57 protein-coding genes (1 of these 57 only partly in view) are annotated in these 53,701 nt (G+C 65.8%); 29 read left to right on the top strand and 28 right to left on the bottom strand.

Features of this window, described 5'->3' with window-relative positions:
* Positions 1-264: 264 nt before the first annotated feature.
* Complete coding sequence (gene queD, locus E8F12_RS10400) at positions 265-621, bottom strand: 6-carboxytetrahydropterin synthase QueD (protein ID WP_280288697.1); 357 nt, start codon at positions 619-621, stop codon at positions 265-267.
* 117 nt (positions 622-738) lie between these two features.
* Positions 739-2,295 carry a nitric oxide reductase transcriptional regulator NorR gene (gene norR, locus E8F12_RS10395; protein ID WP_280325156.1) on the bottom strand — a complete coding sequence of 519 codons (1,557 nt, stop codon included), beginning with the start codon at positions 2,293-2,295 and terminating at the stop codon, positions 739-741.
* Positions 2,296-2,443: 148 nt separating this feature from the next.
* Here norR and hmpA point away from each other — a divergent pair, with 148 nt between their 5' ends.
* From hmpA to E8F12_RS10380, 3 genes are read left to right on the top strand one after another with little or no spacing between them, the layout of a single operon-like run.
* Positions 2,444-3,625 (top strand): NO-inducible flavohemoprotein, encoded by a 1,182-nt coding sequence (gene hmpA, locus E8F12_RS10390; RefSeq protein ID WP_280288695.1) that lies wholly within the window; start codon positions 2,444-2,446, stop codon positions 3,623-3,625.
* A 54-nt stretch (positions 3,626-3,679) separates the two neighbouring features.
* On the top strand, positions 3,680-3,937 hold the full coding sequence (locus tag E8F12_RS10385) for a transmembrane sensor/regulator PpyR (RefSeq protein WP_280288694.1): 258 nt from the start codon (positions 3,680-3,682) through the stop codon (positions 3,935-3,937).
* Positions 3,924-5,114 (top strand): NnrS family protein, encoded by a 1,191-nt coding sequence (locus tag E8F12_RS10380; protein ID WP_280288693.1) that lies wholly within the window; start codon positions 3,924-3,926, stop codon positions 5,112-5,114. Before E8F12_RS10385 ends, E8F12_RS10380 begins: the two co-directional genes overlap by 14 nt.
* Here E8F12_RS10380 and E8F12_RS10375 read toward each other — a convergent pair.
* Entirely contained in the window at positions 5,066-5,974 is a 909-nt protein-coding gene (locus E8F12_RS10375; protein WP_280325155.1) for a hypothetical protein, read from the bottom strand. The two genes, E8F12_RS10380 and E8F12_RS10375, sit on opposite strands and share 49 nt — an antisense overlap.
* Before the next feature lie 58 nt (positions 5,975-6,032).
* Positions 6,033-7,112, bottom strand: a complete 1,080-nt coding sequence (locus tag E8F12_RS10370; protein WP_280325154.1) for a patatin-like phospholipase family protein — start codon at positions 7,110-7,112, stop codon at positions 6,033-6,035.
* 169 nt (positions 7,113-7,281) lie between these two features.
* Here E8F12_RS10370 and E8F12_RS10365 point away from each other — a divergent pair, with 169 nt between their 5' ends.
* From E8F12_RS10365 to E8F12_RS10350, 4 genes are read left to right on the top strand one after another with little or no spacing between them, the layout of a single operon-like run.
* Complete coding sequence (locus E8F12_RS10365; protein ID WP_280325153.1) at positions 7,282-7,590, top strand: PepSY domain-containing protein; 309 nt, start codon at positions 7,282-7,284, stop codon at positions 7,588-7,590.
* A complete protein-coding gene (locus tag E8F12_RS10360) occupies positions 7,590-7,904 on the top strand; it encodes a PepSY domain-containing protein (RefSeq protein ID WP_280288689.1) in 315 nt (104 codons plus the stop codon). Before E8F12_RS10365 ends, E8F12_RS10360 begins: the two co-directional genes overlap by 1 nt.
* Entirely contained in the window at positions 7,904-8,572 is a 669-nt protein-coding gene (locus tag E8F12_RS10355; protein WP_280288688.1) for a response regulator transcription factor, read from the top strand. The genes E8F12_RS10360 and E8F12_RS10355 overlap by 1 nt, the downstream gene beginning before the upstream one ends.
* The gene (locus E8F12_RS10350) at positions 8,569-9,891 is read left to right on the top strand and encodes an ATP-binding protein (RefSeq protein ID WP_280325152.1); all 1,323 of its coding nucleotides are present in this window, start codon (positions 8,569-8,571) and stop codon (positions 9,889-9,891) included. The genes E8F12_RS10355 and E8F12_RS10350 overlap by 4 nt, the downstream gene beginning before the upstream one ends.
* A 196-nt stretch (positions 9,892-10,087) precedes the next feature.
* Here E8F12_RS10350 and E8F12_RS10345 read toward each other — a convergent pair whose 3' ends face one another.
* From E8F12_RS10345 to E8F12_RS10335, 3 genes are all read right to left on the bottom strand, one after another.
* Complete coding sequence (locus E8F12_RS10345) at positions 10,088-10,609, bottom strand: AAA family ATPase (protein ID WP_280325150.1); 522 nt, start codon at positions 10,607-10,609, stop codon at positions 10,088-10,090.
* A complete protein-coding gene (pnuC, locus tag E8F12_RS10340) occupies positions 10,606-11,172 on the bottom strand; it encodes a nicotinamide riboside transporter PnuC (RefSeq protein WP_280325149.1) in 567 nt (188 codons plus the stop codon). The genes E8F12_RS10345 and pnuC overlap by 4 nt, the downstream gene beginning before the upstream one ends.
* Before the next feature lie 68 nt (positions 11,173-11,240).
* Positions 11,241-11,855 (bottom strand): hypothetical protein, encoded by a 615-nt coding sequence (locus tag E8F12_RS10335; RefSeq protein WP_280288684.1) that lies wholly within the window; start codon positions 11,853-11,855, stop codon positions 11,241-11,243.
* 399 nt (positions 11,856-12,254) lie between these two features.
* Between E8F12_RS10335 and E8F12_RS10330 the strand changes: the two genes are divergently transcribed.
* Positions 12,255-13,085, top strand: a complete 831-nt coding sequence (locus tag E8F12_RS10330) for an undecaprenyl-diphosphate phosphatase (RefSeq protein ID WP_280325148.1) — start codon at positions 12,255-12,257, stop codon at positions 13,083-13,085.
* Positions 13,086-13,133: 48 nt separating this feature from the next.
* On the opposite strand, the gene E8F12_RS10325 is transcribed toward E8F12_RS10330, so the two are convergent.
* Complete coding sequence (locus E8F12_RS10325; RefSeq protein WP_280325147.1) at positions 13,134-14,501, bottom strand: heavy metal sensor histidine kinase; 1,368 nt, start codon at positions 14,499-14,501, stop codon at positions 13,134-13,136.
* The gene (locus E8F12_RS10320) at positions 14,501-15,181 is read right to left on the bottom strand and encodes a heavy metal response regulator transcription factor (RefSeq protein ID WP_280325146.1); all 681 of its coding nucleotides are present in this window, start codon (positions 15,179-15,181) and stop codon (positions 14,501-14,503) included. Before E8F12_RS10320 ends, E8F12_RS10325 begins: the two co-directional genes overlap by 1 nt.
* Before the next feature lie 178 nt (positions 15,182-15,359).
* On the opposite strand from E8F12_RS10320, the gene queF reads away from it, so the two are divergent.
* Complete coding sequence (gene queF / locus E8F12_RS10315) at positions 15,360-16,190, top strand: NADPH-dependent 7-cyano-7-deazaguanine reductase QueF (RefSeq protein WP_280325145.1); 831 nt, start codon at positions 15,360-15,362, stop codon at positions 16,188-16,190.
* An 85-nt stretch (positions 16,191-16,275) separates the two neighbouring features.
* On the opposite strand, the gene E8F12_RS10310 is transcribed toward queF, so the two are convergent.
* The 3 genes from E8F12_RS10310 to E8F12_RS10300 all read right to left on the bottom strand — a co-directional run bounded on the left by E8F12_RS10310 (position 16,276) and on the right by E8F12_RS10300 (position 17,889).
* A complete protein-coding gene (locus E8F12_RS10310; RefSeq protein WP_280325143.1) occupies positions 16,276-16,539 on the bottom strand; it encodes a DUF4404 family protein in 264 nt (87 codons plus the stop codon).
* A 134-nt stretch (positions 16,540-16,673) separates the two neighbouring features.
* On the bottom strand, positions 16,674-17,414 hold the full coding sequence (locus E8F12_RS10305) for an HAD family phosphatase (protein ID WP_280325142.1): 741 nt from the start codon (positions 17,412-17,414) through the stop codon (positions 16,674-16,676).
* Positions 17,415-17,469: 55 nt separating this feature from the next.
* Positions 17,470-17,889, bottom strand: coding sequence for a thioesterase family protein (locus tag E8F12_RS10300; RefSeq protein ID WP_280325141.1), 420 nt, complete (start codon positions 17,887-17,889; stop codon positions 17,470-17,472).
* Positions 17,890-17,993: 104 nt separating this feature from the next.
* Between E8F12_RS10300 and E8F12_RS10295 the strand changes: the two genes are divergently transcribed.
* A complete protein-coding gene (locus E8F12_RS10295; RefSeq protein ID WP_280325140.1) occupies positions 17,994-18,695 on the top strand; it encodes a VacJ family lipoprotein in 702 nt (233 codons plus the stop codon).
* Between the two features lie 45 nt (positions 18,696-18,740).
* Here E8F12_RS10295 and E8F12_RS10290 read toward each other — a convergent pair whose 3' ends face one another.
* Positions 18,741-19,055, bottom strand: a complete 315-nt coding sequence (locus E8F12_RS10290; RefSeq protein WP_280325139.1) for a PilZ domain-containing protein — start codon at positions 19,053-19,055, stop codon at positions 18,741-18,743.
* Positions 19,056-19,272: 217 nt separating this feature from the next.
* Here E8F12_RS10290 and rssB point away from each other — a divergent pair, with 217 nt between their 5' ends.
* Positions 19,273-20,457, top strand: coding sequence for a two-component system response regulator RssB (gene rssB, locus E8F12_RS10285; RefSeq protein ID WP_280325138.1), 1,185 nt, complete (start codon positions 19,273-19,275; stop codon positions 20,455-20,457).
* Complete coding sequence (rssC, locus tag E8F12_RS10280) at positions 20,454-20,936, top strand: anti-sigma factor antagonist RssC (protein WP_280325137.1); 483 nt, start codon at positions 20,454-20,456, stop codon at positions 20,934-20,936. Before rssB ends, rssC begins: the two co-directional genes overlap by 4 nt.
* A gap of 60 nt (positions 20,937-20,996) precedes the next feature.
* Here the strand turns inward: rssC and tal are convergent, their stop codons facing one another.
* The gene (tal, locus tag E8F12_RS10275; protein WP_280325136.1) at positions 20,997-21,923 is read right to left on the bottom strand and encodes a transaldolase; all 927 of its coding nucleotides are present in this window, start codon (positions 21,921-21,923) and stop codon (positions 20,997-20,999) included.
* 295 nt (positions 21,924-22,218) lie between these two features.
* Here tal and E8F12_RS10270 point away from each other — a divergent pair, with 295 nt between their 5' ends.
* Entirely contained in the window at positions 22,219-22,605 is a 387-nt protein-coding gene (locus tag E8F12_RS10270; RefSeq protein ID WP_280325135.1) for a hypothetical protein, read from the top strand.
* On the opposite strand, the gene dusA is transcribed toward E8F12_RS10270, so the two are convergent.
* Complete coding sequence (gene dusA, locus E8F12_RS10265) at positions 22,575-23,585, bottom strand: tRNA dihydrouridine(20/20a) synthase DusA (RefSeq protein ID WP_280325134.1); 1,011 nt, start codon at positions 23,583-23,585, stop codon at positions 22,575-22,577. The two genes, E8F12_RS10270 and dusA, sit on opposite strands and share 31 nt — an antisense overlap.
* A gap of 130 nt (positions 23,586-23,715) precedes the next feature.
* Between dusA and E8F12_RS10260 the strand changes: the two genes are divergently transcribed.
* Complete coding sequence (locus E8F12_RS10260) at positions 23,716-24,324, top strand: flavin reductase family protein (RefSeq protein WP_280325133.1); 609 nt, start codon at positions 23,716-23,718, stop codon at positions 24,322-24,324.
* A 35-nt stretch (positions 24,325-24,359) separates the two neighbouring features.
* Here the strand turns inward: E8F12_RS10260 and E8F12_RS10255 are convergent, their stop codons facing one another.
* Entirely contained in the window at positions 24,360-27,038 is a 2,679-nt protein-coding gene (locus tag E8F12_RS10255) for a cation-transporting P-type ATPase (RefSeq protein WP_280325132.1), read from the bottom strand.
* A gap of 254 nt (positions 27,039-27,292) precedes the next feature.
* Here E8F12_RS10255 and E8F12_RS10250 point away from each other — a divergent pair, with 254 nt between their 5' ends.
* From E8F12_RS10250 to E8F12_RS10225, 6 genes are all read left to right on the top strand, one after another.
* Positions 27,293-29,257: a methyl-accepting chemotaxis protein gene (locus E8F12_RS10250; protein ID WP_280325131.1), complete on the top strand. Its 1,965-nt coding sequence runs from the start codon at positions 27,293-27,295 to the stop codon at positions 29,255-29,257.
* Positions 29,258-29,407: 150 nt separating this feature from the next.
* A complete protein-coding gene (locus E8F12_RS10245; RefSeq protein ID WP_280325130.1) occupies positions 29,408-30,325 on the top strand; it encodes a MoxR family ATPase in 918 nt (305 codons plus the stop codon).
* Positions 30,325-31,272 carry a DUF58 domain-containing protein gene (locus E8F12_RS10240; protein WP_280325129.1) on the top strand — a complete coding sequence of 316 codons (948 nt, stop codon included), beginning with the start codon at positions 30,325-30,327 and terminating at the stop codon, positions 31,270-31,272. Before E8F12_RS10245 ends, E8F12_RS10240 begins: the two co-directional genes overlap by 1 nt.
* The gene (locus tag E8F12_RS10235) at positions 31,269-33,254 is read left to right on the top strand and encodes a DUF3488 and transglutaminase-like domain-containing protein (protein ID WP_280325128.1); all 1,986 of its coding nucleotides are present in this window, start codon (positions 31,269-31,271) and stop codon (positions 33,252-33,254) included. Before E8F12_RS10240 ends, E8F12_RS10235 begins: the two co-directional genes overlap by 4 nt.
* A 55-nt stretch (positions 33,255-33,309) precedes the next feature.
* Positions 33,310-34,071, top strand: a complete 762-nt coding sequence (locus tag E8F12_RS10230; RefSeq protein ID WP_280325127.1) for a CHAD domain-containing protein — start codon at positions 33,310-33,312, stop codon at positions 34,069-34,071.
* Between the two features lie 118 nt (positions 34,072-34,189).
* A complete protein-coding gene (locus E8F12_RS10225) occupies positions 34,190-34,987 on the top strand; it encodes an acyl-CoA thioesterase domain-containing protein (protein ID WP_280325126.1) in 798 nt (265 codons plus the stop codon).
* Positions 34,988-35,053: 66 nt separating this feature from the next.
* On the opposite strand, the gene E8F12_RS10220 is transcribed toward E8F12_RS10225, so the two are convergent.
* The 3 genes from E8F12_RS10220 to E8F12_RS10210 all read right to left on the bottom strand — a co-directional run bounded on the left by E8F12_RS10220 (position 35,054) and on the right by E8F12_RS10210 (position 37,892).
* Complete coding sequence (locus E8F12_RS10220) at positions 35,054-35,410, bottom strand: Mpo1-like protein (protein WP_280325125.1); 357 nt, start codon at positions 35,408-35,410, stop codon at positions 35,054-35,056.
* An 85-nt stretch (positions 35,411-35,495) separates the two neighbouring features.
* A complete protein-coding gene (locus E8F12_RS10215; protein ID WP_280325124.1) occupies positions 35,496-36,977 on the bottom strand; it encodes a methyl-accepting chemotaxis protein in 1,482 nt (493 codons plus the stop codon).
* A gap of 108 nt (positions 36,978-37,085) precedes the next feature.
* Positions 37,086-37,892 carry a TatD family hydrolase gene (locus E8F12_RS10210; RefSeq protein WP_280325123.1) on the bottom strand — a complete coding sequence of 269 codons (807 nt, stop codon included), beginning with the start codon at positions 37,890-37,892 and terminating at the stop codon, positions 37,086-37,088.
* A 225-nt stretch (positions 37,893-38,117) separates the two neighbouring features.
* On the opposite strand from E8F12_RS10210, the gene E8F12_RS10205 reads away from it, so the two are divergent.
* Positions 38,118-39,536 (top strand): transglycosylase SLT domain-containing protein, encoded by a 1,419-nt coding sequence (locus tag E8F12_RS10205; RefSeq protein WP_280325122.1) that lies wholly within the window; start codon positions 38,118-38,120, stop codon positions 39,534-39,536.
* Between the two features lie 98 nt (positions 39,537-39,634).
* Positions 39,635-40,069, top strand: a complete 435-nt coding sequence (locus tag E8F12_RS10200; RefSeq protein WP_280325121.1) for a DoxX family protein — start codon at positions 39,635-39,637, stop codon at positions 40,067-40,069.
* A gap of 45 nt (positions 40,070-40,114) precedes the next feature.
* On the opposite strand, the gene E8F12_RS10195 is transcribed toward E8F12_RS10200, so the two are convergent.
* From E8F12_RS10195 to thpR, 3 genes are all read right to left on the bottom strand, one after another.
* Complete coding sequence (locus E8F12_RS10195; protein ID WP_280325120.1) at positions 40,115-41,146, bottom strand: lipase secretion chaperone; 1,032 nt, start codon at positions 41,144-41,146, stop codon at positions 40,115-40,117.
* Between the two features lie 55 nt (positions 41,147-41,201).
* Positions 41,202-42,149 carry a triacylglycerol lipase gene (locus tag E8F12_RS10190; protein ID WP_280325119.1) on the bottom strand — a complete coding sequence of 316 codons (948 nt, stop codon included), beginning with the start codon at positions 42,147-42,149 and terminating at the stop codon, positions 41,202-41,204.
* Between the two features lie 211 nt (positions 42,150-42,360).
* Complete coding sequence (gene thpR / locus E8F12_RS10185; protein ID WP_280325118.1) at positions 42,361-42,891, bottom strand: RNA 2',3'-cyclic phosphodiesterase; 531 nt, start codon at positions 42,889-42,891, stop codon at positions 42,361-42,363.
* A 199-nt stretch (positions 42,892-43,090) separates the two neighbouring features.
* Between thpR and E8F12_RS10180 the strand changes: the two genes are divergently transcribed.
* Positions 43,091-43,399 (top strand): class I SAM-dependent methyltransferase, encoded by a 309-nt coding sequence (locus E8F12_RS10180; RefSeq protein ID WP_280325117.1) that lies wholly within the window; start codon positions 43,091-43,093, stop codon positions 43,397-43,399.
* Positions 43,400-43,421: 22 nt separating this feature from the next.
* Here E8F12_RS10180 and greB read toward each other — a convergent pair whose 3' ends face one another.
* The 3 genes from greB to E8F12_RS10165 are packed head-to-tail and all read right to left on the bottom strand — an operon-like array spanning position 43,422 to position 47,141.
* Positions 43,422-43,919 (bottom strand): transcription elongation factor GreB, encoded by a 498-nt coding sequence (gene greB, locus E8F12_RS10175; protein ID WP_280325115.1) that lies wholly within the window; start codon positions 43,917-43,919, stop codon positions 43,422-43,424.
* Positions 43,920-43,953: 34 nt separating this feature from the next.
* Positions 43,954-46,458 (bottom strand): FtsX-like permease family protein, encoded by a 2,505-nt coding sequence (locus tag E8F12_RS10170; protein WP_280325114.1) that lies wholly within the window; start codon positions 46,456-46,458, stop codon positions 43,954-43,956.
* Positions 46,458-47,141 carry an ABC transporter ATP-binding protein gene (locus E8F12_RS10165; protein ID WP_280325113.1) on the bottom strand — a complete coding sequence of 228 codons (684 nt, stop codon included), beginning with the start codon at positions 47,139-47,141 and terminating at the stop codon, positions 46,458-46,460. Before E8F12_RS10165 ends, E8F12_RS10170 begins: the two co-directional genes overlap by 1 nt.
* A 10-nt stretch (positions 47,142-47,151) precedes the next feature.
* Here E8F12_RS10165 and E8F12_RS10160 point away from each other — a divergent pair, with 10 nt between their 5' ends.
* The 3 genes from E8F12_RS10160 to E8F12_RS10150 all read left to right on the top strand — a co-directional run bounded on the left by E8F12_RS10160 (position 47,152) and on the right by E8F12_RS10150 (position 49,131).
* Entirely contained in the window at positions 47,152-47,757 is a 606-nt protein-coding gene (locus E8F12_RS10160) for an arylesterase (RefSeq protein WP_280325112.1), read from the top strand.
* 56 nt (positions 47,758-47,813) lie between these two features.
* The gene (locus E8F12_RS10155; RefSeq protein WP_280288647.1) at positions 47,814-48,095 is read left to right on the top strand and encodes a hypothetical protein; all 282 of its coding nucleotides are present in this window, start codon (positions 47,814-47,816) and stop codon (positions 48,093-48,095) included.
* 73 nt (positions 48,096-48,168) lie between these two features.
* Positions 48,169-49,131: a L,D-transpeptidase family protein gene (locus E8F12_RS10150; protein WP_280325111.1), complete on the top strand. Its 963-nt coding sequence runs from the start codon at positions 48,169-48,171 to the stop codon at positions 49,129-49,131.
* A 203-nt stretch (positions 49,132-49,334) separates the two neighbouring features.
* Here the strand turns inward: E8F12_RS10150 and oprI are convergent, their stop codons facing one another.
* Positions 49,335-49,586, bottom strand: a complete 252-nt coding sequence (oprI, locus tag E8F12_RS10145; protein WP_003448337.1) for an outer membrane lipoprotei OprI — start codon at positions 49,584-49,586, stop codon at positions 49,335-49,337.
* Between the two features lie 455 nt (positions 49,587-50,041).
* Between oprI and E8F12_RS10140 the strand changes: the two genes are divergently transcribed.
* Both E8F12_RS10140 and E8F12_RS10135 read left to right on the top strand, forming a co-directional pair.
* Positions 50,042-51,313, top strand: coding sequence for a hypothetical protein (locus E8F12_RS10140; RefSeq protein WP_280325110.1), 1,272 nt, complete (start codon positions 50,042-50,044; stop codon positions 51,311-51,313).
* Positions 51,314-51,332: 19 nt separating this feature from the next.
* The gene (locus E8F12_RS10135) at positions 51,333-51,617 is read left to right on the top strand and encodes a GNAT family N-acetyltransferase (RefSeq protein ID WP_280286926.1); all 285 of its coding nucleotides are present in this window, start codon (positions 51,333-51,335) and stop codon (positions 51,615-51,617) included.
* A gap of 59 nt (positions 51,618-51,676) precedes the next feature.
* Here the strand turns inward: E8F12_RS10135 and E8F12_RS10130 are convergent, their stop codons facing one another.
* Both E8F12_RS10130 and E8F12_RS10125 read right to left on the bottom strand, forming a co-directional pair.
* A complete protein-coding gene (locus tag E8F12_RS10130; protein WP_280325109.1) occupies positions 51,677-52,753 on the bottom strand; it encodes a 3-deoxy-7-phosphoheptulonate synthase in 1,077 nt (358 codons plus the stop codon).
* A gap of 168 nt (positions 52,754-52,921) precedes the next feature.
* The gene (locus E8F12_RS10125; RefSeq protein WP_280325108.1) at positions 52,922-53,332 is read right to left on the bottom strand and encodes a PilZ domain-containing protein; all 411 of its coding nucleotides are present in this window, start codon (positions 53,330-53,332) and stop codon (positions 52,922-52,924) included.
* Here E8F12_RS10125 and E8F12_RS10120 point away from each other — a divergent pair.
* A protein-coding gene (locus E8F12_RS10120) for a thioredoxin family protein (RefSeq protein WP_280325107.1) crosses the window boundary here: on the top strand, positions 53,331-53,701 show its 5' portion. The gene runs 16 nt beyond the window's last position; the window shows 371 of its 387 coding nt (coding positions 1-371); it begins with the start codon at positions 53,331-53,333; its stop codon lies beyond the right edge, outside the window. The genes E8F12_RS10125 and E8F12_RS10120 overlap by 2 nt on opposite strands.

Raw genomic sequence — 53,701 nt, 5'->3', positions numbered from 1 at the left:
TCGGCGAATGAACGCGCGCTCTGGCGCAATTGTTGGGTAGGCCGTGCTTCATCGGTCCACCATCGGAGCCAGGCCAGGCCGCGGATGGTGGACATGAAAAGCAATGTTCACGCTACAAGGCTTGAGGCTGCGTTATTCGGTGCGCACGGCGCACCAATCGACATCCCGGGCCGAACCTGACGGTCCGGTTGAATAATGAATTCGCCCCTACGGCAATCCATAAAAAAGGCCACCCTTGGGTGGCCTTTTGCATTTGTGGCGATGTCAGTCGCCGCGGTACTCGCAACCACTGGTGCAGGTCTCGTGGATGCGAATGCGGGAGAGTTCCGGGAGCAGGGGTTTGAGTTGCTGCCAGATCCACTTGGAGAGCACTTCGCTGGTGGGGTTTTCCAAGCCGGGAATCTCGTTGAGGTAGTTGTGGTCGAGCTGTTCGTAGAGCGGCTTGAAGATTTCCTTGATCTCGGAGAAGTCGCGGATCCAGCCGGTATAAGGGTCGACCTCACCCTCGATGTAGATGGCGACGCGGAAGGAGTGCCCGTGCAGGCGGCCGCATTTGTGCCCGGCGGGCACATGGGGGAGGCGGTGCGCGGCTTCGAAGATGAATTCTTTGAACAGTTCCACTTGAGTAACGCTCTTGAAGTGACGGCCAGGCTCTGGCCAAAGCAGGAAAGCCTTGATTTTACCAGCTCTGAGGCAGCCTGACCGAAAAGACAGGTGCAGTCGGACGAACTCCTCCCCTCACTTGATGCCCAGCCGCTTAGCCAGCCGCAGCAGGTTGGCGCGGTCCAGGCCGAGTTCACGGGCCGCCGCCGCCCAGTTCTGCTGCTGGCGCTCCAGGCAGGCAGTGATCAGCCGGCGCTGATAGTGGTCCACGGCTTCACGCAGGTCGCCTGCCGCGACAACAGGCGGAGTCTCGGATGGGCTTGCGACCGCCGTAGGCTGGTTGCTCGGCAAGGGCAGGGCAAGATCATTGGCCGCCAGGGTGAGGATGCGTGGTCGCTCCGGACTGGCTGCCAGGGCCTTGAGGGCGGCACGGCCGATCAGGTGTTCGAGTTCCCGCACATTGCCCGGCCAGTCATAGCCGAGCAGTGCGGCCTGGGCGTCCTGGCTGAGGCGCAGGCTGCGCAGCCCGAGGCGGGCGCGATTCTCCTCGAGGAAGTAGCCGGTCAGCAGCAACACATCGCGGCCACGCTCCCGCAGCGGCGGAACACGCAGGGGATAGACGCTGAGGCGATGGTAGAGATCGGCGCGGAAGCGGCCGGCGCGCACTTCCTCGGCCAGGTCGCGGTTGGTCGCCGCGATGACGCGCACGTCGACCCTGTGCTCGCGGTCCGAGCCGACGCGCTGCAGCTGTCCGCTCTGCAGCACCCGCAGCAACTTGGCCTGGATCGCCAATGGCAGCTCGCCCACCTCATCCAGGAAGAGGGTACCTTCATGGGCCAATTCGAACTTGCCCTTGCGCTCGTTCACTGCGCCGGAGAAGGCGCCGCGCACATGGCCGAATAGCTCGCTCTCCACCAGGGTGTCGGGCAGGGCGGCGCAGTTGAGGCTGATCAGCGGATGCTTGGCGCGCAGCGAGCGGCCATGGATGGACTGGGCCACCAGTTCCTTGCCGACGCCGGTTTCGCCGCTGATCAGCACGGTGAGCTCGCTGCTGCCCACCAGGGTGATCTCTTCGAGCAATGCCTTGTGGGCCGAGCTTTGCCCGATCATTTCCCGAGGGCGGACCTGGCCGGCCGCCTGGCGATAGACCTCCGCCAGCTGCTGCTCGTCCTGGGCGCGACGACTGAGGCTGTCCATGCGCTCGACGGCTTTCACCGTGGCCGCCGCCAGGCTGGCGAAGCCTTCCAGCATCTCCAGGTCCTGGCCGTCGAAGCGTGCAGGGTCCATGGCATCCAGAGTCAGCAGTCCCCAGGGGCGATCGTCGAGGTAGAGGGAGCAACCCAGGCAGTCGTGCACTTCCAGGTGTTCCTGGTGACCTTCTACCAGCCCGTCGTAGGGGTCGGGCAGCCCGCAGTCCGCGGCGAAATGGGTGACGCCACGGCGCTCCATCAGTGCCTGCAGCCGAGGGTGCTCGGAGACCTTGAAGCGCCGCCCCAGGGTGTCCTGGCTCAGGCCGTCCACCGCCAGGGGCACCAACTGGTCGCCGTCCAGGCGCAGCAGGGCAGTGGCATCGCAGGGCAGGAGTCCGCGCAAGGCTTCGAGCAGGCGTCGATAACGTTCGCGCTCGGGTAGTTCGCGGGAGAGATCGCTGACCAGCGGGATCAGCGTCTGCAGCAAGGGGTGCGTTGTCATTATGACTCCACAGTGTCGATATGACCTGCTCGGCAGTGTAGTCAAAAAAACACTTAAAATTATAAGTTATTGATTTATATGGGATAAAATGTTGGCACGAAAGCTGGATTAGTAAAGGCAGAAAGACCCAACCCATAACGGAGTCCCTATGCTGTCCAGCCAACAACGTGCCATCGTCAAATCCACCGTGCCCCTGCTGGAAACCGGCGGGGAGGCGCTGACCAGCCACTTCTATAAGATCATGCTGGGTGAGTACCCGGAAGTGCGGCCGCTGTTCAACCAGGCTCACCAGGCCAGCGGCGACCAGCCGCGCGCCCTGGCGAACGGCGTGCTGATGTACGCCCGACACATCGACCAGCTGGAGACCCTCGGCCCGCTGGTGAGCAAGATCGTCAACAAGCACGTGGCCCTGCAAGTACTACCCGAGCAATACCCCATTGTTGGCGCCTGCCTGCTGCGCGCCATCCGTGAAGTGCTGGGCGCCGAGATCGCCACCGACGAGGTGATAGAGGCCTGGGCCGCTGCCTACCAGCAACTGGCAGACCTGCTGATCGGCGCCGAAGAGGAAGTCTACGCCGCCAGCGCAGCTGCTGTCGGGGGCTGGCGTGGTGCGCGCTGGTTCCGCCTGGTACGCAAGGAAGTGGAAAGCGCGGAGATCACCTCCTTCTACTTCGCTCCGGAAGACGGCGGTGAGCTGATGGAATTCACCCCTGGCCAGTACATCGGGCTGCGCCTGTTCCTGGATGGCGAGGAAGTCCGCCGCAACTATTCGCTCTCGGCCCTCGCTAATGGCCGCGAGTACCGCATCAGCGTCAAACGCGAGGAGGGCGGCCGGGTTTCCAATTACCTGCACGACCAGTTCGACGTGGGCCAGCGCATCGAGTTGTTCGCCCCGGCCGGTGACTTCGTCCTGCGCCCGGGCAGCAAGCCCCTGGTGCTGATCACCGCCGGCGTCGGCATTACCCCGGCGTTGGCCATGCTGGAGGCTGCGCAGGACAGCGGGCGGCCGATCCATTTCATCCATTGCGCACGCAATGGTGCGGTCCATGCCTTCCGCGACTGGATCGAGGAGAAAGTTGCCGCCATTCCGCAGCTCAGCCGGTTCTTCTGCTACAGCGAGCCGCACCCCCAAGACCAGGCTGACGCCTCCGGCTTCCTGACCCGCGATCAACTGGCGCAATGGCTGCCCGCCGAGCGTGATTTGGATGCCTACTTCCTCGGGCCCAAGCCCTTCATGGCCCAGGTGAAGAAGCATCTGCGCGAGCTGGGCGTACCCGATCGCCAATGCCACTACGAGTTCTTTGGACCGGCCAGCGCCCTGGAGGCCTGACCACAGCGGCCCGGCGCCCAGCGCGCCGGGCCTTCAACCGAGGAGAGCAAGATCATGACTGGTTTGTTCGGTTGCCCCCAACGCCTGCTGCGACTCTCTCATCTGTTTCTCTGGACGGGCCTGGCCCAGCTGTTGCTGGGCATAGCCGGTGCCTACTACCTCGATGCCCATCTCGAACTGCTGACGCTGGTCGGCGCCCACGGCATGGTCATTCTCGGGCCCACCCTGATCAAGCTTGGCTACGTGATGCGCCTCACCGCCCTCTACCAGATGCGCAAGGCTGCGCAGGAGTTCTGCTGTGCAATTGCTTGATGCCTCGCGTGAACTGGCCATCCGCCCGATCTGGCGCCTGGGCTTCAGGCCTTTCTTCCTCTTCGGCACGGCGTTCGCCCTGGTGGCCGTGCTGATCTGGCTGGCAGCGCTCCACGGCCACGCCGGCGCCTGGCAGCCTGCGGGCGGCTGGCTCGCCTGGCATCGTCACGAGATGGTCTTCGGCTTCGGCGGCGCGATCATCGCCGGCTTCCTGCTCACGGCGGTGCAGAACTGGACAGGTAATCCGGGACTGCGTGGCCGCTCCCTGGCCTTGTTGGCAATGCTCTGGCTGGCCGCACGCCTGGCCTGGCTGCTTGGTGCGCCCCTGGCGCTGCTGATTCCCCTTGAAATCTCTTTCCTGCCGGCGGTTGCACTGGCGATGGGTTGCAGCCTCTGGCGCGTGCGCCAGCGCGGCAACTACCCGGTAGTGGCAGTGCTGATGCTCCTGGCCGCTGCCGATGCCCTGGTGCTATGGGGCCTGGCTTTCGCCGACGACGGCCTGCAGCGCCAGGGCGTGCTGGCCGCGCTCTGGCTGGTGGCCGCGCTGATGGGGCTGATCGGTGGCCGGGTCATTCCGTTTTTCACCCAGCGCGGGTTGGGGCGTACCCAGCAGGTCAAGGCCTGGCCCTGGCTGGACTGGATCATGCTGCTGGCCGGCGTCCTGCTGGCTGTCGTTTTCGCCAGCGGCGTTGGCCTGCAAGCCAATCCCTGGTTGGCGCCGCTCTGTGCCGTGCTCGGCCTGGGTAACCTGCTGCGCCTGGCGCGCTGGTACGACGCCGGCATCTGGCGCGTGACACTGCTCTGGCCGCTGCATCTGGCCTTCGCCTGGCTGGCAGCGGCTCCCTTGGGACTGGCGGCCTGGCATCTGGGCATGCTGGGCAATTCGAGCCTGGCGCAGCATGCGCTCGGTGTGGGCGCCATGGGCGGGCTGATCCTGGCGATGATCGCTCGGGTCAGCCTGGGCCACAGCGGCCGACCGCTGGAGGCGCCGCGGGCGATGGGGCTGGCCTTCGCCTTGCTGAATCTGGGCGCGCTGGCCCGGGTGGTCCTGGTGTCGTGGTTGCCCGGTACTGCGTTATGGCTTGCCGCTCTCTGTTGGGGGCTGGCGTTCGCGCTGTTCCTGCGGCATTACGCGGTGCTGTTGTGCACGCCGCGACTGGATGGCAGGCCGGGCTGATCGCCCGTTGAAGCCTCTGCCTGGCGAATTGGCTCGCCGGGGCAGGCGCGCAGTAGTTCGCCGATGTGCCGGGCCAGGTAGTCCTGGAAGCCCCTATCGTCCCAATACTCCAGGTGGGTCAGGGGCGTGTGCCGCTTGTACCAGGGGCCCACGGACATGGCCTTGTCTTCGTGCACCACGCCGGCATAGCCCTGCACCGGGCGCAGTGGGTAGCCCAGCAGGTCGGCCGGTGCATAGACGTTCAGCCAGCGCGCCGCGCGGCTCAGACGCTCATCGAGGCAGTGCCCGGGAAAGCGGATCGGCTGCACCGGGTCGTAGGCGAAGGTGAAGAGCGGGATATTGCAGCCGAAGGTGACGAGGCCGGCGAGGGTTTCCATGGCGAGGAAGGGATCGCGCGGGCAGCTCGGCGTGACGTTGAGCTTCTGCTGGTCCCAGACGTAGTTGGAGATGATGTGCCCGCCCAGGGAGTGGGCCAGCACCACCAGAGGGGTGGTCGGCCCGACCTTGGAGCGCAGCGCATTGAGGCCGTTGCGCACGCTCTGGTGCACTTGCTCGTAGGTGGTGTCGTAGGCCTGGCTGACCTTGCGGTAGCCGCTGGCATCGCCGAGGAAGAGGGTGACCAGGCGGCGCATCCAGCGCCAGCGCACCGGCTCCCGCTCGAGCTTCTCCAGGTAGGCCAACTCGCGCTTGTCCAGCACGCTGGCCCAGTACAGCGACTGGAAGGCGATGTCTTCCGACGCCACGCCCAGGCGCCTGCGCAGTCCGCGGATGAGGCTCTGGGCAAAGGCGTGCTGGCCTTCGGTGTCCCGTGAATCCGGCTGATTGCCGATGCCATGAATGATGGCGACTGCGAGCTTCATCCCTGTACTCCCTGCTTGGCTCGCGCGGCAGCCTACCCGTTGGCTGTCGCTCCTTCAATCAGAGGTTCAAGAGACGCTCGCCGAGCTTGCCGCCATCTACCAGTTCGAGGAATTCGTCGCCCAGGCGCTGGCTCTCGGCCATGGCCTTGCGCCAATAGCGTTCGCGCCCGGCATCGTCGCCGAGGTAGCGCTTGAAGTCCTTGCGGTCGGGCAGCTTGCCGTGGGGCAGGGTGGCCAGGTACTGGCGTGACGGGGCGAGCAGCAGCACGTCCTGCAGGCGCTCGGCATCCCCCTTGCGCCAGGGCAGGCCCTTGTCGAACCAGCCTGGCACCACCTTGTCGGTAAAGTGCGGATAGAGCACCACGCCGCCCGGGTTGTAGGGCAGGTCCAGGTGGTAGTCGAGCAGGCCGCCATCGCGGTAGGTGCCGGGGCCGGCGCCGGGAATGTCGCGCACGCCTTCCATCACCATGGGTATCGAACCCGAGGCGAGCAGGGCATGACGCAGGTTGCCCAGGTCGAGGGCGTGGAAGCGCGAGGGGAAGTCGGACAGTGCCGCCAGCGGCGGGGCCAGGCGGGCGTCGTGGAGGATGACCCGCTCGAAATGCCGGGCCAGGCGCGAGCGGCCCAGCAGGTTGCTGCCGATGACCGAGGACAAACCCAGGCCCAGGGCGCCGCGGCGGTCATGGGCGAGCAGGCCGTGGCTCTTCACCACCACCACGTTCAGGCGGTAGTGCGGGTTGGCCAACACCTGGGCGTCCTGGTCCTGCAGCAGTTCGTCCAGCATCAGGCCACAGAGGCGACTGACCTCCGCCATGCTCACGCCCTTGGGGAAACGCTGGCTGGTGTAGAGATCGCCCAGGCGACGGATGCCGGCCGCGGCGTCCGGCAGGCAGGCGCTGGCGAAACGCCAGGAGCCGATGGAGGCGCCGATCAGCGAGCGTTCCCGGGGCGCTCTCGGCAGCCAGTTGCCGAACAGCACCAGGTCCAGGCCCTGGATGCCCAGCGCCTTGGGGCCGCCCGCGGCGCCGGGCAGGATGCCGACGTCTGCGGGCTTGAGGCCTTGTTCATGGATACGCGCCATGGCGCGGCGTCCTGCGCGCAGGGTGAGGGCGGGAAACTTGATCTGAATGGCGCTCATGCAGGCCTCCTGAATGCAAGGCAGCGATTATAGTGGCGCCCCTGCCAGTACCAAGTCGCTTCAGCGGATGAATGATGCTTTCCAAGTCCGGCGGCAAATTCAGCTTGGATTAAGTCGTGCCGGGTATCTTGCACCCATCGAAAGCACACAACTCCCAAGGAAATGACTCATGAAGAAACTCACTGCCCTGTTCGCCGCTGCTGCCCTCGCCACCACCGCCGGTCTCGCCCAGGCGCGCGACCTTGGCCCGGACGAAGCCCTGAAGCTGCGCGACGCCGGCACCATCCAATCGTTCGAGAAGCTCAACGCCGCGGCCATCGCCAAGCACCCCGGCGGCACCATCAATGAAACCGAGCTGGAAGAAGAGTACGGCCGCCATATCTACCAGGTCGAACTGCGCGACGCCCAGGGCGTGCAGTGGGATCTCGAGCTTGATGCCACCAACGGCCAGATCCTCAAGGATCACCAGGACGACTGATGCGCTGGATCTTTCGCTACAGCGGGATCATCGCCCTGATCCTGGCCATCTTCGCCCTCGAGGCGGTGGCCAGGGACCTGGATCAGGACGAGGCCCTGAAGCTCCGTGAAGAGGGTGTGATCCTGCCCCTCGAGCAACTCCTGAGCAGCGCCCTGGGGCTTTACCCCGGGGCGCGATTGCTGGAGGCCGAGCTGGAGGAAGAGGATGACGTCTACATTTACGAAGTGGAGCTGATCACCGCCGATGGTACGGTGCGTGAGCTGGAACTGGATGCCCGCGACGGGCGAATTCTGAAGGACGAGGAAGACGACTGATGCGGTTGTTGCTGGTAGAGGACCATGTACCCCTGGCCGATGAGCTGACCACCAGCCTCGGTCGTCAAGGCTATGCCGTGGACTGGCTGGCCGACGGGCGTGACGCATTGCACCAGGGGGCCAGCGAACCTTACGACCTGATCATTCTTGACCTCGGCCTGCCCGGCAAGCCGGGGCTCGAGGTGCTACAGGAGTGGCGTGCCGGTGGGCTGGCGACGCCGGTACTGGTGCTCACCGCGCGCGGCTCCTGGGCCGAGCGCATCGACGGCCTCAAGGCCGGCGCCGACGATTACCTGACCAAGCCCTTCCATCCCGAGGAGCTGGCCCTGCGGATCCAGGCGCTGCTGCGCCGTGCCCACGGCCTGGCCAACCAGCCCAGGCTGGAAGCGGCCGGCCTGCACCTGGACGAGGGCCGCCAGTGCGTCAGCCGCAACGGCGAGGACGTGCAGCTGACCGCTGCGGAATTCCGTCTGTTGCGCTACTTCATGCTGCATCCCGGCCAGCTCCTGTCGAAGAGCCACCTGGCCGAGCATCTCTACGACGGCGAGACCGAGCGGGATTCCAATGTGATCGAGGTGCACGTCAATCACCTGCGCCGCAAGCTCGGCCGTGAGGTGATCGAGACCCGACGCGGCCAGGGTTACCGCTTTACCGGTGAGAGCCGGTGAGGTCGATCCAGCGCCGGCTCAGCCTCGGGCTGGCCGGCGCCCTGCTTCTGGTCGGGCTGGTGCTGGCGCAAACCAGCCTCTGGTTATTCGACATTGGCCTGCGGCGCTACCTGGCCGAGGGGCTGCGCAGCGAGGCCGAGTTGCTACTCGGCGCCCTGGTGCGCGGTCCCAATGGCATCCAGCTGGACGAACAGCGCCTCAACCCCGTCCATCAGCAGCCCTATTCCGGCCGCTACTTCATCATCGAACTCGGCGAGCAACCCTGGCGCTCACGCTCCCTCTGGGACAGCGAGCTGGCCATGCCGGCGCAAAAGGGGTTGGCGCCCGGCCTGCTTCCGGGGCCCGGCGACCAGGAGCTGCTGGCCTGGCGTGGCGACTACCGCCGCTTCGGCCGCCAGGTTCGGATAGCCGTGGCCCAGGACTACACGCCGCTGCTGGAAAGCTTCCGCCGCGCGCAGTGGACGGGCTTTGCCCTGGGCGTGGCCGGGCTGTTGCTGATCCTCGCCCTGCAACGCTTCACCGTGCGCCGTGCGCTGCGTCCATTGGAGGAGGTCCGCCAGCAGATCGCCCAGCTGCAGCAAGGGCAGCGTAGCGAGCTGGATAGCCGGGTGCCCGAGGAGCTGGAATCCCTGGTGGCGCAGATCAATCACCTGCTCAGCCACACCGAAGACACCCTGATGCGCTCGCGCAATGCCCTAGGCAACCTCGGCCATGCCCTGAAGACGCCGCTCGCCGTGCTGGTCAGCCTGGCCGAACGCGAGGAGCTGCGTGCCAACCCAGAGTTGCGCGCGACACTGCGTGAACAACTGGAGCAGATCGAACAGCGCCTTGGCCGCGAACTGGGCCGTGCGCGCCTGGCCGGGGAGGCGTTGCCGGGGGCGCATTTCGACTGCGCCGAGGAACTCCCCGGCCTGTTCTCCACCCTGGCGATGATCCATGACCGTGGTCTCGACCTGGACTGGTCTGCGCCCGAAGGCCTGCGGCTGCCCTGGGATCGCGAGGACCTGCTGGAACTGCTTGGCAACCTGCTGGACAACGCCTGCAAATGGGCGGAAAGCCAGGTCAACCTGACCATCCGTACGGGAGATGAGGGCTACAGCCTGATGGTCGACGATGACGGTCCCGGCATTGCCGAAGACCAGCGCGAGTCGGTGATCGGCCGTGGCACGCGCCTGGACGAGCAGGTGGCAGGTCACGGCCTGGGCCTTGGCATAGTGCGTGACATAGTCGAAGCCTGGGGCGGCCGCCTGAGCCTGCAGGACAGTCCCCTCGGCGGCCTGCGGGTAAGCATCGAACTTCCCGCCGCAACGCCTTCGTAGGTAAATCCGCAGGCGATTGAAGTGGCTCTGTCCGCATTGGCTGTTGCCAGGCTTCGACCGACGAGCCTTGAACCCCGCAGGAGCGAGCTTGCTCGCGAAATGAGCCCCTTCGCCAGCAGGCTGGCTCCTACAAGAGTCCCGACCTGTTAGGACATATCCATTGAAATCGCTCCCGCCGTGGGTGCGGTGCCCCGGGTCAGCGCAGCCAACATTCAACCCGTTTCACGACATACCGTCGCCGGGCTTCCCAATCCCCCTCGATCAACTCATAGGCCTGGCCGGTACCTTCCAGCCAGGCGCGGCAATCTTCGAAGAAGGCGCGCCGTTCCGACAGCTCCGGTTGGCAGCGCTGGCCATCGTCTACCCAGGCCACCTGGTCCGGGCTCAGCAGTAGATGCAGGTCGTAGCGCCGGGCCAGTAGCTCGGCTTCCAGCCAGGCGGGGCAGGCGCCGAACAGCTTCTGGCTCCAGAGCATGTTGCTGAGCAGGTGCGTATCGAGGATCAGCAGGTGAGGGCACTTGGCGCGGGCGTCGTCTTCCCAGGCAAGCTGGCCACGGGCTATGGCGGGAATGTCGGCATAGCAGGTGTCCCGCTGTTCGCGGTCGATGAAGTGGCGAACGTATTCGCCCACCAGCAATCCGCCGAATTCCGCCTGGAGTTCGGCCGCCAGCCAGCTCTTGCCGCTGGACTCCGGCCCGGTCAGTACCAGGACTTTCATGCCGCGACCGGCGCCAGATCACGCCGCCAGGTGCGCCACCCCTGCACCGCCAGCAGGGTGAAGAGTCCGTAGAGCGCCGCCGTTAGGTACAGGCCCTTGCTGAGGAACAGCAGCACGAACAGCAGGTCCACGGCTATCCAGAGCAACCAGCATTCCAGACGCTTCTGCGCCATCCACCACTGGGCCACCAGGCTGAAAGCGGTGAGCGCGGCGTCCCACCAGGGCGCCGCAGCGTCGGTCCAGGTTGCCATGGCATAGCCCAGGGCCAGGCTGACCAGACCACCGGCCAGCAGGCCCAGGCCCATTTGCTGCGATTCCAGGCGGCTCACTTGGCGCCCGTCGTCACGCTCGCCGCCGCGTGTCCACTGCCACCAGCCGTACAACTGCAGCACGGCGTAGGCCAGTTGCAGGAGCATGTCCGAGTAGAGCTTCACCTCGAAGAAGATCCAGCTGTACATCAGCACCATGACCAGGCCGATCGGCCAGCACCAGGGGTTCTGCCTGACGGTGAGCCATACGGCCAGCACGCCGAGGGTGGCGGCGATGAGTTCGAGCGGTGACACGGCGTAGTTCTCGCGGAGGAAAGCCGGCGATTGTAGCGGCTCGAGGCCGGGGGGGGGGCGCTGCGGGCTCAGCAGGCCAGGTTGTCAGCTTCGCGATAGAGCATCAGCAGCTTGCGGATGATGGCCTGCTGGATATCGCTGCGTTCGAAGGCGGAGAGCCGGGTGAGCTTGTGCACCTGCAGGCGGTGCAGATGGATATAGGGCAGTTGCTGGCCGAACTCGCGCAGGTCGCCCTTCATCAGGATCGGCAGGAAGACGTCGCCGATCTTCTTCTGGTTGCTGATGATCTGCGCCAGGGCCGGCTTGAACGCCATGGTCCTGGGCGCGGGCCCGCCTTCGCGGACCTGGGTGCTCATCAGCAGGCCGGGCTTGCCCAGCACGGCGCCGGGAAGCACGCACAGGCCGGTGCGGCGGACGGCGCTGGGGTCGATGCCGTGAAGGGTGTCGTGGAACGCATAGGGCGCGGGCAGGACCACCATCTTGCGGCCGAGGTCGTTGGGAAAATGCACGCTGTAGTTGGTGTACAGCTGGCGCACCGATTCGGAGTAGACGCACAGCCGGTTCTCGAACAGCCGGATGAAGCGCTCGGCCAGTTCGCGCCGGGCGATGCTGTGCAGATCCCAGATCAGGTCGACGTTCTGTGGCTGGCTGAGGTCGACTTCCTGGTGCTGCATATCGTTCATGCTGGTTCCATACATGAAGTTGCCCGAACAGGCGGTTGAGTTGTTCTGCCAATTGACCGAGGCGCCAGCTGGCGCTGTAGTTTCGTTCGGCCGCAGTGGCGCTGTCGTGGGTCAGTCCGGCAGTCTGCGTCACATTATGGCTGATGCCTGTGACAACGTGTGATTATCGCAGCCGCCCTGGCGATGGTGGCGGGCAGCGGCAAGCAGTCTTTGGCCGCGCTTTCCGGCCGGCTCTCTGTTAGCATTTCGGCCCTCCGGGGCAAAGCTGAAGCTCAATCGACCCCGGAACCTGCTCGCTGGCACCCGGTCTCAACGCCGTTCGGCACTCCTGCGGTGCCAGCTACCTGCACATTCGAATGCAAAGACCGCACGACAGGCGTGTCTCGGGGGATAGTTTCGATGGATTTGTGGACGGCCATGCAGGCCATCATTCTGGGGGTTGTCGAGGGCCTGACGGAGTTCCTGCCGATCTCCAGCACCGGCCACCAGATCGTGGTCGCGGACCTGCTGGGATTTTCCGGAGAGCGAGCGATCGCTTTCAACATCATCATCCAGCTGGCGGCCATCCTCGCCGTGGTCTGGGAGTATCGGCGGAAGATCTTCGACGTCGTGGTCGGCCTGCCCACCCAGCGCAGCGCCCAGCGCTTCACGGTCAACCTGCTGGTGGCGTTCTTCCCGGCGGTGATCTTGGGCGTGGCCTTCGCCGACCTGATCCACCATTACTTGTTCAACCCCATCACGGTGGCCAGTGCCCTGGTGGTGGGCGGCGTGGTCATGCTCTGGGCCGAACAGCGCCAGCACAAGATCCAGGCCGAAAGCGTCGACGAAATGACCTGGAAGCATGCCCTCAAGGTCGGCTGCGCCCAGTGCCTGGCGCTGGTGCCGGGCACCTCGCGCTCCGGCGCCACCATCATCGGCGGCCTGCTGTTCGGCCTGTCGCGCAAGGCGGCCACCGAGTTCTCCTTCTTCCTCGCCATGCCCACCATGGTCGGCGCGGCGGTGTACTCGGGCTACAAGTACCGCGATCTGTTCCAGCCCAGCGACCTGCCGGTGTTCGCCGTGGGCTTCGTGGTGTCGTTCATCTTCGCGATGATCGCTGTGCGCAGCCTGCTGAAGTTCATCGGCAGCCATAGCTATGCGGCCTTCGCCTGGTATCGTATCGGTTTCGGCCTGCTGATCCTGGCGACCTGGCAGTTCGGCATGATCGACTGGTCCACCGCCCAGGGCTGATCCAGCCGTTTGCCGAGAAGGCGCGCCCAATGGCGCGCCTTTCGCGTTTCAGGGGGCGGGAAAGTCGAGGATGAAGCGGGTCCAGCCATTGGCGGACTCGCAGCGGACGTCGCCGCCGTGGGCGCGGACGATGGAGCGCGTGATGGCCAGGCCCAGGCCGGCATGCTCGCGGCCCTCGCGGCCCTCGCGGCCCTCGCGGCGGGCGGGGTCGGCGCGGAAGAAGCGGTCGAACAACCGGGGCAGCAGTTCGGCGGGAATCTCCGCACCACTGTTGGCGACGACCAGGCGCAGGCCGCGGGCATCGCTGGCCAGGCTCAGCTCGATGTGGCCGCACTCCGGGGTGAAGCGCAGGGCGTTGTCCAGCAGGTTGGAAAGGGCGCGACGCAACATGCCGCGGTCGGCGGCGAAGTGCGCCTCGCCAGTGCGGCTCATGGTCACCTGCCGGTCCTCGGCCAGGGGGCTGAAGTACTCCAGCAGGGCATCCAGCTCGCTGGCGAGATCCAGGGGCTCGCGGCGGGTGGCCAGCAGGCCGTGCTCGGCCTTGGCCAGGAACAGCATGTCGCCGACCATCTGCGCCAGGCGCTGGAGTTCCTCCAGGTTGGAATGCAGGGCCTCGCGGTAGTCGTCGATCGCGCGCTCCTGGCTGAGGATCACCTGGGTCTGGGTCAGGAGGTTGGACAGCGGTGTGCGCAGCTCATGGGCTATGTCGGCGGAGAAGGCCGAAAGCCGCTGGAAGGCGTCGTCGAGCCGCGCCAGCATGGCATTGAAGGCGCGCACGAGTTCCACCAGTTCCAGGGGCACCTGGTCGTCCGCCAGGCGGGTGGTGAGGGAGCTGGCGGAAACGCCGGCAGCGACTACGGCCATGCGGTGCAGGGGCCGCAGGCCGCTGCGTGCGGCCCAGGCGCCGAGCAGGGCGGTGGCCAGGGCCGAAAGCCCCACGGTGAGCCAGATCAGCCGCTGCATGCGCTCGAGGAAGTGCTGGTGGTGGGTGATATCCAGCGCCAGGGTGAGGCGCGGCGAGGCCGGGTCTTCCGGCCGTAGTGGTGCGCCAAAGGTCCGGTAGTCGGTGCCGTCCTGCTGCCATTCGTGCAGGCCGTCGCGCCCCGGGGCGCGGAGTCCTTCGGCGCTGTTGAACCAGTACTGGCCTTCGCTGCCCTCCAGGCGCAGGGCGAGGTCAGGGTGCAGGCGCAGTTCGGCCTGCAAGGCTTCCAGGCGCGGCGCCAGGCTGGCGGGGCTGTCCGCTTCGCGCACCAGCGCGCGGAAGGATGCCAGCCGGCTTTCCAGCAGTTGCTGGTCGAGTTCGACGAAGTGGGCCTGGCTGGCGCGACTGAAGAGCACGCCGGCGGTCAGCGAGACGGCGGCCGTGCAGGCGGCGAACAGCAGGCCGAGGCGGGCGGTAAGGGAGAGACCGCGCATCAGCCTTCGCGCGCCTCCAGCACATAGCCCAGGCCACGCACTGTATGGATCAGCTTGGTGGGGAAGTCGTCGTCCAGCTTGGCTCGCAGGCGGCGGATGGCGACTTCGATCACGTTGGTTTCGCTGTCGAAGTGCATGTCCCAGACTTCCGAAGCGATCAGCGCCTTGGGCAGCACTTCGCCCTGGCGGCGCAGGAGGAATTCCAGCAGGGCGAACTCCTTGGCGGTGAGGTCGATGCGCCGGCCGCTGCGCTCCACCCGCCGGCTCAACAGGTCCAGGCGCAGGTCGGCCAGTTCCAGGCTGGTTTCCTGCGGGCTGGTGGCGCCGCGGCGCAGCAGGGTGCGGACGCGGGCGAGGAGCTCGGCGAAGGCGAAGGGCTTGATCAGGTAGTCATCGGCGCCCAGTTCCAGGCCGTGGACGCGCTCTTCCACGGCGTCCCGCGCGGTGAGGAACAGCACCGGAACCAGCACGCCGGCCTCGCGCAGGCTGCGCAGTACCTGCCAGCCGTCGAGGCCGGGGAGCATCACATCGAGGATGACCAGGTCGTACTCGCCGGAAAGGGCCAGTGCGCGGCCTTCGAGGCCGTCGGTGGCGAGGTCGGCGGCAAGTCCGGCCTCGGCCATGCCCTGGCGCAGGTACTGGCCAGTCTTGGGTTCGTCTTCGACTATCAGTAATTTCATGCTGGCAGTGGTTTCATGCTGGGCTCATCGCGTTGGCTGCTGCTTTATACCGTGCCGGCTGGCCGGACAGGGAAAGCTGACATAGTTGTAATGCGGCAGCGCCGTTGGTGCCGCGGATTTTCCAGCGGCGGCGCGACTGTATACAATTGCCCGGTTTTCGCATTCTCAGGTCCGCGCCATGCATCATCCCGCCGAACATTCACCGCTGGGCAAATCCAGCGAGTACGTCAGCACCTACAATCCGGAGCTGCTCTTCCCGATTTCCCGCGTGACCAAGTGGAACGAGCTGGGACTGACCGCTGCGACCCTGCCGTACGTTGGCGTGGACTACTGGAATTGCTACGAGCTGTCCTGGCTGACGCCGTCCGGAAAGCCGGTGGTGGCCATCGGCGAATTCGCCATTCCGGCCGATTCGCCGAACATCATTGAATCCAAGTCCTTCAAGCTGTACCTGAACTCGCTGAACCAGTCCGTCTATGCCGGCCCCCGGGAGCTCGAGCAGGTGCTCAAACGGGACCTGAGCGCTGCGGCGGGCGCTCCGGTGAAGGTGCGGGTGCGCAGCCTGGCGGAGGTGGAGGCCGAGGGTGTGGCCAGACTGCCGGGCCAGTGCATCGACGAGCTGGATGTGCGCATCGACAACTACGAGCATCCGCAGCCCGAGCTGCTGCGCGCGGACGCCGGCCAGCAGGTGACGGAGGCGCTGCACAGCCATCTGCTGAAGTCCAACTGCCCGGTCACCGGTCAGCCGGACTGGGGCACCGTGGTCGTGGAATACCGCGGGGCGAAGCTGGATCACGCCAGCTTCCTGGCCTACCTGGTGAGCTTCCGCCAGCATGCCGATTTCCATGAACAGTGCGTGGAACGTATCTTCCTCGACCTCAAGCGCCTGTTGCAGCCCGAGCAGCTGACAGTCTATGCCCGTTACGTTCGCCGCGGCGGCCTGGATATCAACCCCTATCGCAGTACCCATGAACGCCAGGTGGACAATCGCCGGCTGGTGCGGCAGTAGCGCAAGGGCGCTTCAGGGCCCGGAGCCCAGGCCGGCTGAATGACGAAAACCCCGACTCGAAGTCGGGGTTTTTGCTTTTCGTGGGCTAGATGCCCATGTTCGCCAGGCTCTGCATGATGTTGCGCAGGGTGCCAGCGAGGGTGGGGTGGCGGGTCTCGAATCGTTCCACGGCCAGATTGACGCCGTCCACCAGGCTCGCGTCCGGTGCGCTGGCGGCGTCTTGGGCCAGGCGCAGTTCGATTTCCTGCATCAACTCGATCAGCGATGCGCGCTCCTCTGCATCCAGCGGCGGCTCCTGGGCCAGCTGTTCGCGCAGTTGTTGCAGTTGCTGCTGCAGGCGTTCAGGCATGACTTTCTCCCTTTGCGAATGACTCAGGAGTGGACCCCTGCCGCTGGGGCAAAGGTCCCTCATGCCTTAGAGATTAATCCAGGCTGCCCGGGCCTGCCTGATCAGGATCAAGGCTGTAACAAAACAGCCTCGACTCAGGGCTTCTCGCCTTTCTCCCGGCGCGACGCCAGATCGGCCAGGCAGGGGCCCAGTTCGCCCAGGTGGTCGATCACCGAGTGGGCGCCGAGGCGGTAGAGCTCCAGCGTCGCGGTGGCGCGCAGGCGGTCGCGTTCGGCGCTGTCCAGGGCTTGCCAGTCGGCGGGTGCGAGGCCGCACAGCGGGCCACTGGCGGCCAGGCCTATGGTCCAGAGCCCGGCATTCAGGCCTGCCTGCAAAAGACGCGGATTGGCGCTGACCAGCACACAGCCGTCGAGGCGCGATACACCCAGCCCCGCCAGGGCCTGCCAGCAGCTGTCCGGCGCGGGCCAGGGGCGGGCGCCGTTGAGTTCGCTGGGGCGCAGCCAGGCGGGCAGGGGAGCGGCCAGGCGCCAACTGGCGGGGGCCGGCAAGTCGTCGAGCCAGGCGCAGGGCACCTTGCTGCCGTCTACCAGGCTGGCCAGCGTATCGAGGTCGGCCACGACTTCGGCATGCTCGCTCGCGGCGTCGAGCAACTGCTGCTGGAAGGCCTGCAGTTGCGCTTCGCTGGCGGAGGCGCCCAAGGCGTGGTCGAGGGCTGCCAGCGGCTCCAGGCCGGTGGTTTCGGCCAGGCGTTCTACCGGGCAATCCGGCAGCAGTCGGGTCAGCGCCAGGGGCAGGGTACGGGAACCGAAGTCCACCAAGCAGCCGGAGAGGCCGAAGAGGATGGCGGTGAAGGCGGGCGGTTGGCTCTGGGGCATCGGCGTCGTCCTGACGAGGTCTGGCGCAGGCTAACCGCCCTGGATGACAACGGCGTTACGAACGCTTGTCGGTCCCCAGGGCCTGGCGCAGGGCATCGGGCACCGGTACCGACCTGTTGGTATCGTGATCGATCCAGACTAGCTTGCAATGGCCTTCTCCGTAGAGCGTTTCCGGGTCTTCCAGGGTGCTCAGGCGGTGCTCCAGCACCAAGCTGCTGTTGCCCACCGGGCCGGCGTACAGTTCGATGACCACAGTGGCCGGATGCACCACGGGCTTGAGGTAGGTATGCAGGGTCTGCAGTACTACCGGGCCCTGGGGCACGTTGTTCATGTTGATGCCGAGACGCTCGAAGCAGGCCACCCGGGCTTCTTCCAGGTACTGGATGTAGAGGGTGTTGTTGACGTGACCATAGCTGTCCATGTCGCCCCAGCGAACGGGGATATGTGCAACATGAAGCAAGGTTTTTTCCGGCATGATGGCTGTCCGCTATGCTGCCCTGATGGAGCGATGGCCTTATACTGCGCGCCGTCGGTGGGGCGGCAGGGCCGCCACACTACTTTTCTCAAGGAGAGTCTGCAATGCAATTGATCGGTGCTCAGTGGCTCGGCCGCCTGGGTCGCGCGCTGGCCTGCCTGAGCCTGGCGATACTCCCTATCGCCGCGCACGCTGCGGAGGATGACCCCTGGGAGGGCTTCAACCGCGCGATATTCCGCTTCAACGATACCCTCGATACCTATGCGCTGAAGCCCGTCGCCAAGGGCTACCAGGCGGTGACCCCGCAGTTCCTGGAAGATGGCATCCACAATGTCTTCGGCAATATCGGCGATGTGGGTAACCTGGCCAACGACCTGTTCCAGGCCAAGTTCCACGATGCCGGCGTCGACACCAGCCGCCTGATCTTCAACACCAGTTTCGGCCTGCTCGGCTTCTTCGACGTCGCTACCCAGATGGGGCTGCAGCGCAACGACGAGGACTTCGGCCAGACCATGGGCTACTGGGGCGTAGGCAGCGGCCCCTACCTGGTGCTGCCGTTCTTCGGCCCCAGCACCGTGCGCGATGCCGGCGGTATGGTCCCGGACAGCTTCCTCGGTCCTTACCCCTATATCGACCATGTACCGACCCGCAACGTGACCCGCGCGGTGGATGTGGTGGATACCCGCGCCAACCTGTTGTCGGCCGAGAAGCTGATCACCGGCGACAAGTACATCTTCATTCGCAATGCCTACCTGCAGAACCGCGAGTTCAAGGTGAAGGACGGCGAGGTCGAAGACGACTTCTAAGCGACAGCCCCATGAAAAGGCGACCTCGGGGTCGCCTTTTTCGTTTCAGGCCTTTACCGCCTGGGACATTTCCAGGATGACCAGGCCAAGGGTCTGGCCGCCGCTTGGGAGCTCGCCGACGCGCACGACTTCGGCCTCGGCCTCCAGTCCCTTGAGTGCGCTGTGCTCGGGCGGGATGAGCACGCGGACGCGGTCGCCGACCGCGAGGTTCACGTCCGCTTCCAGCTGTATGCCGCTGCTGGAGAGGTCCAGGCAGAGGGTGGGATACTGCCGGCCGGCGTGCTCCAGGATGGCCTGGGTCTGCACCTGCATCCGGATGAAATCGCGCTTGTCGCTGTCGTTGCGGTCGTCCAGGCTCACGTACTGGTCCTCTTGTTGTCATGGAGTCGCCTTGAACCACTTATAACTTCCAGCGATTTCAGGTGTAAAGGCAGAGTTCGACGCGCGCTGCAAGCTTGAATCGCCCTGCGGATGGGAGTACCGTCTGCGCCGTAAAGCGAACCCCCGTACTCGTGCTCGGGCCTTAGATCGGGTGCTAAAACCAACCCATCCCTGGCGCCGTTTGCCTGGATACTCCATGCACAATCCCAGTGCCAAGCTGCTGATTATTGACGACGACGAGGTCGTGCGCGCGAGCCTCGCGGCCTATCTGGAAGACAGTGGTTTCAGCGTTCGGCAGGCCAGCAACGGCCTGCAGGGGCTGCAGGTTTTCGAGCGGGATCGCCCTGATCTGGTGATCTGCGACCTGCGCATGCCCCAGGTCGATGGCCTGGAACTGATTCGCCGAATTTCCGAGCTTGAATCAGAAACCCCGGTGATAGTGGTTTCCGGCGCCGGCGTGATGAGCGACGCGGTCGAAGCCCTGCGCCTTGGTGCGGCGGACTACCTGATCAAGCCCCTGGAGGACCTGGCCGTTCTCGAGCACTCGGTGCGCCGTGCCCTCGATCGCTCGGCCCTGCGCCTGGAAAACCGCCGCTACCGGGAGAAGCTCGAAGCCGCCAACCGCGAGCTGCAGGCCAGCCTGCATCTGCTGCAGGAGGACCAGAACGCTGGCCGCCAGGTGCAGATGAACATGCTGCCGGTGACGCCTTGGATGGTGGATGGCCTGCGCTTCGCCCACCAGATCATTCCGTCGCTGTACCTTTCGGGGGACTTCGTCGATTACTTCCGTGTCGATGAGCGCCGGGTGGCGTTCTATCTGGCAGACGTTTCCGGCCACGGCGCTTCTTCGGCCTTCGTCACCGTGCTGCTCAAGTTCATGACCACGCGCCTGCTCTACGAGTCCCGGCGCAACGGCACCTTGCCCGAGTTCAAGCCTTCCGAGGTGCTCGGGCACATCAACCGTGGCCTGATCAACTGCAAGCTGGGCAAGCACGTGACCATGCTGGGCGGTGTGATAGACGAGCAGAGCGGCAAACTGACTTACAGCATCGGCGGGCATCTGCCCTTGCCGGTGCTCTACAGTGAGGGCAAGGCCTCTTACCTGGCCGGCAAGGGCCTGCCGGTGGGGCTGTTCGACGAGGCGAGCTATGATGATCATGTCATCGAGCTGCCACCGGCCTTCAGCCTGACCTTGCTCTCCGACGGTATCCTGGACCTTTTGCCCGGGAATACTCTCAAAGATAAGGAAGCCGCGCTGCCGGATCTGGTGTGCGAGGCAGGTGGCAGTCTGGATGGCTTGCGACAAGTATTTGGGCTGGCCAGCCTGGGCGAGATGCCGGATGATATCGCCTTGCTGGTGTTGAGCAGGAACCTTGCATGAGTACCGGTAAAATCCAGTTTGCCGAGCAGGACGGGACATTCGTCCTCAAGTTTGTCGGAGAAATCCGCCTGACCCTGTGTTCGGCCCTGGATTCAACCATCGAAAAGATCTTCACGGCGCTGAATTTCTCGGCGATCGTCATCGATCTCACGGAAACCCGAAGCATCGACAGTACGACGCTGGGCCTTCTGGCCAAGCTGTCGATCCTCTCGCGGCAGAAAGTGGGCCTGCTGCCCACGGTAGTGACCACCCACCCCGATATCACCCGACTGTTGCAGTCGATGGGATTCGATCAGGTGTTCAATATCGTCGGTACGCCGATTCCCTGCCCTGAATGCCTGGAAGACCTGCCGCCGCAGGACCAGACGGAGGAGGTGGTCCGCACCAAGGTGCTGGAAGCCCACCGCATCCTCATGGGGCTCAACGAGTCGAACCGCGAAGCCTTCCACGACCTGGTCAGCGCCCTCGAGCGCAGCTGACCCGTCGTTTCCGCCTGACCATTACGCGCGCAGCCCGCAAAGGCTGCGCGCGTTTGCATTTCAGCGGCGGGAAGCGAGCAGAGCTTCCAGCTTCTCCTGGTCACGGGCGAACAGGCGGATGCCCTCGGCCAGCTTCTCGGTCGCCATGGCGTCCTCGTTCAGCTGCCAGCGGTAGGCTGTCTCATCCAGCACCACGCGAGCTTCGGCATCGCTGCCGGGGGCCAGGTTGCGCGTCAGCGAACCCTGATCTTCGGCCAGTTTCTGCAGGAGTTCGGGGCTGATGGTGAGGCGGTCGCAGCCGGCCAGCGCCTCGATCTGCCCGAGATTCCGGAAGCTCGCACCCATCACCACCGTCCGGTAGCCGTTGGCCTTGTAGTAGCGATAGATGCGTGAAACTGACTGCACGCCCGGGTCTTCATTGCCGACGAAATCGCGGCCTTCGGCTTTCTTGTACCAGTCGTAGATCCGGCCGACGAAGGGGGAAATCAGGAATACCCCGGCATCCGCGCAGGCAGCCGCCTGGGCGAAGTTGAACAGCAGGGTCAGGTTGGTCTGGACGCCCTCGCGCTCCAGCTGCTCCGCCGCGCGGATACCCTCCCAGGTGGAGGCGATCTTGATCAGCACGCGGTCACGGCCGATGCCGGCTTCTTCATAGAGGCCGATCAGGCGCTCGGCGCGGCGCAAGGTGGCGTCGGTATCGAAGGACAGGCGCGCATCCACCTCAGTGGAGATGCGCCCCGGAATCACCTTGAGGATCTCCTGGCCAACGGCCACGCCGAAACGGTCGCAGGCCAGGCCCAGGTCATTGCCGCTGGCGGCCACGGCGCTGTCGAGGAGGTCGGCATAGCGCGGCATAGCGGCGGCTTTGAGCAGCAGCGAGGGGTTGGTTGTGGCGTCCACCGGCTTGAGGCGGGAAATCGCGTCCAGATCGCCGGTGTCGGCAACGACGGTGGTGTACTGCTTGAGTTGGTCCAGCTTGGAGGTCATGGCGAAACCTTGTCGTGGCGGATGAAGTGACCTTACCCGAGCCGCCTGGGCTGCTCAACGGGGGCGTAAGGGCTTTTTTACAGGCTGCTCGCCTGCCCATCCTTACTGACCGGGGGAGGGGGGATGCAGGTTCCGCTGGTCCGACGAAGAAAAAGATTTCGCATTTTTATTGCGGTTTTTCCGCGCTCGTCCGTCTTCTTCTATGAGAGCCCAGAAATTCTGGGGCAACAGGCTGACAGGAGATTCAGCCAGAGGCCTCGCGTCACGCGAGCCATTGATCAACAAGGAGAATCTGATGCGAGTACATGCCTTGCCACGGGCCAAGCCCGTTGCCCAGCAGCCAGTCTGCCTGATGGTCGAGGAGAGCCTGTCGGGCGTGGATCACCGCCAGCTGCGCCGAATGCTGCAGCAGGCAGGGTTGAAGACCAGCATGCCGCGCCTCAAGGTGCTGGAAATCCTCTGCCTGGCCGCGCTCCAGGGGGGCGGTTTATCCAGCCGTCTTCTGCATGAGCACTTGGTGGAGGCCGGCGAACCGCTGTCCCTGGCCAGCGTGCGCCAAGTGCTGGGGCGGATGGTGGAAGGTGGCCTGGTGGTCGCCCAGGGCGGCAGCCGTTTCTGCCTGGCGCCGGCCTGGGAAGCGGCGATCTCGCCTCAGCGGCCGCGCAACAGCTCCGCAGCCTGATCCAGTAGCGCCAGCGGGTCGGCGGCCTTGTGCACGTCGACCGACAACAACTGGCGGAAGCGCCTGGCGCCTGGGAACCCCTGGGCCAGGCCGAGGACGTGGCGGGTGATGTGATGCATCACCCCACCTTCCTGCAGATGACGCGCGATATAGGGGCGTATGGCCTCCAGCGCTTCGGCGCGACCGATCTGCGGAGCGGCACCGCCGAACAGCGCGGCGTCCACCTCTGCCAGCAGATAGGGGTTGTGGTAGGCCTCGCGACCCAGCATTACGCCATCGAAGATCTGCAGGTGCTCCCGGCACTCGTCGAGGGTCTTGATACCGCCATTGAGGATGAGCTCCAGGTCCGGGAAGTCCCGCTTCAGCTGCGCCGCCACGTCGTAGCGCAGAGGGGGTACCTCGCGATTTTCCTTGGGAGACAAGCCCTCGAGGATGGCGATGCGCGCATGCACGGTGAAACTGCGGCAACCGGCCTCGCGCACCTGCCCGACGAAATCGCAGAGCTCGGCATAACTGTCACGGCCATTGATGCCAATCCGGTGCTTCACCGTCACCGGAATGTCCACTGCATCCAGCATCGCCTTGACGCAATCGGCCACCAGCGCCGGATGTCCCATCAGGCAGGCGCCGATCATGTTGTTCTGTACCCGGTCGCTGGGGCAGCCGACGTTCAGGTTCACCTCGTCGTACCCCGCGTCCTGCGCCATTCGCGCGCAGGCCGCCAGGTCCGCCGGCACACTGCCGCCCAGCTGCAACGCGAGCGGATGCTCCGCCTCGTCATGGCGCAGAAACCGCGCCCGATCCCCATGCAGCAGGGCACCGGTGGTCACCATTTCGGTGTAGAGCAGGGCATGCTGCGACAGCTGGCGCAGGAAGAAGCGGCAGTGACGGTCAGTCCAATCCATCATCGGCGCCACGGAGAAGCGGCGGGACAGGGCGGGGCGGGCGGCGGTGACGAGGTGGCGTTGCGGTTGGTTCATCTGCGGTGACTATTGCGTTGCGGCGCCGGCTGGCATGAAAGGGGCGTAGTTTATCAGGAAGCGGCATTGCCTGCCCCGACCGCCCCTCGCCAAGGCATAATCGCCATTTTCGTCCCGCCGGAGCTTTTCGATGCAGCTCGATTTCACCCAGCTAGCCCCGCTGGATGCCTACCGCTGGCTCGCCTCTACCGTTACGCCGCGTCCCATCGCCTGGGTGTCTACCCTGTCGAAGGACGGGGTCAGCAACCTGGCACCTTTCAGCTTTTTCCAGGTGATCAGCGACGATCCGCCGACCCTGATGGTGAACGTCACTACCCGCGATGGTGGTGAGTTGAAAGACACCCTGCGCAATGTGCAGGAGACTGGCGAGCTGGTGATCCAGCTGGTGTCCTTCGGCAAGGCCGAGGCGATGAATGCCAGCGCGGCCTGGTTGCCCCATGGCGTCAGTGAGTTCGAGAACTGTGGCATCGCCTGCGAGCCTTCGCTGCGGGTGGGGGCGCCCAGAGTCAAGGGCGTGCCCGTGGCCTTCGAGTGCCGGCTGGTGGAAGTGCAGCCTTACCCCCGCGCTAATCCCAATTGCCACATGGTGTTCGCCGAGGTGCTGCTGGCGCATATTGACGACGAGGTGCTGACCGAGGCCGGACGGGTGGATCCCCAGCGCCTGGACCTGGTGGGGCGCCTGGGCGGAAGTGCCTATGCGCGGACCCGCGAGACCTTCAGCATGGCGCGGCCCGGCTGAGCAGCACCATGCCCCGGTCGGAGGATTGCGGCTGACTAGCGCTGCTCCCTTCCAGCGAAGTAGCGGCGCAGCTTCTTGTCGACTTCGACGACGGCGCAGGTGACCACTGCTGTGCCCAGGCACCAGGTCCAGCCCGCCAGGCCCAGCCCGCTGGTGCCAAACAGCGCCTGGAACGCCGGCACGTAGGTGAAGCCCAACTGCAGCAGTACCATCAGGCCGACCATGCCCCAGACCATGGGGTTGTCACGCAGGCTGAAGCGCGCCGGGCCGTTCAGGCGCCGACTGCTGAACAGGTAGCCGATCTCGCCGAATACCAAGGCGTTCACCGCCAGGGTGCGGCTGGCTTCCATGCTCCAGCCGAGTTGCTGGGCATGGATGAACAGGCCGAGGCTGGCCAGGGTCAGCAGCACCGATACCAACAGGATCAGCCACAGCAGTTCGCCCGACAGCAGCGGCGCCTTCGGGTCCCTGGGCGGGCGCTGCATGAGGTCGTCCTCAGCGGGCTCGAAAGCCAGCGCCAGGGCGAGGGTGACGGCGGTGATCATGTTCACCCAGAGGATCTGCAGCGGGGTGATGGGTAGCGTCAGGCCAAGCAGGATGGCTGTCAGCAGGACGAAGGCCTGGGCGCCATTGGTGGGCAGGATGAAGAGGATGGATTTTTTCAGGTTGTCGTAGACGGTGCGGCCTTCTTCCACCGCGTGGGCGATGGTGGCGAAGTTGTCGTCGGCCAGGACCATCTGCGCCGCCTCCTTGGCCGCCTCGGTTCCCTTGATGCCCATGGCGATGCCGATGTCGGCGCGCTTGAGAGCGGGAGAGTCGTTGACCCCATCGCCGGTCATTGCCACCCGTTCGCCAATGGCTTGCAGGCGCTCCACCAGGCGCAGCTTGTGGCTCGGGCTGGTGCGGGCGAACACGCTGGTTTCCTTCAGTCGGGCGTCCAGTTCGGCGTCGCTGAGGTCATCCAGGTCGGCGCCGGTCAGCGGGTTGCCGCCTGGCAGGCCGAGGCGCTCGGCGATGGCAGCGGCAGTGGCGGCATGGTCACCGGTGATCATCTTTACGTGGATGCCGGCGCTGTGGCATTCCTCGATGGCGAGGATGGCTTCTTCCCGCGGCGGGTCGAGCATGCCCACCAGGCCGAGGAGAATGAAGCCGCTGTCGAGGTCGGCATGATCCAGTTCATGCTGGTGCTCCCCGGCCGCGCGCCGGGCCAGGCCGATCATGCGCAGGCCAGCCGCTGCACCTTCGCCCAGCACCTCGTCCCAGACCCGCGGGTCCAGCGGCTCGACGGCGCCATCGCGCCATTGCTGGTCGCAGACTTCGAGCAAGCGTTCCGGCGCACCTACCAGGTAGATGACGCCGCTGCCATCGGTATCCCGGTGCAGGCTGGCCAGGTAGCGGCGTTCGGAGCTGAAGGGAATGGCGTCCACCCGTGGCAGGCGGGCGGATTCGTCCTCGGCATCCAGCTGCAGCTTGCCGGCCAGGGTGAGCAGGGCCGCTTCGGTGGGGTCGCCGGTGATGCACCACTGGCTGTCCACCTCGCACAGGCTGGCGCTGTTGGCCAGCAGGCCGGCGCGAGCCAGTTCATGGAGGTCATGGGCCAGGTCGCCGGTGGGCGTCACATCGCCCTGCGGGGCGTATCCCACGCCTGCCACTTCGAAGCGGCGGGCAGCGGTGTAGATGCGCTGCACGGTCATTTCGTTGCGGGTCAGGGTGCCGGTCTTGTCCGAGCAGACCACGGTCACTGCGCCGAGGCTTTCCACCGCCGGCAGCCGACGGATGATGGATCGGCGACGGGCCATGCGCTGCACGCCCAGGGCCAGGATGATGGTCAGTACCGCCGGCAGGCCTTCGGGGATGGCAGCCACGGCCAGGCCCACGGCGGCCATCAGCATGTCTTCGGCGCTGTAGCCGCGCAGCAGGATGCCAAAGGCGAAGGTGGCCACCGCTAGCACCAGGATGATCAGGGTGAGCTGGCGGGCGAAGCGCGCCATGTCCGCCAGCAATGGCGTCTGCAATTGCTCCACCGTGCCCAGCAGGTGGCTGATGCGTCCGAGTTCGGTCTCGCCGGCGGTGGCGACCACCAGGCCGACGCCGCTGCCCGCGCTCACCAGGGTGCCGGAGTAGGCCATGCTGTGGCGGTCGCCCAGGCTGGCGTCCTGGGTGACGGGTTGGCTGCCCTTGTCGGTGGGCACGGATTCGCCGGTGAGCGCCGCTTCTTCGATACGCAGGTCGCGGGTCTCCAGCAGGCGCAGGTCCGCCGGCACCCGATCGCCGGCCTCCAGCAGCACCAGGTCGCCCGGCACCAGTTCTTCGGCGGGCACCTGGCGCACTTCGCCACTGCGCTTGACCCGGCTGTCCAGGGTGAGCAGCTTCTGGATCGCGCGCATGGCGTGTTCGGCTTTGCCTTCCTGGATGAAGCCGACCACGGCGTTGATCAGCACCACACCGAAGATCACCGCGGAATCGAGCCATTCGCCCAGGACCAGGGTGACCAGAGTGGACGCCAGCAGCACATAGATCAGCAGGTTGTGGAACTGCAGCAGGAAGCGCTTCAGCGGCCCGGCGCTGGCTCGCTCCGGCAGGCGGTTGGGGCCGAAGCTGGCCAGGCGGCGTTCGGCCTCTTCCGGATCCAGGCCGGCGGGCCCGCTGTCCAGCTGCTGCAGGCTGCTTTCGATGGACTGGGCGTGCCAATGGGTGGGGGATGGGGCGCTCATGTCGTCCTCCATGGCGAATCCAAGGGCAAGCCTAGTTCTTTCAGTCGACTCCGTTATTGGCCTGGGTCAGTTCCTAGACTCCTGTAGGAAAGCTGGAAAGCATTCAAAAGCGACCTCCAGTTAACCAAAAACAGCATCGGTGGGTGCGGCGGCGCGACTATGGCTTGTCGCCAGTATTGCGCTGCTCCTATGGTCGACGCTTCCGGGAAGCGGATCGCGTCCATGCGGTAGTCGCCTTGTGGGGAGGTTGGAGCATGTGGACTGTCTTGCAACGTAGGCTGGCCAGCCTGAGCACCGCCAACAAGCTGATGCTGGGCTTTGGCATCGTGCTGGCGCTGACCCTGGTGGTGGCGGCAACCGGCTTCACCGCACTGCGCGCGGTGGACGCCCGGGCCAGCCTGCTGGAGGAAATGCGCGCCATCAGCAGCGATGTGCTAATGATCCGGCACACGGAGAAGGACTATGCCCTCACCGCCGATGCCAAGCGGGCCGAAGCGCTGCGCCAGCAGGCCGAGGCCATAGTCGCGCGCAGCGAAACCCTTGCCGCGCAGTTGTCCGGCCCCGGTCGCGTGGCCCTGGGCGAGGTCACCCAGGCCATGGCCGAGTATCGCGGCGCCTTCGACCGCTATGTGGAGCTCAGCGATAACCAGCGCCTCGCCCTGGAGGCGGCCAACTGGTTGGTGGTGAGCGCGTCCAACAGCCTCGACGTACTGCAGAGCGGCCTGAACGAAGATGGCGTCGACCTGCTGAAAAGCTCGCAAGGTGCCGAGGGCGCGGACCTGGTGACTCAGGGCGGACAGATCGGCCGTGTCTACCAGCTGCTCCTGCAGGCCCTGAACCAGGCCCGCCTGCGCCTCGAGCAGAGCCGCAGCGCCAGTGAAGCGGGCACGCCGAAGATCCAGGAAGCCCGGGATGCGCAGAAGCTCGCCGCCGAACTGCGCGATGCCATGCAGGACCCCGGCTACGCCGCCGTGCTCACCGAGGTGATCGGCAACGTCGACTCCTTCAACGAGCGCCTCAAGGAATACACCGCCATCCTGGAGCAGCAGCGCCAGGAATATGCGCACCTGGCCGCCGCGGCCGAGCGCGTGGTGCGGTCGGTGGAGCGGGCCTACGAAATTCAGAAGGCTGATATGCGTGCCCAGCAGGACGCGAGTTCGCTGCTGATATTGCTGGCGGCGGCCCTGGCCCTGCTGATCGGCCTTGCCGCCACGGCGCTGATCAGCCTGTTGATCGTCCGGCCCCTGCGCCGGGTGATCGGCTTGGCGCGGCAGATAGCCGAGGGTGATCTCAGCGCCAGCATCGAGGTGCAGCGCCGCGACGAGATCGGCCAACTGATGGAGGCCATGCAGGGCATGTCCGGCAATCTGCGGGACATGGTCGGCCGCCTGCAGGGCGGGGTGGCGCAGATTTCCGCCTCGGCCCAGGCGCTGTCCAGCGTCACCGAGCAGACCCGCATCGGTGTGAATGGTCAGAAGGAGGAAACCGATCAGGTGGCCACCGCCATGAGCCAGATGGCCGCCACCGTCCAGGAGGTGGCGCGCAATGCCGAGGCCGCGGCAGCTTCCACCGAGTCCGCGGACCGGCGCGTTGGCACGGGCGGCCAGGTGGTGCGCCAGACCCTGGAACGGGTCAATCAGTTGGCTCACGCCATGGAGGAGGCTACCAGCAGCATCCAGCGCCTCAGCCAGGACACCCAGAGCATCGGCACCGTGCTGGACGTGATCAAGAATGTGGCCGAGCAGACCAACCTGCTGGCGCTCAATGCCGCCATCGAAGCGGCCCGCGCCGGCGAGCAGGGGCGTGGCTTTGCGGTGGTGGCCGATGAAGTCCGGGCGCTTGCCAGGCGGACCCAGCAGTCCACTGCCGAGATCGAACGGCTGATCGCGACCCTGCGCGAAGGCGTGCGCAGCTCGGTGGAGCACATGCAGCAAAGCGGCAGCCTGGTGGACATGACGGTGCAGGACGCCAACCAGACGGAAGAAGCCCTGGCCGGTATCGCCGAAGCCGTGACCCTGATCCACCAGATGAACCAGCAGATCGCCGCGGCGGCCGAGCAGCAGAGCGCGGTGGCCGAGGAGATCAACCGCAGCGTCACCAATATCCGCGACATCGCCGACCAGTCGGCCACCGCCATGGACGAGACCGCCTCGTCGAGTATCCAGCTGGCCCGCCTGGGGCAGGAACTGCAGGGGATGGCGGGGCATTTTCGGTTGTAGGGCCGCGGCACCTATTTTCCGCGCGGAGCAGTCCCAGGCCCTTTCTCCGTCCTAGGACCTGTCCCACAGTTTTCATAAGTAAAGTTTGCCGGGCGCTATGCCATTGCCCGGCCGGCCAGTAGCATCGGCGCATTGCACAGGGAGCGACGAATGCGAACCAAACTGGATGCCTGCCTGCACGCCGTGAACCAAGTATTGCTGGGCAAGGAGCCGCAAGTACGCCTGGCCGTGACCTGCCTGCTGGCCCGCGGGCACTTGCTGATCGAAGACCTGCCCGGCATGGGCAAGACCACCCTCGGCCATGCCCTGGCCAAGGTGCTGGGGCTGAGCTTCCAGCGCATCCAGTTCACCTCCGACCTGTTGCCTGGGGACATTCTCGGCACCTCGGTGTTCGACAAGAACAGCAGCCAGTTCGTCTTCCACCCCGGCCCGGTATTCGCCGAGCTGGTGCTGGCCGACGAGATCAACCGCGCCACGCCCAAGAGCCAGAGCGCGCTGCTGGAAGCCATGGAAGAAGGCCAGGTGACCATCGAAGGCGCTACTCGCCCGCTACCGGAGCCCTTTTTCGTCATCGCAACACAGAACCCGGTCAGCCAGGGCGGCACCTTCGCCCTGCCCGAGTCCCAGCTGGATCGTTTCCTCATGCGCCTGTCCCTCGGCTATCCGGCGCGAGCGGCAGAGAAGGCACTGCTCCAGGGCGAGGCGCGTCGCGAGCTGCTGCCGCGCCTGGAACCTGTCTTCAGCCATGCTGAACTTGGCCTGATCCAGGCTGAGGTGCCCAAGGTGGTCGCCAGGGATGCCCTGGTGGACTACGTGCTGCGGCTGGTGGACGCCACGCGCAGCCAGCCGCAGTTCGCCTGGGGCCTGTCACCGCGTGCCAGCCTGGCATTGCTATCGGCCGCTCGCGCCTGGGCCCTGTTGGCCGGTCGCGACTACGTGATCCCGGAGGACGTCCAGGCCGTGCTGCCTTCGGTGGTCGGCCACCGCTTGCGCGAGCGCGCCGACCCGTCCGGCCACGGCGGCGGGGCGCTGGTGCAGTGGCTGCTGCGCGAAGTTCCGGCGCTCTGATGCTGGAGGTCCAGGTCGACCGCTGGCTAGCCAGGCGCATTCCGCCGGCCAGCCAGGTGCGCCTCGATCAGCGGCGGATCTTCATCCTGCCGACCCGCGCCGGTGTCGCCTTCGGCGTCGCGCTGGTGCCCATGCTACTGGTGGCCATCAACTACCAGAACAGCCTGGCCTACGCGCTGACCTTCCTGCTGCTGTCGGTGTTCCTGGTGGCCATCCTGCACACCTTCCGCAACCTGTCCGGATTGAACCTGAAGGCGGCAGGCGGCGCGCCGGTGTTCCTCGGCGAGCAGGCGCATTTCCACGTCACATTGGAAAGTGGCGGGCGCGGGCACCAGGCCGTCGCCCTGGGCTGGCCGCCGCAGGCCCTGCAGCTGCTGGACGTGCCGGCCGATGGTGCCTGTTCGGTCGAGCTGCACCTGCCCACCCAGCGCCGTGGCTGGCTGCGGCCCAGGCGCTTGCGCGTGGAGAGCCGCTATCCCCTTGGCTTGCTGGTGGCCTGGAGCTGGGTCGACCTGGACCAGGCCCTGCTGGTCTATCCGCGCCCGCGGGCGGGGGACCTGCCGCTGCTGGCCGGGCATGGCGAAGACGACAGTGACGAAGGCCGGCATGTACTCGGCCCCGGGGCCGACGACTACCAGGGTCTGCGCGCCTACCAGCCGGGGGATTCACGCCGGCGCCTGCACTGGAAGGCCTATTCCCGGGGCCAGGGCTTGTTCGTCAAGGATTTCGCCGCACTGGCCGGGCGTGACATCTGGCTCGATCTGGAGCAACTGGATGGTGACCTGGAACAGCGCCTGGGTCTGCTTTGCCATTGGGTACTGCAGTTAACCTCCCGAGGCCAGCCCTTCGGCCTGCGCCTGGGTGCCCAGCAGCTGGGGCCGGATACCGGCGACGCCCACCGTGAGGGCTGCCTGCGCGCCCTGGCGCTGTTCGGGGAGTCGCGATGAAGAGCGGCCTGCCGATCACCCGGATCGGCCTGACCTGGCTGCTGGTGGCCCAGGTGCTGGTGATACTGCCGCACCTGCCGCACCTGCCGCTGTGGATCATCGCCATGTGGCTGGGCTGCGCCGGCTGGCGCATCCAGATCTTCCGCATGCGCGCGCGGTATCCCGGAGGCCTGGTCAAGGCAGCGCTGATCCTGGCCACCGCCCTGGGGGTATTCCTCTCCCGCGGCAGCCTGGTGGGACTGGATGCCGCCGTGGTGCTGCTGGTGGCGATATTTATCCTCAAGCTGGTGGAGATGCGCAGCCAGCGCGACGCCCTGGTGCTGATCCTGTTGGGCTTCTTCACCCAGGTCACCGCCTACCTGTTCAGCGACGGCATGCTCGCTGCCCTATACAGCCTGCTGCCCCTCTGCGCGCTGCTGGCGGCCCTGGTGGGGTTGCAGCAGAGCCGCTTCGCCGAGCGCCCCCTGGTGCCGCTGAAGGCCGCCGGCAGCCTGCTGCTGCAAGCGGTGCCGCTGATGCTGCTGCTGTTCCTGTTCTTTCCGCGGCTGGGGCCGCTTTGGTCGCTGCCGTTGCCCAATGACAAGGGCGTGACCGGCCTGTCCGACAGCATGAGCCCGGCGGATATCGCCGAACTCAGCCGCTCCGGTGAACTGGCTTTCCGCGCCAGCTTCGACGGCCCGATGCCGCCCGCGAGCCAGCTCTACTGGCGCGCCCTGACCCTGGAACGCTTCGACGGTCGCCGCTGGTCGCAGTCCGTGGGCACCCAGCAGAGCCCGCCGGCGGACTGGCGCAAGGAGGGCGAGCCGCTGCGCTACAGCATCGTCATGCAGCCCAGCGGCAAGTCCTGGCTCTTCGCTCTGGACGTGGCCGAGACGAGCGAGGAGGGCGTGCGGCCCATGGCCGACTTCCGCCTGGAGCGGCGCGGCGAGATCATCCGGCCGCTGCTCTACCAGGTCACCTCCTGGCCCCAAGCGTTGCGCGAGCCCCAGGGCAATCCGGAGTCGCTGCGCCGTGCCCTGCAGCTGCCCCCTGAGGGCGACCCGCGCACCCGCGCCTGGGCGAATGAGCTCAAGCAGCGCCATGCCGACCCGCAGCAACTGGTAGACGCCGTGCTGCAACACTTCAATCGCCAGCCCTACGTCTACACCCTGCGACCGCCGCCCCTGGGGGCGGACAATATCGATGCCTTCCTCTTCGATACACGCCGTGGTTTTTGCGCCCACTACGCCGGGGCGATGACCTTCGTGCTGCGCGCAGCCGGCATTCCGGCGCGGGTGGTGGCCGGCTACCAGGGCGGCGAGCTGAATCCGGCTGGCAACTACCTGCTGGTGCACCAGTTCGACGCCCATGCCTGGGTAGAGTATTGGCGCCCGGGGCGCGGCTGGGTCAGTATCGACCCCACTTACCAGGTGGCGCCCAACCGTATCGAGCTCGGCCTGGAAGATGCCCTGGCCAGCGAACGGAGCTTCCTCGAGGGTTCGCCCCTGTCGCCCCTGCGCTTCCGCCAGTTGGCCTGGTTGAACCAGATGCGGCTGGCCTGGGACGAGCTCAACTACGGTTGGCAGCGCTGGGTGCTCGGCTATCAGGGCGAGGTGCAGGTGCAGCTGGTGCGGCGCTGGTTCGGTGCGATCGACAGCCGGTTGCTCGGCGTCGGCCTGGTGGCGGCCGGCGCAGTGCTGCTCGCCTTCCTGGCGCTCTTCCTGTTCGCCCCCTGGCGGCGCGAGCGCGATCCGCAGCTGCGCCAGTACCAGGCCTTCGAACGTTTGCTGGCGCGCCTTGGTGTGCTACGCGGCCGAGGCGAAGGGCCGCGCGACTTCGCCGAGCGCGCCTGTCGCGAGCTGCCGCAACAGGCGGCGCAAATCCGCGCCTTCCTGGTCGCCTTCGAGGCCAGTCGTTACGCCGGCCAGCAGAGGGTCGACGCCGCCGGTCCTCTGCGCGCCTTGCGCAAGGCATTGCCTTGGCATCTGCGGGCGCTGCTTTGATGAGCCATGCTTGAATAACGCCGCCCACGTCCCCTGATGTCTGGAGAGCCTGAAGATGGCCAGATTGCTGGACGACCTGATCGCTCAGGTCATTGGTCTCGAAGTGCGCCTGCACGCCTGCGTCGAACGTCTGGCCGCCGGTACCGATGACGAGGCCCTGCATGACCTGCGGGTAGCGACGCGACGTCTGCGCAGCCTGCTACGGCCACTGCGCGGTATGCCCGTGGCGGACGTGCTGAGGCAGGCCGCCGCCGACCCGGCCACCCTGAGCGGGCCGCTGCGCGACCTGGAAGTGCTGATCATCGAATTGCGCAGCCACGACCTGGATCGCCTGACTGTGGATCGCGAAAAGGCGCGACACCTCGGCTATGCCCAGTTCCTCCTGGCGCCGGAGCTGGTGCGACTGTTCCAGGTGCTGGAGGCCTGGCCGCACCTGATGCGGGTGTCCGACCGCGAAGGGCTGTTGAAGGGGCTGCGCCAACGAGTCGACAAGTCCTTGGCGAAGAACCGTGACCGCCTGGAAAAGGCACTACGCGATCCGGCCCATGACCGCCATCGCCTGCGGCTGCTGATCAAGCGCATGCGTTACAGCCTGGAAGCCTACCCGGACTTCATGGAGCTGCCGCCCAAGACCCTGCGCCTGCTGGTGGGGGCGCAATCGGCACTGGGCAAGTGGCACGACAACTTCCAATGGCTTGCGCGAGCCGAGCACGAAACGGACCTGCGGCCGCGGGTGCGCGGCTGGCAAGTGGCGCTGCACGCCGCCGAGGTGCGCTCGGACCGGGTGCTGGAGAAGTTGCTGCGACGCCTGTCCTGAATGCCGGCTTGGCCGTTCTCCCCTCCGCCTTGGCGCTGCAGTGCTGCCCTGCGGCTTTCGAGTGGCCAGGGCAATATCCTAAGATCGCCGGCTGAGCGTTTGACTACAGGGAATCCAGATGAACTTTTCCGAGATGATCCAGGCGGCACGCAGCAACCCCACTGAACTGGTGGTGCCGTCTACCTGGGGCCAGGGGCGAGCGGTGTTCGGCGGTGTGGTGGCGGCGCTGGCCTTCGAGGCCATGCGTGCCAAGGTGGAGCCGGGCAGGCCGGTGCGGTCCCTGGCGACTACCTTCGTCGGGCCACTGGAGCCGGAAGTGCCGGCGAGCTTCGAGGCCGAGCTGCTGCGCGAGGGCAAGGCGGTGAGCCAGGTATTCTGCCGGGTGGTGCAGAAAGGGCAGACGGTGGCACTGGTGCAGGGCAGCTTCGGCGGCTCGCGTCAGTCGGTCGTGCAGATGCAGGCCGAACCCGCACCGGAAATGAAGGCGCCCGAGGATTGCTTTGAGCTGCCCTTCATCCAGGGCGTGACTCCGGAATTCACCCGCCACCTGGCCATGCGCTGGAGCATCGGTGGTCTGCCGTTCTCCAATAGCCGCGAGCGCGACATGGGCGGCTGGGTGCGCTTTCGTGGCGCGGTGGAGCGGGAGCCGCTGACCGAGGCCCATCTGCTGGCCCTGGTGGACGCCTGGCCACCGGCAACGGTGCCGCACCTGCCTTCGCCCGCGCCGGGCAGCACGCTGACCTGGACCATCGAATTCGTCCAGCCGCTGGCGCCGCTGGATACCCATGACTGGTGCAAGTACCGCGCGCGCATCGAGCACGCCCGCGACGGTTACGGCCATGCCGCGGCGGCCCTGTGGACGCCCACCGGCGAGCTGGTGGCCTTGAGCCGGCAGACGGTGGTGGTGTTCGGCTGAGGCCTGTGGGGCTCGGCATGACCGCGATGGTGGATAGGAAAAGCGCTATCGACCCAACGGAAGCCGTCAGTGCTTCTTGCGCCAGTTGCGCCACCAGCGGCCGCTGAGCAGGAAGCGCGGGAAGGTGATGAACTGCTCCACCAGCAGCCGGCCGATGGCGTCCTTGCGGTCGCTGAAGGGTTCCGGTTGCACGGCTTCGAGCTTGTGGCCGCGGCCCTGCAGGGCCAGGGAGGCGACTATGCCGATCACCCCCAGGACCAGTGGCCGGAAGCTGAGGCTGAACAGGCCGTAGACCAGGGTCAGCGCCGCCACGATGAACAGTGGTACGGCGATCACGTGCAGGATCAGGTTGGTCGGGTGTTGGTGATTGTCGGCGTAGGTACGCCATTGCCAGGCGTGCAGGTTGGGAAGTCGTTTGCCCATGGTCAGCTCCTTCAGGGAATGGCCGCAGTCTAGTCCGGCCCTCGCGGGCCGGCGAATGGGATGTCCCTATGGAGCGGATAGCCTGCTAGGCGGGCAGCCTGAGCTGGCGGATGGCCTGGGACAGCTCGCTGGCCAGGCCCGCCAGTTCGCTGCTGGTGGCGGCGGACTCCACCGTCTGGCTAACGGTCAGTTCGGTGACATCGCGGATCCCGACCACGGCGCGGGTCATCTCTTCGGCCACCTGGCTCTGCTGCTCGGCGGCCACGGCGATCTGGGTATTGCTCTCGCGCATCTGCGCCACCGCGCCGGTGATGGCTGCGAGGGCCGCACCGGCCTCATGGGCCGCTTGCACGCAGTCGTCGGCCTTGAGCGAGCTTTCCCGCATGAATTCCACCGCATCACGGGTGCCGGACTGGAGCGCGTTGATCATGTTGGTGATCTCGTCGGTGGAGTCCTGTACCCGCTTGGCCAGATTGCGGACTTCGTCCGCCACCACGGCGAAGCCCCGGCCCATCTCGCCGGCACGGGCTGCCTCGATGGCGGCGTTGAGCGCCAGCAGGTTGGTCTGCTCGGCAATGCCATGGATGACGTTGACCACGCCGCTGATCTTCCGGCTGTCCTCGGCCAGGCGCTGGATCATCTCGGCGGTCTGCTGTACGCCAGAGGAGAGCCCGGCGATGGACTGCTCGACGCGCTCCACCACCAACTGCCCGGCACCGGCCAGCTTGTCGGCGTTCTGCGACTGGTCGCGGGTATCCGCGGCGTGCTGGGCGATGTGGTGGACGGTGGCCGACATCTCGTTGATGGCGGTGGCGGCCTGGTCGGTTTCGCTCTGCTGGCCGAGCATGCCCTGGCGCACCTCGCCCATGCTGCCGGCAAGCCGGGCGGCGCCTTCGTCGAGGCGGGCGACGGCCTGGGCCACTGTGCCGACCACACGCTGGTAGCCGCCCTGCATGGCGTTGAAGGCACTGGCCATCTGGCCCACTTCGTCGCGGCTGTCCAGCGGCACGCGGGCGGAGAGGTCGCCGCTGCGCTCGACGTGGAGCATCACGTCCTTGAGGGTGTTGAGGTGGCTGAGCAAGAAGCGGATCAGCAGCTGCGAGGCCGCCAGCAGGGCGACCATCAGCAGGAACACCGAAACCGCGTACTCGAAGGCGCGCTCGCCAAGCAGCTGGATCAGGCTCGGGCTGCTGGCCAGTATGGCGGCGCGCTCACCGTTGCCACGGTCGAGCACCTGGGCGCCGATCAGCGGGTCGCTGCCGAACAGGCTGTTGTGGGCCAGGTCCACCCAGCCACTGGCCTTGGCCAGGGCCTGGCCGCCGGGCAATTGCGCCGCGCCGCCATCGTCGAGGGCAATGATTCTCAGTGAGGAGGGCAGGGGCTGGTCCGCGGGCCAGGAGCGGAGCAACTGCGCCTGGGCCTCGGCGGCGCTACGGGCGCCTTCGGCGCGCCCCTGTTGCTCCAGATAGAGCGCGTTCAGGACCAGCAGGAGGGTGGTGAAGAAGGCCACCGCGTTGACGGCCCAGAACTTGTACTTCAGTGAGATATCGCGAATCCAGGTGCCCATGATGTTCTTCTTGTGTGCTCGATCGGTATTGGCAAGGTGCCAGTATTTTCTGACGGGAATTTCCGGCAGAACTTGATCCGAATCAAGAGGGGCGCTGGGTTGTCCGGCTCAGTCGATGGCCGGCAGACCGAAGAAGGCGCGGGCGCTGGCGCTGCTGTGCCGGGCCAGATCTTCCTGGCTTTCTCCACGGTGCAGGGCGACCTCCCGCAGCACTTCGGTGAGGAAGGCCGGTTCGTTGCGCCCGTGCTTGGGCTTCGGCTTGAGGCTGCGCGGCAGCAGGTAGGGCGCGTCGCTTTCCAGCATCAGCCGGCCGCGCGGAATGTCGCGCACCAGAGCGTGCAGGTGGGTGCCGCGGCGCTCGTCGCAGATCCACCCCGTGATGCCGATGTGCAGGTCGAGGTCCAGATAGCCGTAGAGCGCGCGTTTCTCGCCGGTGAAGCAGTGCACGACTGCGGCGGGCAGCCGGTCGCGGAACTCCCGCACGATGGCCAGCAGGCGTTCGTCAGCATCGCGCTCGTGGAGGAACACCGGCTTGCCCAGCTCGGCCGCCAGGGCCAACTGATCTTCCAGGGCTTTCTCCTGCTGCGGTCGCGGCGAGAAATCACGGTTGAAGTCCAGGCCGCATTCGCCCACGGCGCGCACCCGCGCGTCTCCCAACAGGTCACGCAACTGACGCTGGCTGTCGCTGTTCCAGCCGCTCGCTTCGTGGGGGTGGACGCCGGCGGTGCTGAATAGGCGCAGGCCGGTTTCGTCCAACTGTTCGGCCGCCAGCAGCGCTTTCTCGCTGTCATCCAGGCTGGTTCCGGTCAGCACCAGTTGGCAGACGCCTGCAGCATAGGCGCGCTCCAGCAGCGCGCGCGGTGCGGCGGCAAGGCTGGGGTGGGTCAGATTGACGCCGATGTCGATGAGTTGCATGGTGCTACCTCGAGTTGGAGCAGGGCAGCATATCAAAGCTCGAAATAATTCAATAAAACCAATAATTACAGGAACTTGGCGGCACATGTTGAAGTCAATGACGCGCTTTGACTGGCATGACGTGCGCAGCTGTGACACTCTCCGCGACCCTCGCTCGCCAGGCAAGGATCCGCGGCGCGGCAGTTTCATGCCTGCGCTGACGCCCGGCCAGTTCCTGGAGAACCGATGACGCGACCGCTGCTGTTCCTGCTCTGCCTGCTGGCGTTGCTGCCGTTTTCGGCCAGCGCGCGCCTGGCGGCTCCGCCGGAAGCCTGGCAGCGGCCGGCGGAAGCCCGCGACCTGGCGCAGATCCGCCGTAGCGGCGTGCTCAAGGTGCTGGTGAACCAGAGCCGCAACAGCTCGGGCGAGATCAAGGGAGAGTCGGTCGGGGTCGAGTACCACCGGATCCGTGCTTTCGAGCAGTACCTCAACCGCAATGCCCGCGACGGGCGTGAAATCAGGCTGAAGATAGTTCCCAAGGCCAAGGACCAGTTAATGGTCGCGTTGCAGCGCGGCGAAGGCGACCTGGTGGCGCCTGGCGAGCTGGTCAGCCAGGGCGGCGGAAATGTTAGCGCCAGCGCCCCCTTGCGCAAAGATGTGCCGCTGCTCCTGGTAAGCCGCCACGGGCAACGACGTTACCTGCGCCTCGAGCAGGTCTCCGGCCGCAGCATCGCGTTGCCGGCGGGCAGTGCCGCCGGTGAGGCTCTGCGTCAGGTCAACGAGAAGCTGGCCGCGCGCAAATTGGCGCCCATCGTCATCGAGTGGGCCGATCCGTCCCTGGCGGTGGAAGATGTGCTGGAGATGGTCCAGGCCGGCATCTACCCATTGACGGCGGTGGAGCAACCGATTGCCGAGCGCTGGTCCAAGGTGATGCCCAAGTTGCGCCTGGACCGGCACCTGGTGCTGGATCGCCAGGGTGACATGACCTGGTTCGTGCGGCGCGACGCGCCCATGCTGCGGGCCAGCGTCGACCGATTCATTGCCGGTTACCGCGCGCCGGATGACCAGGATGCCGCCTTCCAGCGCGTCTACCGCCGCCTCTATAAGGTGCACAACCCGCTGGCGCGCCGGGAGCGCCAACGCCTGGAGCGGGTCCGTTCGGTGCTGCAGCGCTATGCCGAGCAACATCGCTTCGACTGGTTGAGCCTGGCCGCGCTGGCCTACAAGGAGTCCAGCCTCAACCCCACGGCCAGGGGCGCCAGCGGCGCCACCGGACTGATGCAGATCACCCCCGGCGCGGCGCGCAGCGTTGGGGTAGGGAATATCCAGAAGCTCGACAACAACGTGCAGGCCTCGGCCAAATACCTGGCCATGCTGCGCCGCAGCTTCTTCTCCAGTGCCCAGCTCAACGAGCGCGAGCGCATGGCCTTTGTCCTCGCGGCCTACAACCTCGGTCCGCAGCGGGTCCAGGGCATGCGCGCCGAGGCCCGGCGCCGCGGCCTCAATCCCAACCAGTGGTTCTTCCAGGTGGAGCGCATCGCCGCCGAACAGGCCGGCATGGGGGTGGTGAGTTACGTCAGCAGCGTGAACAAGTACTACCTGGCCTTCGATCGCGAACGTTATCTATTGGAACCCTCGAAAAAGCCGGGTAAGGCGCGCGAATAATCGATTTTATAGATTATTGAGCTGAGAATTTTGCGATTTTAATATCGAAAATATCAACTAAGCTTTGCTTATCGACTCCCCACACAAGGAACACCTCGATGAGCAACCCGATCAAATCCGTTCTCGCCACCAACGCCGGCTACGGAATCACCCTGCTGCGGATCGTCACCGGCCTGACCTTCATGGCCCATGGCTCGCAGAAACTCTTCGGCATGTTCGGCGGCTATGGCCTGGCGGGTACAGGCCAGTGGATGGAAAGCATCGGCCTGGCCCCCGGTTACCTCATGGCCCTGATGGCTGGCAGCGCCGAGTTCTTCGGTGGCCTGGCCCTGGTGATAGGCCTGCTGGTACGCCCGGCCGCCGCGGCCTTGACCGTGGCCATGGTGGTGGCGGTGTTCAGCGTGCACTGGGCCAACGGCTTCTTCATCCAGGCCAATGGCATCGAATATTCGATGACCCTTGCACTGATCAGCGCCACCCTGTTGATCGAAGGCGCCGGAAAGCTCTCGCTGGACCGCAATATCGCCAGCTGATGCCCTGTTGCCCGAAAGGCCCGCTTCGGCGGGCCTTTTTGCGTTTCAGGGCTTTTGCTTGCGCGCGGCTGCGAGCTCGGCGGCGGCCTGCAGGCGCAAGCGTTCCTGTGGGTTGAACCCTTCCTCTCGCAGACGGCTGATGGCCGCCGCCTTGTCGCTGGCGCTGAGGCCCTGGTTGGCCTCGATCCGGGCCTTTTCCCTGAGGTAGACCTGCAGCCTTTGCTGCCATTGCAGGCGTTGCTGGTCCAGGTTTTCCAGTCGAGCCGTGGCTTCGGCGCCCACCAGTTGCTGGCGCAATTGGCGGATCTGCTCGGGGCCGGCGCCCGAAGCCTGCAGCGCGCTCACCTGGGCCCTGAGTTCGGCCTGGAGCTGGTTTGCGACCGCGGCTTGCAGTTCCTCCGGCAGGGTGCTGCGCAACTGGTCGATGGCAGCGGCTTTTGCCGCCGGGTCCAGGGTTGAGTCCTGCTGGATGGCCAGGCGCTGCAGGGTGAAGGCGTTATAGGCCTCTTCGTTGGCGAAGAAGGCCTGATGGGCTTCGGCGCTGAAGATCCGTGCCCGCAACGCCTGTACCGCCGCTTCGCGCTGGCGCAGGGCGGAAAGGTCGGAGAGAAGCGGCAGGTCCCGCTCGAGTTGCACCAGTTGGCGCTTGTAGTCGAGATATTGGTCGAGCAGGGCTAAAGCCTGGCTTTCGGCCGGCCCATCCAGTTGCTCGGTGATATAGCCGCGCAGGCGCTGCACGCTGCCGGCCAGGGGCTCCTCGCCCTGGGCGCTGAGGAAGTAGTCGAAGATGCGCCGGATATCCCCGCTGACCAGCAGGTTGCCGGCCGCGTCGAGGTGGAAGCTGCCGTCCACCTGGGTACCCGCCAAAGAGTTGGGCAGGGATTTTGGCTTGGCGGCTTGGGGCGGCGAGCTGTCCGGGACGAGAAGCTTGTCGGCGGCGACTGGAGCGAGCGTAGTGCTTGCCGGGATCGGCGTAGCGCGGGTCGTGGCCGCTGGCGCCGGCTTTCCCCCTGACTGCAGGAGGATCGCGAGGGCGGCGGCGAAGGCGATGGGCAGAAGCAGCAGGAGTCGTTTCACTGGGGCGCTCGGCAGGCGTGAGGGGAGCGGGGCACCGAGGCCCCGCGGGCAGGGCTCAGAGCCCGTCGTTCTTCAGCCGGTTGGCCTGTTGACGATAGACGGTTACCGGGTCCGTTTCGAACAGGCTGGTCAGGCCCAGGGTCTGGTTGACCTCATCCAGGTGGTTCATCCGGTAGTCGTCGCGAATGACCTTGCCCAGGTGCGAACTGCAGCGTCCCACCAGGCCGTCATTGGCTTCGCCATTGAAGGGGAGGGAGCTGGCGCCCAGGAAAGCATCGCTAATATCCAGGACGTTGGTCAGCGGGCTGGTGCCGCTCCAGGAGTAGTAGCGCACGCCATTGACCTGGTAGGCGCCCTCACCGCAACTGGTCGTGGGCAGGCCCTGGGGGAAGCGCGCATTGAAGGCCGCGGCGCCCTGGCTATTGAGGGATTCCAGGGAGCCGAGGGCGTTCTGCTCCAGTTCGCTGCTGCTGCCGGAAAGGAAGTTGATCAGAGCACCAAGGCCGTTGACGATGCCGGCCAGCACGACTTCACCGGCCGAACCCGGCGGCACCTGGCGAATGAAGTCGGCGGTAGCCGAACCCTTGTGCGGGGCCCCGACGCTGGTGGCGGAGGCGACCAGGTCCGGGCGCACGGCGGCCACGTAGCGGATGGTCGGACCGCCATGGCTATGGCCGATCAGGTTGACCTTGGGGCTGCCGCTGATGGCGACTATCTCTTCCACCTGTTCCAGCAGCTCCTCGCCACGGGCTTCGGTGGTGTTCAGCTGGCTGACCTCGGTGACGTAGACGCGCGCGCCGTCCTGACGCAGGGCCGAGGGGATGCCGTACCAGTAGTCGACGCCCAGGATGCTGTCGAAACCGAGCATGCCGTGGGTGAGGACGATCGGGTAGCGGGTCTGGGTATAGCCGCTGGAGCCGAACCAGAGGGCCTGGGCCTGCCCGGAGGCGGCGAGCCCGGAAGCAAGGCAGAGGGCGGCGATCAGGGTCTTGTTTTTCTTCATGTGCGCTCTCGTCTGTTGTGCGTAGGAGGGCCTGGCTGCATTCCGTCGCTTGGCCACGCCCGTCCTGGGCGTGCACTACAAGCAGGGCGGATGGCAGGAACCATGCCATTTTCTGCACGTTGGGGATAAGCGCTCTGGACTGGGCTTTTCGCAGATGTTTACACACGTTCACTGAACGATGCCCGCCAGTTCCCTGTTACGCGGCGAAACGTCAGGATGGGGCCGGAGGCCGCATCGGCCACTGCCCGAGCGCCCGATATCGGGTGCCCTTGATGGTGTTTTCCGAGGCGAAAAGGGTGAATTCGGTGGCCGGCCAATCGAAGGTTGGGGTCGGCGCGGCGGGCAGTCTCGGACAGTGCCGAGCCAGGGTCAGGTGCGGCTTGAACGGGCGGCTTTCCAGCTCGTAGCCGGAGGCCAGCAGCCGTTCGCGCAGGTCGCGCTCGAAGTCGCAAAGGGCTTGCGGCACGTTGCTTGGCGCCAGGTACAGCAGGCCGTTCTTCCAGCGCGCCAGGCGATCCAGGTGCAGGGTGAAGCCGACCGGCTCGAGGCCATTGGCCAGCGCCTCCAGCGCTTCCACTTGTCCACGGGGCAGGGAACCGAGGAAGGCGATGGTCATGTGTAGGTTTTCGGGCGCCACCGCCTTGCCGTCGAGAGGATGCTGGGCGCGCCATTCGGCGATGTCGCGGGCCAGTTGCGGGCAGCAGGGAATGGCGAAGAACAGGCGCAGCGGCGGAGTGCTCATGGGGAGCCTCGCAGGGCATGGTGGTCGCCTTGACAGTATTGCGCGGGCTTCTCTAGGATGTCGCCCCATGCGCCGATTTAGTCAGCTACTTGCGGGGCGCGGAGGTCTTCAAGGACCTCGAAATACCGCTAAAACGCTGGTTCGGTGTCGCCTCTCACCGCTGCCCAGCGGGACCCCGACGAGGCGGAGACATGACACCATGACCTGTCCCCAACCCACGCTACGCCTGGCCCCGATCACCAGCGGCCTGGTTCAGCGCAATCCGCGAATCCTGCTCGGCGGCTCCCACCAGCCGACACTCCTGCGTTACCTCGAAGGCTGGCCCAAACGCTGGGACCGTCCGCGCAACTTCCTCATCCAGTTCGTCCGCGATGGCGAGTCGCTGGCCCGGTTCGCCAGGGACAGCTTCGATATGGCGGTGATCCAGGCGCCGTCTGCCGAGGAACTGCCGGCAGTGGTCGGTGAATTGGTGCGGGTCGCCCGGCAAGGGTTGATCACCCTGCGCTGACTCTCGGTCGCAGGCTGGCGTTCTACGGATAGTCGATCTCGACGACATACCAGGTCTTCTCCCCGGTGGGGGCGTTCACCCGCACCTCGGCGTCCAGCGCCTTGCCCACCAGGGCGCGGGCCAGGGGAGAGTCGATGCTGATCAGGTTCTGCTTCAGGTCGAATTCGTCCGGCCCGACTATGCGGTAGCGGGCCTGATCGCCGTCTTCGTCTTCCAGGGTCACCCAGGCACCGAAGTAGACCTTGCCAGGATCGGCCGGGCGCTCGCGCACCACCTTGAGATTCTCCAGCCGCTTGGTGAGGAAGCGCACGCGGCTGTCGATTTCCCGCAGCATCTTCTTGCCGTAGGTGTACTCGGCGTTCTCCGAACGGTCGCCCTGGGCGGCCGCTTCGCTCACCGCCTGAGTCACCTTGGGCCGGCGTACGTGCCACAGCTCGTGGAGCTCGGCGCGCAGGCGGGCTTCGCCCTCCGGGGTGATCAAGGGGGTTCCGGCAGTACGGGGCGGGCGATAGCGGCTCATGACGGTCCTGTGGAAGTGGGGGAGGCCAAGCCTATCAAGCTTCGCGCAGGACCGTCAGCGGGCTGGCGTTGAGCGCGCGACGGGTGCCTATCAATCCGGCTCCGCCCACCAGCAGTGCGCCCACCAGCGGCAACAGCAGCAGCCAGGGATGGGGTTGCCAGTGCAGGTCGAAGGCAAAGCGGTAGAGCAGGGCGCTGACCAGCTCGCAGCCGAGGGCGGCGAGCAGACCGCTGCAGGCACCGAGCAGGGCGAATTCGGCACGACGGGCGCTCAGCAACAGCCGGCGTTCTGCGCCCAGGGCGCGGAGCAGCGCGCCCTGGCGGATACGTTCGTCGAGGGTGGACTGGAGTCCGGCGAAGAGCACAGCCAGTCCGGCGGCGAGCACGAACAGCAGGACGAACTCCACCGCCAGGGTGACCTGGGCGAGGATGCTGCGCAGCTGCGCCAGGATCGCTTCGACCTGCAGCAGCGTGACCGCCGGGAAGGCGCGGGACAGTTCCACCAGCTCCCGGTCGTGGCGCGGCGGCAGATAGAAGCTGGTGAGGTAGGTGACGGGCAGGTCGGCCAGGGTGTCCGGGGCGAAGATCATGTAGAAGTTCGGCTGGAAGCTGTCCCAGTCCACCTCACGCAGGCTGGTCACCTGGGCGTCGCGCTGCAGGCCGCCGACACTGAAGCCGAGCTTGTCGCCCAGCTTGAGGCCGAGGCTTTCGGCGAGCTTGGTTTCCACCGAGACACCGGGCAGCCCGGATTTCGGCAGGTCGCTCCACCAGTGGCCGGCCACCAGGCGGTTGTCGCTTGGCAGCTGGGCCGACCAGGTCAGGCTGAGGTCGCGCTGCACGGCGCGTTCGCCCTGGGAGTCCTTGCTCACCAGTTGCCGCACCGCCTCGCCGTTGATGGTGGTGAGGCGGCCGGGCACCACCGGGTACAGCGGCGTGGGATGGGGCGAAAGACTGGCCAGGCGGCTGGCGAAGGCGTCCTTTTCGGCGGGCAGTACATTCAGGGCGAAATGGTTAGGCGCGTTCTCCGGCAGCTGGTTCTGCCAGGTGTCCAGCAGCTCGCCACGGAGCAGGGCGATCAGCGCCATGGCCAGGAGGATCAGGCCGAACGCCAGGGATTGCCCGGCCGCCGCCAGGGGGTGGCGCAGCAGTTGGCCGAGGCCCAGGCGCCAGGGCAGTGTGGCGCCGGCAAGGAGCCGGCGCAGGGCTTTGAGACCCGACAGCAGCAGACCGCCCAGCACCACGGCGGCGATCAGACCGCCGCCGAGCAGGGCGAGGGTCAGTTTCAGGTCCAGGCTCAGGCGCCACATGATCAGGCCCAGCGCCAGCAGCGCGGCGCCATACACCAGCCAGGCGCTGGGCGGCAGCGGCAGCAGGTCGCGGCGCAACACCCGCAGCGGCGGTACCCGTCCCAGCGCGGCCAGGGGCGGCAGGGCGAAGCCGGCGAGGGCGAGCAGGCCGGTGGCGATGCCGGCGAGCGCTGGCACCAGCCCGCCCGTGGGGATCACCGCGGGCAGCAAGCCGCCCAGCAGTTGGAACAGAACCGTCTGGGCCAGCCAGCCGAGCAGGGCGCCGAGGGTGCTGGCGAGCAGTCCTAGCAGCGCCAGTTGCAGGCCGAAGAGCAGCAGGGTTTCGCGGCGGGACAGGCCAAGGCAGCGCAGCAGGGCGCTGGCGTCATAGCGGCGGGCGGCGAAGCGTGCGGCGGAAAGGGCCACGGCGACGCCGGCGAGCAGCACCGCGGCAAGGCTGGCCAGGTTCAGGTAGCGTTCGGCGCGGCCCAGCGCGCCGCCGATTTGCCGATTGCCCTGGCGGGCGTCTTCCAGGCGCTGGTTGGCGGCCAGGCCCGGCTCGACCGCGGCGCGGTAGCGGCTGAGAGTTTCGTTCGGTCCGCTCCAGAGCTCGCGGTAGCGCACCCGGCTGCCGGGCTGCACTATGCCCGTGGCCTCCAGGTCGTCCAGGTTCATCATTACCCGTGGGGTCAGGCTGTAGAAGTCGCCGGCGCGGTCGGGCTCGTAGGTCAGTACGCGGGTGAGGCGCAGGGTCTTCTGCCCCACGTCGATGCTGTCGCCGGGTTTCAGCCCGAGGGTGGCGAACAGGCGTGCCTCGGCCCAGGCCTCGCCGGCCTTGGGGCCGCTGCCGGCTTGTTCGTCGCCATAGGGTTGCGCCGCGCTCCTGAGTTCGCCGCGCAGCGGATAGGCCGCGTCGGTGGCCTTGACGCTGGCCAGCTGAATGCCACTGTCGGCGGCGATTACGCTGGAGAATTCCACCGCGCGGGCATGCTTCAGCCCAAGGCGCAGGCCGCTGTCGACCTGTTCGGCATTGGCCGGGGAGGAGCCACTGAGCAGCAGGTCGGCGCCGAGGAATTCCGTGGCGCGCAGCAACATGGCGGCATTCAGCCGGGCGCTGAAATAGCCGATGGCGCTGCTGGCGGCGACGGCCACCAGCAGGGAGAAGAACAGCACCCGCAGTTCGCCGCCGTGGGCATCCCGCAGCAGTTGGCGGGCGGCCATGGACAGCAGCCGGACGATGGGCAGGCGCCGCATCAGGGCTCCACCTGGTCGACCAGGCGGCCGCCCTCGAGGCGGATCAGGCGTCGGCAGCGGTGTGCCAGGCGCTCGTCGTGGGTCACCAGCACCAGGGTGGTGCCGCGCTCCTGGTTGAGCTGGAACAGCAGGTCGCTGATGCGCTCGCCGGTGTGGCTGTCGAGGTTGCCGGTGGGCTCGTCGGCGAAGAGCACGTCGGGCTCGGCGGCGAAAGCTCGGGCGATGGCCACGCGCTGCTGTTCACCGCCGGAGAGCTGGCGCGGGTAATGGCTGAGACGTTGGCCCAGGCCGACCCGGTCGAGCAGGTGGCGCGCGTGGGCGCGGGCGTCCCGCTGGCCTTCCAGCTCCAGCGGCAGCATGACGTTCTCCAGGGCGTTGAGGTTGTCGAGCAACTGGAACGACTGGAAGACGAAGCCGACGTGCTCCGCGCGAACCCGTGCGCGCTCGTCTTCGTCGAGGTTGGACAGGCTGCGGCCGGCCAGGCTCACGTCGCCGTTACTGGGCAGGTCGAGGCCGGCGAGCAGGCCGAGTAGGGTGGATTTGCCTGAGCCCGAGCTGCCGACTATGGCCAGGCTGTCGCCCTTGGCGAGGCTGAAGGAGAGATCGTGAAGGATGGTCAGCTCGCCTTCCGCGCTGGGAACCACTTTGCTAAGGTTCCGCGCATCGAGAATGCTTGCGCTCATGGAGATTCCAATGCGTGCCTGGTTGTTGGGCGGATGCCTGTCCCTGATGCTGCTGGCGCAGCAGGCCATGGCGGGGACCTTGCTGGTCGTCGGCGATAGTATCAGCGCTGCTCTTGGGCTGGAAACCAGCCAGGGCTGGGTCTCGCTGCTGGAAAAACGCCTTGCCGAGAAGGGATACCAGCAGCGGGTGGTGAACGCCTCCATCAGCGGCGACACCAGTGCTGGCGGGCTTGCCAGGCTTCCCGCCCTGCTCGCCGAACACAAGCCGGAACTGGTGATCATCGAGCTTGGCGGCAACGATGGTCTGCGTGGTCAGCCCCCTGCGCAATTGCAACAGAATCTTGCCGGCATGATCGACAGCGCCCGGGGTCAGGGCGCTACGGTGCTCCTGCTCGGCATGCGCCTGCCGCCCAACTATGGCGCCCGCTACACCACGGCCTTCGCCAACGTCTATAGCACCCTGGCGACAGAGAAGCAGGTGCCGTTGGTGCCGTTCTTTCTGGAGGGGGTGGGTGGGGTGCCGGACATGATGCAGCCCGATGGCATCCATCCCCAGGCCAAGGCCCAGCCGCGGCTGCTCGACAACCTCTGGCCGACCCTCGAACCCATGCTCTGACGCTTTTCCCGAGGCCCGCTTTCGGCTAATGTTGCGCACCCTCCCTGGAGTCCTCCATGCCGCGCACCGCCTGGTCCCTGTTTGGCTACAAAGTGATAGAGCCCGACGAGCAACTCGACCTGTTCGCTTGCCGCGAAGTGCGCTTGCACCTGGTAGTGCGCCAGCTCGAGTTGGGCGGCTTCGCCGACCGGACCCTGTGCGGTGGCCTGCTGCCAGCGCAGCCGCGCTGGAGTAATCTGGAGCAAGGTCTTTTGCGTGACCGGCGCCTGTGCTCCAACTGCCGCTCCACCCTGGAGTCGCAGCGCCATGGGCAGCACTCGGTCTGGTCGGAAGCCTGAGGGCTCCCGGCAGGGCCCGCGCCAGTGTAGAATTCCGAGTCTTTTATTCAGTCAATTTGCCAAGGATTCCCGGATGTTGCCGCGCTTTCCAGCCGTCGCCCGCTCCCTGTCATTAGCGTCCCTGCTGGTGGCAGGCCCCGTCGCAGCCCTGGAGCTGCCTCTGCCCCCGCCCGGCGAAGACATCGTCGGCCAGGTTCAGGTGATCAAGGCCAACTACGAAGACACCTTCGCCGACATCGGCGTCGCCCATGACCTGGGCTACCTGGAAATGGTCGCCGCCAACCCCGGTGTCGACCCCTGGCTGCCGGGTGCCGGCACCGAGATTATCCTGCCGACCCGTTATATCCTGCCGCCGGGCCCGCGCGAAGGCATTGTGATCAACCTCGCCGAGTACCGCATGTACTACTACCCGAAAGGGCAGAACGTCGTGCATACCTATCCGCTCGGTATCGGCCGTGAAGGCTGGGGTTCACCCATCGCGGCCACCACCATCACCGCCAAGTTTCCCAATCCGGCCTGGTACCCGCCCAAGTCCATCCGCGAAGAGCACGCCGCCGACGGCGATCCGCTGCCCACCATGGTGCCGCCGGGTCCGGACAACCCGCTGGGTCCGTTCAAGTTCAAGCTGGGCGTGCCGGGCTACCTGATCCACGGCTCGAACAAAAAGTTCGGCATCGGCATGCGCGTCAGCCACGGCTGCTTCCGCATGCTCAACAACAACGTGCTGGCGCTGGCGGCCATGGCCCCGGTGGGTACCCCGGTGCACATCATGAACGAGCCCTACAAGTTCGGCGTGAGTGGCGGCAAGGTCTACCTGGAAGCCCACGCGCCACTGGACGATAATGGCGACCCGTCGGTGGTGGACAAGCACACCGCGGTGATCAACGCACTGCTCAAGCGTGAGGAGCTGGTCAACACCATCCGCCTGGACTGGGACGTGGTGCGTGAAGTGGTTGCCGCCGAAGACGGACTGCCGGTGGAAATCGCCGAGCCCAATTCGGCGGTGGCGGCCAGCACGCCGAACACCGAACTCTAAGCAGCGCCGGGTTCCAGGAAAAGCCCGCTGAGCGCCATGCGCCAGCGGGCTTTTCTTTTGCCTGTCTTTCGGCACTCCCTGCAAGTTGCAGCGCCGATCGAGCTAACGCAGTCGGCCAACTCGTGGAAGAGGGCGGAGAGAAATCGCGGGCAATAAAAAAGCCGACCCAGCAAGCTGGATCGGCTCGATAGCCTGGAAGGCTATTACTTGCGGCTGGCTTTTTCCAGCATGCGCAGGGCGCGCTCGTTAGCCTCGTCAGCGGTCTGCTGGGCTTTCTGAGCTGCGGCCAGAGCTTCGTCAGCCTTGCGGTAGGCTTCGTCAGCACGGGCTTGAGCGCGAGCAGCTGCATCTTCAGTTGCAGTCAGACGGGCTTCAGTTTCTTTGGATACGCTGCTGCAACCGGTGGCCAGAACTGCGGCCAGAGCCAGAGCAGAGAATTTCAGAACGTTGTTCATCGTGTTCCCCTTAAGGTGGACATTTCCATAAAGCAATTCCCCGAGCTTGGGAAATTAGCCGGCGTACATACTACCCATAACTTGTAGTAAGTAAACTGACCTTGTGCAAGGCAAGCACATTTTTTTCAGCTTGCCGGCTAGTTCACGAGCAAACAGCGAGGTCGCTGGTCAAAAAACAGCCAGTCTGACTGTTCTTTGATCAGTCGAAACTGCAAGTGTAGGCCCGTGCCAGCGCCGTGGCGGGATTCTGCTCCATATTCTGACAAGCGTTGCTGAGCCGGGTTGGCAAGGATAGTGTCGGTGCGGTAATTCGTCATAAAAGTGGAACTTTCTTCAGAGAACCGAGAAATATCTTCGCCTATACAAAGAGCTGCCATGGTTGTGCCAGCAGGGCGCTGATAAGCTTGCGCCGCTTCCGATATCCGTAGCGAAGCGCAGACTTCAAGGACGTCACTATGTCGAAGATTCTCAAGTGGGGATTGCTGTCGGTTCTGGCCGTGGGCCTGATCATCAAGTTGTCGCTCTGGTGGTCGGTCAGATCCATCATGGACGATGCGATCAGCAAGTTGTCGCCGGTGATGGATATCACTTACGGCGGCATAACTTCTTCCTTCGATGGCCGGGTCGGTCTCGAGAACCTGCAACTTCGAGTACCGGCGATGGGCGATAGCCTGCAGGTGCGGCAGGCCGAACTGAAGTTCAAGAGCCTGGGCGAACTCCTCAGCTTCAAGGAGCGCCTGGCCGAGGGCAAGTTCCCCGAGCAGATGTCGGTCAGCCTGAAGGGCGTCGCCCTGGAAGTACACGGCCCCTTCATGCAGCAGCTATATGACACCCCGGCCGAGCGCAGTGTCTTCACTTCGATGAGCGAGGTGGCTTGCGGCCCGGTGCGTAACATTGGCACCAGCGAGTTGCTGGAGATGGGCTACCGCACCCTGGAGACGGACGCGGAGTTCTCTTACCTGTTCCAGCCGGGTGCGCAGAAGCTCAGCCTGAACCTCACGTCCGATACCCGGGACATGGGCGAGGTGCGCCTCAGCCTGTCCTTGTCTAACATGTCGGAGAAACCGGGTGACCTGCGGGCCAATCCGCCGCACCTGTCCAGCGTGATCTTCGAACTGAACGACAACCAATATCAGCGCAAGCTCCAGCAGTTCTGCGCCGGCAAGCTCGGGCAGTCTGCCGATGCCTATCTGCAGACTGCGATGCAGCGGTTCGATAGCGTGTTGCGCAGCCAACGGATCGCACTGGGCCAGCCGATGCTCGACGCCTACGGCCGTTACCTGAAGGATCCGCAGTCATTGCGGGTGGAGCTGACGCCGAGCGAAGGCATGGCCTGGGACGGTCTGCAGTTCTTCGACGCCAAGGATGTGGTGGCCATGCTGAAGCCGGCAGTGCTGGTGAACCAGGAGCTGGTGCAACCGGTCGAATTCGCCTGGGTCGACCCGGCGGCGCGCAACGAACCGGCGGCGCTGGAGAAGATCACCGCGGCGCAAGAGAATGAGGAAGCTGTACGTGCCGTGCAGCAGTATGAGTTCGTCAATGTTGCCGACCTGCCGAGCTATGCCGGCAAACGGCTGCAGTTCATCACCTTCGATGGCGCCTATTACCAGGGTGTATTACACAAGGTGGAGAGCGGGAAGGCCTATCTCAGCGTCCAATTCGGTTCAGGCACGGCTGAGATGTTCCTTCGGCTGGAAAAGATAGATAAGGTACGGGTAAGGTTTTAAGGCCCACTGAGGAGAAGTGATGAGCGAGGCATTGTCCATCCACCATGACCAGGCAGGTCATCAGTTCGAGACCACCGTGGACGGTCATCGTGCATACCTGGCCTATATGGACTTGGGTAAACAGACGTTGGACATCTATCGCACCTTCGTGCCGAATGTCCTGCGCGGTCGCGGAATCGCCGCGAAGCTGACCGAAACCGCGCTGGAATACGCCGAAGATCATGGCTACACCGTGATCCCATCCTGCTCGTACGTGGAACGCTACATCGAGCGTCGCCAGCGTCAGGTCCAGCGCAACGGCTGAGACGGGGCGCAAAGAAAAACGCCGGGCAATCGCCCGGCGTTTTCGTTTCTGCGTCTGCTTCAGCCGCGCTGGCGCTTGGGCAGGACGTCCTTGAGTTTGGCGTGCATGCTGCGCAGGGCTTTCTCGGTGGTGTCCCAGTCGATGCAGGCATCGGTGACGGACACGCCGTACTTCAGCTGGTCGAGGTCCTTCGGGATCGACTGGCTGCCCCAGCCCAGGTGGCTTTCCACCATCAGGCCGACGATGGAGTTGTTGCCTTCCAGGATCTGGTTGGCGACGTTGTCCATGACCAGCGGCTGCAGGGCCGGGTCCTTGTTGGAGTTGGCGTGGCTGCAGTCGACCATGATGTTCGGGCGGATGCCCGCCTTTGTCAGTTCCTGCTCGCAAATGGCAACGCTGACCGAATCGTAGTTGGGCTTGCCATTGCCGCCGCGCAGCACCACGTGGCCATAGGCGTTGCCCTTGGTGGTGACGATAGAGACGCCGCCTTCCTGGTTGATACCGAGGAAACGGTGCGGGCTGGAAACCGACTGCAGGGCGTTGATCGCCACGGTCAGGCTGCCGTCTGTGCCGTTCTTGAAGCCGACCGCGGAGGACAGGCCGGACGCCATTTCGCGGTGGGTCTGGGATTCGGTGGTGCGGGCGCCGATGGCCGACCAGCTGATCAGGTCCTGCAGGTACTGCGGGGAGATCGGGTCCAGCGCTTCGGTGGCGGTGGGCAGGCCTTTTTCGGCCAGGTCGCGCAGCAACTGGCGGCCGATGTGCAGGCCGTCCTGGATCTTGAAGGAGTCGTCCAGGTAGGGGTCGTTGATCAGGCCTTTCCAGCCGACGGTGGTGCGCGGCTTCTCGAAGTACACGCGCATGACCAGGACGAGAGTGTCGGACAGCTCGGCGGCCAGGCCCTTGAGGCGGTCGGCATACTCGTGGGCGGCCTTGATGTCGTGGATGGAGCAAGGGCCCACGACCACGAACAGGCGATGGTCCTTGCCATCGAGGATGTTGCGGACCACCTGGCGACCGTTGACTACGGTGCCCAGGGCTTCATCGGTCAGGGGAATCTCGCGTTTCAACTGCTCCGGCGTGATCAGGGTCTCGTTGGAGGCAACGTTAAGGTCGTCGATCTGTAAATCAGCCATCGTGCTTTTCATCGGTCAGGGTCGTCAGGTCACGGGTGCCGGCCGCCAGCGATCCCCGTACGGCGGAGAGCACAGCAGTAATAACGCGGCGGGGTGGGGAACCTTAACGCTTTCCACGCGGCCTCGACAATGGCGAATGCGCGCGCCGGACGGGGAATTTGCATGATTTCAGACGGGGGCGAAGTCCGCCGCGTGCAGGGCGATCCATTCCTGCGCCACCGCCTCCGGAGCCAGAGCGTGGCCAATGGCCTCCTCGCGCTGCTTGCGGTACTGCTCGATCAGGCAGATCTGCTCCACCATCCGTGCGCGGAACATGTTCTCCTCATCGGTGAAGGCCACGCCGATCATGTAGTCCTCGGCCTCCTTGCGGCACCAGGCGACCGTCCCGGAGAAGCGCGCCTGCTCTCCCAGCAGGGGAATGCACAACTCTATGGCGGTGCCGCGGCGAAAGGCCCGCACGGAGTTGCACGCAACCCCACCCAGGCTGATATCGTGCAGCCGCTGCAGGGGCATATGCCTGCCCTTGCGCGGAACCAGCTCCACGGGCATCTCCGTGGGGTGACGCAGGAACTGACGCATGACCGCGAACTCCCGATGCCAGGAAATCGGCATCGCACAAGACACTATAGTGGCCGAGCTGGAGCTGACCGACTTCGACGCCGATCACCGCCTGCTCGACCTGCAGGGCACATCCCTGGTGGTATTCACTAGCACGGGCTGTGCCAGCTGCCGCTGGGCCCGCCAGCATCTGCCGGGCGCCGCGCTGCCAGTGGAACGATTGTGCTGGATAGATGCCGGCAATAATGGTGGGCTGGTCCAGCGTTATGAGGTATTTCACCTGCCTGCGTTATTCGTGGTCCGCAATGGCCGTTTCCATGGCGCGCTGCATTCCAGCCTGCGGCGCGACGATCTGATTCAAGCCCTGGACCGGGCACTGGCCCGGCCAGC

This window comes from Pseudomonas sp. BN102 (assembly GCF_029871245.1).
Taxonomy (GTDB): domain Bacteria; phylum Pseudomonadota; class Gammaproteobacteria; order Pseudomonadales; family Pseudomonadaceae; genus Metapseudomonas.
Note: the sequence above shows the minus strand (reverse complement) of the source record. Positions and strands in the feature narration are given on the sequence as shown.

Excerpts from the sequence above, each read along its gene's own strand:
- E8F12_RS10200 (WP_280325121.1), top strand. The coding sequence starts at position 39,635 with ATGAGCAACCCGATCAAATCCGTTCTCGCCACCAACGCCGGCTACGGA.
- rssC (WP_280325137.1), top strand. The coding sequence starts at position 20,454 with ATGAGTACCGGTAAAATCCAGTTTGCCGAGCAGGACGGGACATTCGTC.
- E8F12_RS10205 (WP_280325122.1), top strand. The coding sequence starts at position 38,118 with ATGACGCGACCGCTGCTGTTCCTGCTCTGCCTGCTGGCGTTGCTGCCG.
- E8F12_RS10300 (WP_280325141.1), bottom strand. The coding sequence starts at position 17,889 with ATGCCGGAAAAAACCTTGCTTCATGTTGCACATATCCCCGTTCGCTGG.
- E8F12_RS10365 (WP_280325153.1), top strand. The coding sequence starts at position 7,282 with ATGAAGAAACTCACTGCCCTGTTCGCCGCTGCTGCCCTCGCCACCACC.
- E8F12_RS10220 (WP_280325125.1), bottom strand. The coding sequence starts at position 35,410 with ATGGGCAAACGACTTCCCAACCTGCACGCCTGGCAATGGCGTACCTAC.
- E8F12_RS10215 (WP_280325124.1), bottom strand. The coding sequence starts at position 36,977 with ATGGGCACCTGGATTCGCGATATCTCACTGAAGTACAAGTTCTGGGCC.
- E8F12_RS10305 (WP_280325142.1), bottom strand. The coding sequence starts at position 17,414 with ATGCCCCAGAGCCAACCGCCCGCCTTCACCGCCATCCTCTTCGGCCTC.
- rssB (WP_280325138.1), top strand. The coding sequence starts at position 19,273 with ATGCACAATCCCAGTGCCAAGCTGCTGATTATTGACGACGACGAGGTC.
- E8F12_RS10360 (WP_280288689.1), top strand. The coding sequence starts at position 7,590 with ATGCGCTGGATCTTTCGCTACAGCGGGATCATCGCCCTGATCCTGGCC.
- greB (WP_280325115.1), bottom strand. The coding sequence starts at position 43,919 with ATGAGCCGCTATCGCCCGCCCCGTACTGCCGGAACCCCCTTGATCACC.
- E8F12_RS10250 (WP_280325131.1), top strand. The coding sequence starts at position 27,293 with ATGTGGACTGTCTTGCAACGTAGGCTGGCCAGCCTGAGCACCGCCAAC.
- E8F12_RS10255 (WP_280325132.1), bottom strand. The coding sequence starts at position 27,038 with ATGAGCGCCCCATCCCCCACCCATTGGCACGCCCAGTCCATCGAAAGC.
- hmpA (WP_280288695.1), top strand. The coding sequence starts at position 2,444 with ATGCTGTCCAGCCAACAACGTGCCATCGTCAAATCCACCGTGCCCCTG.
- E8F12_RS10345 (WP_280325150.1), bottom strand. The coding sequence starts at position 10,609 with ATGAAAGTCCTGGTACTGACCGGGCCGGAGTCCAGCGGCAAGAGCTGG.
- E8F12_RS10210 (WP_280325123.1), bottom strand. The coding sequence starts at position 37,892 with ATGCAACTCATCGACATCGGCGTCAATCTGACCCACCCCAGCCTTGCC.
- E8F12_RS10225 (WP_280325126.1), top strand. The coding sequence starts at position 34,190 with ATGAACTTTTCCGAGATGATCCAGGCGGCACGCAGCAACCCCACTGAA.
- E8F12_RS10310 (WP_280325143.1), bottom strand. The coding sequence starts at position 16,539 with ATGCCTGAACGCCTGCAGCAGCAACTGCAACAACTGCGCGAACAGCTG.
- E8F12_RS10140 (WP_280325110.1), top strand. The coding sequence starts at position 50,042 with ATGTCGAAGATTCTCAAGTGGGGATTGCTGTCGGTTCTGGCCGTGGGC.
- E8F12_RS10335 (WP_280288684.1), bottom strand. The coding sequence starts at position 11,855 with ATGAACGATATGCAGCACCAGGAAGTCGACCTCAGCCAGCCACAGAAC.
- dusA (WP_280325134.1), bottom strand. The coding sequence starts at position 23,585 with ATGAACCAACCGCAACGCCACCTCGTCACCGCCGCCCGCCCCGCCCTG.
- E8F12_RS10270 (WP_280325135.1), top strand. The coding sequence starts at position 22,219 with ATGCGAGTACATGCCTTGCCACGGGCCAAGCCCGTTGCCCAGCAGCCA.
- E8F12_RS10160 (WP_280325112.1), top strand. The coding sequence starts at position 47,152 with ATGCGTGCCTGGTTGTTGGGCGGATGCCTGTCCCTGATGCTGCTGGCG.
- E8F12_RS10130 (WP_280325109.1), bottom strand. The coding sequence starts at position 52,753 with ATGGCTGATTTACAGATCGACGACCTTAACGTTGCCTCCAACGAGACC.
- thpR (WP_280325118.1), bottom strand. The coding sequence starts at position 42,891 with ATGAGCACTCCGCCGCTGCGCCTGTTCTTCGCCATTCCCTGCTGCCCG.
- E8F12_RS10355 (WP_280288688.1), top strand. The coding sequence starts at position 7,904 with ATGCGGTTGTTGCTGGTAGAGGACCATGTACCCCTGGCCGATGAGCTG.
- E8F12_RS10375 (WP_280325155.1), bottom strand. The coding sequence starts at position 5,974 with ATGAAGCTCGCAGTCGCCATCATTCATGGCATCGGCAATCAGCCGGAT.
- E8F12_RS10150 (WP_280325111.1), top strand. The coding sequence starts at position 48,169 with ATGTTGCCGCGCTTTCCAGCCGTCGCCCGCTCCCTGTCATTAGCGTCC.
- E8F12_RS10245 (WP_280325130.1), top strand. The coding sequence starts at position 29,408 with ATGCGAACCAAACTGGATGCCTGCCTGCACGCCGTGAACCAAGTATTG.
- E8F12_RS10235 (WP_280325128.1), top strand. The coding sequence starts at position 31,269 with ATGAAGAGCGGCCTGCCGATCACCCGGATCGGCCTGACCTGGCTGCTG.
- E8F12_RS10180 (WP_280325117.1), top strand. The coding sequence starts at position 43,091 with ATGACCTGTCCCCAACCCACGCTACGCCTGGCCCCGATCACCAGCGGC.
- queF (WP_280325145.1), top strand. The coding sequence starts at position 15,360 with ATGCATCATCCCGCCGAACATTCACCGCTGGGCAAATCCAGCGAGTAC.
- E8F12_RS10155 (WP_280288647.1), top strand. The coding sequence starts at position 47,814 with ATGCCGCGCACCGCCTGGTCCCTGTTTGGCTACAAAGTGATAGAGCCC.
- E8F12_RS10170 (WP_280325114.1), bottom strand. The coding sequence starts at position 46,458 with ATGCGGCGCCTGCCCATCGTCCGGCTGCTGTCCATGGCCGCCCGCCAA.
- E8F12_RS10190 (WP_280325119.1), bottom strand. The coding sequence starts at position 42,149 with ATGAAGAAAAACAAGACCCTGATCGCCGCCCTCTGCCTTGCTTCCGGG.
- E8F12_RS10260 (WP_280325133.1), top strand. The coding sequence starts at position 23,716 with ATGCAGCTCGATTTCACCCAGCTAGCCCCGCTGGATGCCTACCGCTGG.
- E8F12_RS10385 (WP_280288694.1), top strand. The coding sequence starts at position 3,680 with ATGACTGGTTTGTTCGGTTGCCCCCAACGCCTGCTGCGACTCTCTCAT.
- norR (WP_280325156.1), bottom strand. The coding sequence starts at position 2,295 with ATGACAACGCACCCCTTGCTGCAGACGCTGATCCCGCTGGTCAGCGAT.
- E8F12_RS10320 (WP_280325146.1), bottom strand. The coding sequence starts at position 15,181 with ATGAAATTACTGATAGTCGAAGACGAACCCAAGACTGGCCAGTACCTG.
- tal (WP_280325136.1), bottom strand. The coding sequence starts at position 21,923 with ATGACCTCCAAGCTGGACCAACTCAAGCAGTACACCACCGTCGTTGCC.
- E8F12_RS10165 (WP_280325113.1), bottom strand. The coding sequence starts at position 47,141 with ATGAGCGCAAGCATTCTCGATGCGCGGAACCTTAGCAAAGTGGTTCCC.
- E8F12_RS10330 (WP_280325148.1), top strand. The coding sequence starts at position 12,255 with ATGGATTTGTGGACGGCCATGCAGGCCATCATTCTGGGGGTTGTCGAG.
- E8F12_RS10370 (WP_280325154.1), bottom strand. The coding sequence starts at position 7,112 with ATGAGCGCCATTCAGATCAAGTTTCCCGCCCTCACCCTGCGCGCAGGA.
- E8F12_RS10240 (WP_280325129.1), top strand. The coding sequence starts at position 30,325 with ATGCTGGAGGTCCAGGTCGACCGCTGGCTAGCCAGGCGCATTCCGCCG.
- oprI (WP_003448337.1), bottom strand. The coding sequence starts at position 49,586 with ATGAACAACGTTCTGAAATTCTCTGCTCTGGCTCTGGCCGCAGTTCTG.
- E8F12_RS10295 (WP_280325140.1), top strand. The coding sequence starts at position 17,994 with ATGCAATTGATCGGTGCTCAGTGGCTCGGCCGCCTGGGTCGCGCGCTG.
- E8F12_RS10135 (WP_280286926.1), top strand. The coding sequence starts at position 51,333 with ATGAGCGAGGCATTGTCCATCCACCATGACCAGGCAGGTCATCAGTTC.
- E8F12_RS10230 (WP_280325127.1), top strand. The coding sequence starts at position 33,310 with ATGGCCAGATTGCTGGACGACCTGATCGCTCAGGTCATTGGTCTCGAA.
- E8F12_RS10125 (WP_280325108.1), bottom strand. The coding sequence starts at position 53,332 with ATGCGTCAGTTCCTGCGTCACCCCACGGAGATGCCCGTGGAGCTGGTT.
- E8F12_RS10325 (WP_280325147.1), bottom strand. The coding sequence starts at position 14,501 with ATGCGCGGTCTCTCCCTTACCGCCCGCCTCGGCCTGCTGTTCGCCGCC.